At 72.7% G+C, this 57,671-nt stretch carries 45 protein-coding genes; 35 read left to right on the top strand and 10 right to left on the bottom strand.

Annotated features, from left to right (window positions below):
• The first annotated feature begins 45 nt into the window (after positions 1-45).
• From ACZ6ZI_RS13590 to ACZ6ZI_RS13560, 7 genes are all read left to right on the top strand, one after another.
• Positions 46-1,296 carry a polyamine ABC transporter substrate-binding protein gene (locus tag ACZ6ZI_RS13590; RefSeq protein ID WP_469519709.1) on the top strand — a complete coding sequence of 417 codons (1,251 nt, stop codon included), beginning with the start codon at positions 46-48 and terminating at the stop codon, positions 1,294-1,296.
• Positions 1,297-1,386: 90 nt separating this feature from the next.
• Positions 1,387-2,553 carry an ABC transporter ATP-binding protein gene (locus ACZ6ZI_RS13585; protein ID WP_469519707.1) on the top strand — a complete coding sequence of 389 codons (1,167 nt, stop codon included), beginning with the start codon at positions 1,387-1,389 and terminating at the stop codon, positions 2,551-2,553.
• A complete protein-coding gene (locus ACZ6ZI_RS13580; protein ID WP_469519704.1) occupies positions 2,550-3,479 on the top strand; it encodes an ABC transporter permease in 930 nt (309 codons plus the stop codon). The genes ACZ6ZI_RS13585 and ACZ6ZI_RS13580 overlap by 4 nt, the downstream gene beginning before the upstream one ends.
• A complete protein-coding gene (locus ACZ6ZI_RS13575; RefSeq protein WP_469519701.1) occupies positions 3,479-4,285 on the top strand; it encodes an ABC transporter permease in 807 nt (268 codons plus the stop codon). Before ACZ6ZI_RS13580 ends, ACZ6ZI_RS13575 begins: the two co-directional genes overlap by 1 nt.
• A gap of 42 nt (positions 4,286-4,327) precedes the next feature.
• Complete coding sequence (locus ACZ6ZI_RS13570) at positions 4,328-5,746, top strand: NAD(P)/FAD-dependent oxidoreductase (RefSeq protein ID WP_469519698.1); 1,419 nt, start codon at positions 4,328-4,330, stop codon at positions 5,744-5,746.
• A gap of 187 nt (positions 5,747-5,933) precedes the next feature.
• Positions 5,934-6,398 carry a hypothetical protein gene (locus ACZ6ZI_RS13565; protein ID WP_469519696.1) on the top strand — a complete coding sequence of 155 codons (465 nt, stop codon included), beginning with the start codon at positions 5,934-5,936 and terminating at the stop codon, positions 6,396-6,398.
• A gap of 97 nt (positions 6,399-6,495) precedes the next feature.
• Positions 6,496-8,295 (top strand): chitinase, encoded by a 1,800-nt coding sequence (locus ACZ6ZI_RS13560; RefSeq protein ID WP_469520550.1) that lies wholly within the window; start codon positions 6,496-6,498, stop codon positions 8,293-8,295.
• On the opposite strand, the gene ACZ6ZI_RS13555 is transcribed toward ACZ6ZI_RS13560, so the two are convergent.
• Both ACZ6ZI_RS13555 and gabT read right to left on the bottom strand, forming a co-directional pair.
• On the bottom strand, positions 8,225-8,740 hold the full coding sequence (locus ACZ6ZI_RS13555) for a phosphatase PAP2 family protein (protein ID WP_469519693.1): 516 nt from the start codon (positions 8,738-8,740) through the stop codon (positions 8,225-8,227). The genes ACZ6ZI_RS13560 and ACZ6ZI_RS13555 overlap by 71 nt on opposite strands.
• Positions 8,741-9,190: 450 nt before the next feature.
• Complete coding sequence (gabT, locus tag ACZ6ZI_RS13550; protein WP_469519690.1) at positions 9,191-10,525, bottom strand: 4-aminobutyrate--2-oxoglutarate transaminase; 1,335 nt, start codon at positions 10,523-10,525, stop codon at positions 9,191-9,193.
• 257 nt (positions 10,526-10,782) lie between these two features.
• On the opposite strand from gabT, the gene ACZ6ZI_RS13545 reads away from it, so the two are divergent.
• From ACZ6ZI_RS13545 to ACZ6ZI_RS13495, 11 genes are all read left to right on the top strand, one after another.
• A complete protein-coding gene (locus ACZ6ZI_RS13545) occupies positions 10,783-13,104 on the top strand; it encodes an ATP/GTP-binding protein (RefSeq protein WP_469519687.1) in 2,322 nt (773 codons plus the stop codon).
• A 145-nt stretch (positions 13,105-13,249) separates the two neighbouring features.
• Positions 13,250-14,830 (top strand): PucR family transcriptional regulator, encoded by a 1,581-nt coding sequence (locus ACZ6ZI_RS13540; RefSeq protein WP_469519685.1) that lies wholly within the window; start codon positions 13,250-13,252, stop codon positions 14,828-14,830.
• Positions 14,831-15,100: 270 nt separating this feature from the next.
• On the top strand, positions 15,101-16,546 hold the full coding sequence (locus ACZ6ZI_RS13535) for an aldehyde dehydrogenase family protein (RefSeq protein ID WP_363057437.1): 1,446 nt from the start codon (positions 15,101-15,103) through the stop codon (positions 16,544-16,546).
• Positions 16,547-16,721: 175 nt separating this feature from the next.
• Entirely contained in the window at positions 16,722-18,674 is a 1,953-nt protein-coding gene (locus ACZ6ZI_RS13530; protein WP_363057435.1) for an acyl-CoA dehydrogenase family protein, read from the top strand.
• Positions 18,675-18,773: 99 nt separating this feature from the next.
• Complete coding sequence (locus ACZ6ZI_RS13525; RefSeq protein ID WP_469519681.1) at positions 18,774-20,084, top strand: hypothetical protein; 1,311 nt, start codon at positions 18,774-18,776, stop codon at positions 20,082-20,084.
• A gap of 21 nt (positions 20,085-20,105) precedes the next feature.
• The gene (dxr, locus tag ACZ6ZI_RS13520) at positions 20,106-21,359 is read left to right on the top strand and encodes a 1-deoxy-D-xylulose-5-phosphate reductoisomerase (RefSeq protein ID WP_469519679.1); all 1,254 of its coding nucleotides are present in this window, start codon (positions 20,106-20,108) and stop codon (positions 21,357-21,359) included.
• Positions 21,356-22,657 carry a M50 family metallopeptidase gene (locus tag ACZ6ZI_RS13515; RefSeq protein WP_469519677.1) on the top strand — a complete coding sequence of 434 codons (1,302 nt, stop codon included), beginning with the start codon at positions 21,356-21,358 and terminating at the stop codon, positions 22,655-22,657. Before dxr ends, ACZ6ZI_RS13515 begins: the two co-directional genes overlap by 4 nt.
• A 197-nt stretch (positions 22,658-22,854) precedes the next feature.
• Positions 22,855-24,012 (top strand): flavodoxin-dependent (E)-4-hydroxy-3-methylbut-2-enyl-diphosphate synthase, encoded by a 1,158-nt coding sequence (ispG, locus tag ACZ6ZI_RS13510; RefSeq protein ID WP_249768049.1) that lies wholly within the window; start codon positions 22,855-22,857, stop codon positions 24,010-24,012.
• Positions 24,013-24,198: 186 nt separating this feature from the next.
• Entirely contained in the window at positions 24,199-25,044 is an 846-nt protein-coding gene (locus ACZ6ZI_RS13505) for a GNAT family N-acetyltransferase (protein WP_469519672.1), read from the top strand.
• A 71-nt stretch (positions 25,045-25,115) separates the two neighbouring features.
• Entirely contained in the window at positions 25,116-25,688 is a 573-nt protein-coding gene (locus ACZ6ZI_RS13500; protein ID WP_469519669.1) for a GNAT family N-acetyltransferase, read from the top strand.
• Positions 25,689-25,730: 42 nt separating this feature from the next.
• Positions 25,731-27,428, top strand: coding sequence for a proline--tRNA ligase (locus ACZ6ZI_RS13495; RefSeq protein WP_363057422.1), 1,698 nt, complete (start codon positions 25,731-25,733; stop codon positions 27,426-27,428).
• 74 nt (positions 27,429-27,502) lie between these two features.
• On the opposite strand, the gene ACZ6ZI_RS13490 is transcribed toward ACZ6ZI_RS13495, so the two are convergent.
• Genes ACZ6ZI_RS13490 through ACZ6ZI_RS13475 form a run of 4 tightly spaced genes read right to left on the bottom strand, consistent with a single transcriptional unit; the run spans position 27,503 to position 30,457 of the window.
• Positions 27,503-28,402, bottom strand: a complete 900-nt coding sequence (locus tag ACZ6ZI_RS13490; protein ID WP_469519666.1) for a slipin family protein — start codon at positions 28,400-28,402, stop codon at positions 27,503-27,505.
• Positions 28,403-28,444: 42 nt separating this feature from the next.
• Positions 28,445-29,347 (bottom strand): aminoglycoside phosphotransferase family protein, encoded by a 903-nt coding sequence (locus ACZ6ZI_RS13485; RefSeq protein WP_469519663.1) that lies wholly within the window; start codon positions 29,345-29,347, stop codon positions 28,445-28,447.
• 16 nt (positions 29,348-29,363) lie between these two features.
• Complete coding sequence (locus ACZ6ZI_RS13480) at positions 29,364-29,828, bottom strand: ferritin-like domain-containing protein (protein ID WP_469519660.1); 465 nt, start codon at positions 29,826-29,828, stop codon at positions 29,364-29,366.
• On the bottom strand, positions 29,825-30,457 hold the full coding sequence (locus tag ACZ6ZI_RS13475) for a hypothetical protein (RefSeq protein WP_469519657.1): 633 nt from the start codon (positions 30,455-30,457) through the stop codon (positions 29,825-29,827). Before ACZ6ZI_RS13475 ends, ACZ6ZI_RS13480 begins: the two co-directional genes overlap by 4 nt.
• Positions 30,458-30,573: 116 nt before the next feature.
• On the opposite strand from ACZ6ZI_RS13475, the gene rimP reads away from it, so the two are divergent.
• From rimP to ACZ6ZI_RS13430, 9 genes are all read left to right on the top strand, one after another.
• Positions 30,574-31,095, top strand: coding sequence for a ribosome maturation factor RimP (gene rimP / locus ACZ6ZI_RS13470; RefSeq protein ID WP_469519654.1), 522 nt, complete (start codon positions 30,574-30,576; stop codon positions 31,093-31,095).
• 2 nt (positions 31,096-31,097) lie between these two features.
• Positions 31,098-32,165 (top strand): transcription termination factor NusA, encoded by a 1,068-nt coding sequence (gene nusA, locus ACZ6ZI_RS13465; protein WP_469519651.1) that lies wholly within the window; start codon positions 31,098-31,100, stop codon positions 32,163-32,165.
• Positions 32,166-32,298: 133 nt separating this feature from the next.
• Complete coding sequence (locus tag ACZ6ZI_RS13460) at positions 32,299-32,586, top strand: YlxR family protein (protein WP_469519648.1); 288 nt, start codon at positions 32,299-32,301, stop codon at positions 32,584-32,586.
• A gap of 149 nt (positions 32,587-32,735) precedes the next feature.
• Positions 32,736-35,831, top strand: a complete 3,096-nt coding sequence (gene infB, locus ACZ6ZI_RS13455) for a translation initiation factor IF-2 (protein ID WP_469519645.1) — start codon at positions 32,736-32,738, stop codon at positions 35,829-35,831.
• A 153-nt stretch (positions 35,832-35,984) separates the two neighbouring features.
• Positions 35,985-36,278 (top strand): DUF503 domain-containing protein, encoded by a 294-nt coding sequence (locus ACZ6ZI_RS13450; RefSeq protein WP_030227569.1) that lies wholly within the window; start codon positions 35,985-35,987, stop codon positions 36,276-36,278.
• Positions 36,279-36,303: 25 nt separating this feature from the next.
• Complete coding sequence (gene rbfA, locus ACZ6ZI_RS13445) at positions 36,304-36,756, top strand: 30S ribosome-binding factor RbfA (protein WP_363057404.1); 453 nt, start codon at positions 36,304-36,306, stop codon at positions 36,754-36,756.
• Positions 36,753-37,661: a tRNA pseudouridine(55) synthase TruB gene (truB, locus tag ACZ6ZI_RS13440; RefSeq protein ID WP_469519641.1), complete on the top strand. Its 909-nt coding sequence runs from the start codon at positions 36,753-36,755 to the stop codon at positions 37,659-37,661. The genes rbfA and truB overlap by 4 nt, the downstream gene beginning before the upstream one ends.
• A 326-nt stretch (positions 37,662-37,987) precedes the next feature.
• The gene (locus tag ACZ6ZI_RS13435; protein WP_469519638.1) at positions 37,988-42,469 is read left to right on the top strand and encodes a hypothetical protein; all 4,482 of its coding nucleotides are present in this window, start codon (positions 37,988-37,990) and stop codon (positions 42,467-42,469) included.
• A 158-nt stretch (positions 42,470-42,627) separates the two neighbouring features.
• Positions 42,628-43,587 (top strand): bifunctional riboflavin kinase/FAD synthetase, encoded by a 960-nt coding sequence (locus tag ACZ6ZI_RS13430; protein ID WP_363057398.1) that lies wholly within the window; start codon positions 42,628-42,630, stop codon positions 43,585-43,587.
• A gap of 69 nt (positions 43,588-43,656) precedes the next feature.
• Here the strand turns inward: ACZ6ZI_RS13430 and ACZ6ZI_RS13425 are convergent, their stop codons facing one another.
• Together ACZ6ZI_RS13425 and ACZ6ZI_RS13420 are read right to left on the bottom strand one after the other, a co-directional pair.
• A complete protein-coding gene (locus ACZ6ZI_RS13425; RefSeq protein ID WP_469519634.1) occupies positions 43,657-45,735 on the bottom strand; it encodes an SCO5717 family growth-regulating ATPase in 2,079 nt (692 codons plus the stop codon).
• Between the two features lie 523 nt (positions 45,736-46,258).
• A complete protein-coding gene (locus tag ACZ6ZI_RS13420; protein ID WP_266573624.1) occupies positions 46,259-46,492 on the bottom strand; it encodes a DUF397 domain-containing protein in 234 nt (77 codons plus the stop codon).
• A gap of 535 nt (positions 46,493-47,027) precedes the next feature.
• Between ACZ6ZI_RS13420 and rpsO the strand changes: the two genes are divergently transcribed.
• From rpsO to ACZ6ZI_RS13395, 5 genes are all read left to right on the top strand, one after another.
• Complete coding sequence (rpsO, locus tag ACZ6ZI_RS13415) at positions 47,028-47,315, top strand: 30S ribosomal protein S15 (protein WP_030227598.1); 288 nt, start codon at positions 47,028-47,030, stop codon at positions 47,313-47,315.
• A 286-nt stretch (positions 47,316-47,601) separates the two neighbouring features.
• Entirely contained in the window at positions 47,602-49,821 is a 2,220-nt protein-coding gene (locus ACZ6ZI_RS13410) for a polyribonucleotide nucleotidyltransferase (RefSeq protein ID WP_469520546.1), read from the top strand.
• Complete coding sequence (locus ACZ6ZI_RS13405; RefSeq protein WP_469519631.1) at positions 49,818-51,197, top strand: M16 family metallopeptidase; 1,380 nt, start codon at positions 49,818-49,820, stop codon at positions 51,195-51,197. Before ACZ6ZI_RS13410 ends, ACZ6ZI_RS13405 begins: the two co-directional genes overlap by 4 nt.
• Before the next feature lie 43 nt (positions 51,198-51,240).
• Positions 51,241-51,993 carry a 4-hydroxy-tetrahydrodipicolinate reductase gene (gene dapB / locus ACZ6ZI_RS13400; protein WP_469519628.1) on the top strand — a complete coding sequence of 251 codons (753 nt, stop codon included), beginning with the start codon at positions 51,241-51,243 and terminating at the stop codon, positions 51,991-51,993.
• A gap of 13 nt (positions 51,994-52,006) precedes the next feature.
• A complete protein-coding gene (locus tag ACZ6ZI_RS13395) occupies positions 52,007-52,459 on the top strand; it encodes a tetratricopeptide repeat protein (RefSeq protein WP_363057389.1) in 453 nt (150 codons plus the stop codon).
• A 66-nt stretch (positions 52,460-52,525) separates the two neighbouring features.
• Here the strand turns inward: ACZ6ZI_RS13395 and ACZ6ZI_RS13390 are convergent, their stop codons facing one another.
• Both ACZ6ZI_RS13390 and ACZ6ZI_RS13385 read right to left on the bottom strand, forming a co-directional pair.
• On the bottom strand, positions 52,526-53,086 hold the full coding sequence (locus ACZ6ZI_RS13390) for a hypothetical protein (protein WP_363057387.1): 561 nt from the start codon (positions 53,084-53,086) through the stop codon (positions 52,526-52,528).
• A gap of 47 nt (positions 53,087-53,133) precedes the next feature.
• On the bottom strand, positions 53,134-53,373 hold the full coding sequence (locus tag ACZ6ZI_RS13385; RefSeq protein WP_363057385.1) for a hypothetical protein: 240 nt from the start codon (positions 53,371-53,373) through the stop codon (positions 53,134-53,136).
• Positions 53,374-53,613: 240 nt separating this feature from the next.
• On the opposite strand from ACZ6ZI_RS13385, the gene thyX reads away from it, so the two are divergent.
• The 3 genes from thyX (at position 53,614) to ACZ6ZI_RS13370 (ending at position 57,282) form a co-directional block, all read left to right on the top strand.
• Entirely contained in the window at positions 53,614-54,354 is a 741-nt protein-coding gene (gene thyX / locus ACZ6ZI_RS13380; RefSeq protein ID WP_469519622.1) for an FAD-dependent thymidylate synthase, read from the top strand.
• A 227-nt stretch (positions 54,355-54,581) separates the two neighbouring features.
• On the top strand, positions 54,582-55,481 hold the full coding sequence (dapA, locus tag ACZ6ZI_RS13375; RefSeq protein WP_363057381.1) for a 4-hydroxy-tetrahydrodipicolinate synthase: 900 nt from the start codon (positions 54,582-54,584) through the stop codon (positions 55,479-55,481).
• Between the two features lie 115 nt (positions 55,482-55,596).
• Positions 55,597-57,282, top strand: coding sequence for a ribonuclease J (locus tag ACZ6ZI_RS13370; protein WP_363057379.1), 1,686 nt, complete (start codon positions 55,597-55,599; stop codon positions 57,280-57,282).
• The last annotated feature ends 389 nt before the right edge of the window (positions 57,283-57,671 follow it).

Raw genomic sequence — 57,671 nt, 5'->3', positions numbered from 1 at the left:
ACTCCGCCTGACCAGCGGCACACCCATCCCGAAAGGGCACAGCTCATGGAGCAGTTCGAGCCCGGCAGCCTCTCGGCGCCGCAGCTGGCCGCGATGCGGCGCAGCCTCACCAGCGGGCGCGGGGCCCTCACCCGCCGTTCTCTCCTGCGCGCCTCCGGCCTCGGAGCGCTCACCCTCGGGGGCCTGTCCTCCCTCACCGCGTGCGGGATCCCGCCCGCCAAGCGCGAGGGCGGACAGGCGGCCGCCTCCGACGACCACTCGGACCGGGAGAAGGAACTCGTCTTCTCCAACTGGACCGAGTACATGGACACCAGCGAGGACGAGAAGTCCCGTCCCACGCTGGAGGAGTTCACCAAGCGGACCGGCATCGAGGTCAAGTACACCGAGGACATCAACGACAACGTCGAGTTCTTCGGGAAGATCCGCCCGCAGCTCGCGGCCGGCCAGGACACCGGCCGCGACCTGATCGTCGTCACCGACTGGCTCGCGGCCCGCATCATCCGACTCGGCTGGGCCCAGCGCCTGGACGCCTCCCACCTGCCGCACGCCTACGCCAACCTCTCCCCCCAGTTCCGCAGCCCCGACTGGGACCCCGGCCGCGCGTACAGCTACCCGTGGACCGGCATCTCCACCGTCATCGCCTACAACGAGAAGGCCACCGAGGGACGGAAGGTCGACTCCGTCACCCAACTCCTCGACGACCCCACCCTCAAGGGCCGGGTCGGCTTCCTCACGGAGATGCGCGACACCGTCGGCATGACCCTCCTCGACCAGGGCAAGGACCCGGCGAACTTCACCACCGCCGACTACGACGGGGCCATCGGCCGCCTCCAGAAGGGCGTCGACACCAAGCAGATCCGCCGCTTCACCGGCAACGACTACACCGCCGACCTCGACAAGGGCGACATCGCGGCCTGCCTCGCCTGGGCGGGCGACGTCATCCAGCTCCAGGCCGGCAACCCCGACATCAAGTACGCGATCCCCGCCGCCGGCTACATCACCTCCAGCGACAACCTGCTGGTCCCCGCGAAGGCCCGGCACAAGGCCAACGCCGAGAAGCTCATCGACTACTACTACGAGCTCCCGGTGGCGGCCCGGCTGGCCGCGTTCATCAGCTACGTATGCCCCGTCGAAGGGGTCGGGGACGAGCTCGCCAAGATCGATCCCGCGCTCGCGCAGAACACGCTGATCGTCCCGGACAAGGCGATGACCGCCAAGTCCCACGCCTTCCGCTCCCTCGGCAGCGAGGAGGAGACGGCGTACGAGGAGAAGTTCGCCAAGCTCATCGGAGCCTGACGCACCCTCCGCACGCCGTACGGCGCCCGGTCCCCGCACCCCCCGCGCCCCGTCCCCCTTCCGACGACACACCACCGAAGGCCCAGGCCCATGACTGACAAGACCGCGAGCGGGGACGTCCGCCTCGCCGGGATCAGCAAGCACTACGGCTCCTTCACCGCCGTGCACCCCCTCGACCTCACCATCCCCCAGGGCTCCTTCTTCGCCCTGCTCGGCGCCTCCGGCTGCGGGAAGACCACCACCCTGCGCATGATCGCCGGCCTGGAGGAGCCCTCCACCGGCACGGTCAGCCTCGGCGAGCGCGAGGTCACGCACCTGCCGCCGTACAAGCGCCCGGTGAACACCGTCTTCCAGAGCTACGCCCTGTTCCCGCACATGGACATCTTCGAGAACATCGCCTTCGGGCTGCGCCGACGCGGCATCAAGTCCGTCAAGAAGCAGGTCGACGACATGCTGGACCTCGTCCAGCTCGGCCAGTTCGCGCAGCGCAAGCCGCACCAGCTCTCCGGCGGGCAGCAGCAGCGCGTCGCCGTCGCCCGCGCCCTGATCAACCACCCCCAGGTGCTCCTCCTCGACGAGCCGCTGGGCGCCCTCGACCTCAAGCTGCGCCGCCAGATGCAGCTGGAGCTCAAGCGGATCCAGACCGAGGTCGGCATCACCTTCGTGCACGTCACGCACGACCAGGAGGAGGCCATGACCATGGCCGACACGGTCGCGGTGATGAACGGTGGACGCGTCGAACAGCTGGGCGCCCCCGCCGAGCTGTACGAGAACCCGCGCACCACCTTCGTCGCGAACTTCCTCGGCACCTCCAACCTCATCCAGGCCTCCGTCGACGCCGCGGGCGAGGAGGTCGTGGTCTCGGCGGCCGGCACCCGGCTGCGGCTGCCCGGCGCACGGTGTTCGACCACCCCGAAGGCCGGCGGGAACCTCCTCGTCGGCGTCCGCCCCGAGAAGATCTCCCTGGTCCCCGCCGACGAGGCGCACGCCCTCGCGCCGGGCCGCAACCGGGTGACCGGCAGGATCGTCGCCTCCTCCTTCATCGGCGTCTCCACCCAGTTCGTGATCGACAGCCCGGTCTGCCCGGAGCTGGAGGTCTACGTCCAGAACATCGAGCGCGACACCCGCCTGGTGCCCGGCGCCGAGGTCGTCCTGCACTGGAACCCCGAGCACACCTTCGGACTCGACGCCGCCCAGTCCGTGCTCGCGGGGACGATGGGCGACGCGGGCGTCGAGACCGTCGAGGAGAGCGCGTGACCGCCACCGTCGCGCCCCCGCAGGCGCCCGCCCCCGCCGAACCCCCGGTGCACAGGCCGTCGACGCGCAAGCGCCTGGTCCCGTACTGGCTGCTGCTTCCCGGGATCCTGTGGCTGCTCGTCTTCTTCGTGCTGCCGATGGTCTACCAGGCGTCCACCTCGGTGCAGACCGGCTCGCTCGAGGAGGGCTTCGAGGTCACCTGGCACTTCGCCACCTACTGGGACGCCTTCACCGAGTACTACCCGCAGTTCCTGCGCTCCCTGCTCTACGCGGGCACCGCGACCGCCCTGTGCCTGCTGCTGGGCTACCCGCTGGCCTACTTGATCGCCTTCAAGGCCGGCCGGTGGCGCAACCTGCTGCTGATCCTCGTCATCGCCCCGTTCTTCACCAGCTTCCTGATCCGCACCCTGGCCTGGAAGACGATCCTGGCCGACGGCGGCCCCGTCGTCGGGGTCCTCAACGCGATCGGCTTCCTCGACGTCACCGGCTGGCTCGGCATGACCGAGGGGGAGCGCGTCCTCGCCACCCCCCTCGCGGTGGTGTGCGGTCTGACGTACAACTTCCTGCCCTTCATGATCCTGCCGCTGTACACCTCGTTGGAGCGCATCGACACCCGCCTCCACGAGGCCGCGGGCGACCTCTACGCCCGTCCCGCCACGGTGTTCCGCAAGGTGACCTTCCCGCTCTCCATGCCGGGCGTGGTCTCGGGCACGCTGCTGACCTTCATCCCGGCCAGCGGCGACTACGTCAACGCGGAGCTGCTCGGCTCCACGGACACCCGGATGATCGGAAACGTCATCCAGTCGCAGTACCTGCGCATCCTCGACTACCCGACCGCGGCCGCGCTGTCCTTCATCCTCATGGCCATCGTGCTGATCATGGTCACCATCTACATCCGCCGGGCGGGGACGGAGGACCTGGTCTGATGAACAAGCCCCTTGCGTGGCTGCGCCGCAACCTCGTCGTCATCGCGGGCCTGGGCACGCTCGCGTACCTGATCCTGCCGAACGTCGTGGTGACGGTCTTCTCCTTCAACAACCCCACCGGGCGGTTCAACTACGCCTGGCAGGAGTTCTCGCTCGACGCCTGGAAGGACCCCTGCGGGGTCGCCGACCTGTGCGGATCCCTCGCGCTGTCCCTCCAGATCGCCCTGTGGGCCACCATCGGCGCCACCGTCCTCGGCGCCGCCATAGCCTTCGCGCTGGTGCGCTACCGCTTTCGCGCGCGGGGCGCGGTCAACTCGTTGATCTTCCTGCCGATGGCCATGCCGGAGATCGTGATGGCGGCCTCGCTGCTCGCCCTGTTCCTGAACATGGGCATCCGGCTGGGCTTCTGGACCATCCTGATCGCCCACGTGATGTTCTGCCTCAGCTTCGTCGTGGCCGCCGTCAAGGCGCGCGTCCTGTCGATGGACCCGAGGCTGGAGGAGGCCGCCCGCGACCTCTACGCGGGGCCCGTGCAGACGTTCCTGCGGGTGACCCTGCCGATCGCCGCCCCCGGCATCGCCGCGGGCGCCCTGCTGTCGTTCGCCCTGTCGTTCGACGACTTCATCATCACCAACTTCAACTCGGGCAACACCGTCACCTTCCCCATGTTCGTGTGGGGATCGGCCCAGCGCGGTACGCCTGTACAGATCAACGTCATCGGCACGGCGATGTTCGTCATCGCGGTGCTGGTGGTCCTCGCCGGCCAGATGGTCGGCAACCGCCGCAAGAAGGCACAACCGAAGTAATTCGGAAACGCGCGTCATCAGTTCCGTAGGGAGTTGGAAGCCATGGCACCGGTCGCCATGCGTAGTGTTGCGAAATCCCTTTCCGAGGCGAAGCCGGTCTCGTACTGGCTGGACGACCCCGGCAAGCCCCCCGCCGAGCCGACGCTCACCGCGAACGAGCGGTGCGACCTGCTCGTCATCGGCGCCGGCTACAGCGGGCTGTGGACCGCGCTCATCGCCAAGGAACGCGACCCCGGCCGGGACGTGGTCCTGATCGAGAGCAAGGAGGCCGGCTGGGCCGCCTCCGGCCGCAACGGCGGGTTCTGCGCCGCCTCCCTCACCCACGGACTCGCCAACGGCATCGCCCGCTGGCCCGACGAGCTGGCGAAGCTGGAGGAGATGGGCGCCCGCAACCTCGACGAGATCGAGGCGGCGGTCGCCCGCTACGGCATCGACTGCGACTTCGAGCGCACCGGCGAGATCGACGTGGCCACCGAACCCCACCAGGTCGAGGAGCTGCGCGAACTCCACGAGGAGGCGCGCCGGCTCGGTCTCGCCGACGGCTCCGAATGGCTTGACCGCGACGCGCTGCGCGCCGAGGTCGACTCCCCGACCTTCCTCGCCGGCCTCTGGGACCGCGACGGCGTCGCCATGCTCAACCCGGCCCGGCTCGCCTGGGGCCTCAAGCGCGCCTGCCTGGAGCTGGGCGTGCGGATCTACGAGAACACGCGCGGCCTGAAGATCTCCTCGGCGGGCTCCGGGATGACCGTGCAGACCCCGTACGGGGTGATCGCCGCCCGCCGGGTCGCGCTCGGCACGAACATCTTCCCCTCGCTGGTCAAGCGGATCCGCCCGTTCACGGTGCCGGTGTACGACTACGCCCTCATGACCGAGCCGCTCTCGCCGGAACAGCTCGACGCCATCGGCTGGAAGCGCCGTCAGGGCCTCGGCGACAGCGCCAACCAGTTCCACTACTTCCGCATCACCCCCGACCACCGCATCCTGTGGGGCGGCTACGACGCCATCTACCCCTACCGGGGAAAGCTCGACTCCGAGTACGACCACCGCCCTGAGACCTACCTCAAGCTGGCCGAGCACTTCTTCACCGCGTTCCCGCAGCTGGAGGGGCTCAGGTTCAGCCACGCGTGGGGCGGGGCGATCGACACCTGCTCCCGCTTCTCGGCGTTCTTCGGCACGGCCCACTCCGGCAAGGTGGCCTACGCCTCCGGCTACACCGGCCTCGGCGTCGGGGCCACCCGCTTCGGGGCCGAGGTCATGCTCGACCTCCTCGACGGGGTGCGCAGCGAGCGCACCCGGCTGGAGATGGTGCGCAGCAAGCCGATGCCGTTCCCGCCGGAGCCCTTCGCCTGGACCGGGATCACCCTCACCAAGTGGTCGCTGGCCCGCGCCGACACCCACGGCGGGCGCCGCAACCTGTGGCTGCGCACGCTGGACCGCTTCGGCCTCGGCTTCGACAGCTGAGGCCCGGCCGGGGCGGCCGCGGGGGGACCCCGGCACGCCCCCGGCGCCCTCCGACGCGCTCCCCGGCCTTGACCACGTGACCCGGTTCACCCCGACGGGCCGCCGCGAGTCGCGTCATACCCCCGCCCGGCCCCGCTCTCTCCCGGTGAGGACACCTCACCGACACGAGACGAACGGAGGCCGGGCGATGACGTTCCCGGGGGACAAGACGGCGGTGGAATGGCTGGTTTCGGTGGCGCCGGACCCCGATGCCTGCCGGTGGGAGTGGGAGCGCAACCCCCTCGGCGTGACCCTGCTGCCCGCGGGTCGGCGGTGGGACGTGCTGATCCTGCCGGGGGAGCTGGGGCTGGCCACCCTCGACGTGCTCGGCCGTCGCCCCGAGCGGCCCGGTCCGGTGCTCGGCGATTTCGGCGACACCCGGCTGGGTTTCCTCGTGCCCCCGGGCACGGCCTCGCACTGGCTCGGCACGGGCGTACGGGCGGCCGGGCACGGCACCTGGATCGTGGTCCCGTACCCCGGCCGGGCGACGGGCGGGGTCCGCTGGCTGGTGGTCCCGGACGGCCGGGGCACGCTCACCGACCCGACGGTGCTGGAGCTCGCGATGCACGAGGCGGCCCCGCGCGTACGGGGGGCGGACGGCCGCACCCCTTGACAACGGGATTGGTCTGGACCATGTTGGGCGCCGCCGTCCGATCAGCGGCGGCCTGGCTCCATCCCCCCATGTTCCGGAGGCAGTTGTGCGCAGAGCCATGTCCCTCCTCGCGGCCGCCGCCCTCGCGGTGGCCGGACTCCTCGCCGCGGGCCCACCGGCCGGCGCGGCCGACGCCGACCTCGCCCGCAACGGCGGCTTCGAGGCCGGCCTCGACGGCTGGAGCTGCTCGGGCGGCAGCGGCAGCGTCGTCGCCGGCCCCGTCCACGGCGGCGCCGCCGCCCTCAGGGCCACCCCCGCCGGCCAGGACAACGCCCGCTGCTCCCAGAGCGTCACCGTCAAGCCGGACTCCACGTACACGCTCGGCGCCTGGGTGCAGGGCGCGTACGTCTACCTCGGCGCGAGCGGCACCGGCACCACCGACGTGTCCACCTGGACCCAGAGCCCGGGCGCCTGGAAGCAGCTCACCACCACCTTCCGCACCGGCCCCGACACCACCACCGTGACCGTCTTCACCCACGGCTGGTACGGCCAGCCGGCCCACCTCACCGACGACCTCTCCGTCGTCGGCCCCGACCCGGGCCAGACCCCGCCCCTGCCCCCGGCCGCCCCCACCGGCCTCACGGCGTCCGCGGCCGGCGCGAGCGGCGTGAACCTCTCCTGGGCCGCTGCCCCCGGTGCCGCCTCGTACCGGGTCCACCGCGAGGGCGCCGCGCCCCTGACCGTCGCCGGCACCTCGACGACCGTCACCGGCCTCGCCGCCTCCACCACGTACTCCTTCCGCGTCAGCGCCGTCAACGCGGCCGGCGAATCACCCCTGAGCGCCGCCGTCACCGCGACCACGACCGCCGGCGGCGGCGAACCGGGCGATCCCGGCCTGCCCGCCCACGCCCTCGTCGGCTACCTCCACGCGAGCTTCGCCAACGGCTCCGGCTACGTCCGGATGGCCGACGTACCCGCCTCCTGGGACGTGATCAACCTGGCCTTCGGCGAGCCGACCTCCGTCACCTCCGGCGACATCCGCTTCTCGCTGTGCCCGGTCGCCGAATGCCCGAACGTGGAGAGCCCCGCCGAGTTCAAGGCCGCGATCAAGGCCAAGCAGGCGGCCGGCAAGAAGGTCCTCATCTCCATCGGCGGCCAGAACGGACAGGTGCAACTCGCCACCACCGCCGCCCGCGACGCCTTCGTCGCCTCCGTCGGAAGGATCATCGACGAGTACGGCCTCGACGGCCTCGACATCGACTTCGAGGGCCACTCCCTGTCCCTCGCCGCCGGCGACACCGACTTCCGCGCCCCCACCACCCCGGTCATCGTCAACCTGATCTCCGCCGTGAAGACGCTCAAGGCCCGCTACGGAGCGGACTTCGTCCTGACGATGGCCCCCGAGACCTTCTTCGTCCAGCTCGGCTACCAGTTCTACGGATCCGGCCCCTGGGGCGGCCAGGACCCGCGCGCCGGCGCCTACCTGCCCGTCATCCACGCCCTGCGCGACGACCTGACCCTGCTCCACGTCCAGGACTACAACTCGGGACCGATCATGGGCCTGGACAACCAGTACCACTCCATGGGCGGCGCCGACTTCCACATCGCCATGACCGACATGCTCCTCACCGGCTTCCCCGTCGCCGGGAACACCGCCCGCGTCTTCCCGCCGCTGCGCCCCGAACAGGTCGCCATCGGCCTCCCCGCCACCCCGAACGCGGGCAACGGACACACCCCGCCCGCCGAGGTGAACAAGGCGCTGGACTGCCTGACGAAGAAGACGAACTGCGGGACCTACCAGACCCACGGCACCTGGCCCGCGCTGCGCGGACTGATGACCTGGTCGATCAACTGGGACCGGTTCGGCTCCTGGGAGTTCTCGAAGAACTTCGACCGCTACCACGGTCGGACCACCTGACCGCCAGCACCAGCGGCGTGCACAGCAGCAGGCTCGCCACCACGTCCAGCGGCCAGTGGAACCCGCGCAGGACGAGCCCCGCGGCCGTCGCCCCCGTCAGCACGAGGGCGACGGCCGCGGGCCACCGGCGGCGGGCGTACGGGCCGACGAGCACGGCGGCGCCCGCGTAGGCCACGAACGCGGTGGCGGTGTGACCCGAGGGGAAGTACCCCGCGGCCCAGGGCTCCAGCGGGCCCGGGCGCGCCGTCCAGGCCTTCAACGGCACCACCAGGGCCGGCACCAGGGCCATCGCGAGCCCGGCGGCGAGCGCGGCGCGGACCCGGCCGCGCCGGGCGGCGTAGGCCATGGCCAGGGCGAGCACGGGCACGGCGACCGGGATGTTCCCGAGGTCCGAGAGCCGTTCGGTGACCGTGTCCGGCACGGAGCGCACGAGGGCGCGGCTCAACGCGTGATCCGGGGCCAACAGCGGCCCCGACACCAGGACCTGCCAGGTGATCAGGGCGAAGAGGAGGCAGCAGAGGGCCGCGAGCGCGGCGGGGAGGGTGGCCGGCCGCCCCGGAACAGGGGGGATGGTTCCGGGGCGGCCGCCCGGATCGGGTCGCCGCGCGCCCCGGGGGGTTTGGGGCGGACGGCCGTCCGATCGGAGAGGAGTGTGCGCGAACGCATGCCCAGTACGGCGCTGGGGAAGCCCGGTACCGGTATCGCCCCCGGTACTCCGGGAACGGTCTGTCTCACTCATCTGCAGAAACCGTACGCCAGAGAAAAGGGGACCGACAGCGGGAACGCGCTCCCGCCATCGGCCCCCCACACCTTCTTCACAGCGCCCGCCCGTTACCCGCGGTAGGGGGGTGGGCGCCGCGTTCGGACGTTCTAGACGTTCGAACCGGACGTTCGATCAGAGGGTCGCGAACGCGGCCTCGATGACGTCCAGACCCTCGTTCAGGAGGTCCTCGCCGATGACGATCGGCGGGAGGAAACGGAGCACGTTGCCGTAGGTGCCACAGGTGAGGACGAGGACGCCCTCGGCGTGGCAGGCCTTGGCGAGCGCGCCGGCCGCCTCCGGGAACGGGGTCTTGGAGACCGGGTCCTTGACGAGCTCGATCGCGATCATCGCACCGCGACCGCGGATGTCGCCGATGATGTCGTACTTCTCCTGCATCGCCGTCAGACGGGCCTTCATGACGGACTCGATCTTCTTCGCCGCGGCGTTGAGGTCGAGCTCCTTCATGGTCTCGATGGAGCCGAGCGCACCGGCGCACGCCACCGGGTTGCCGCCGTAGGTGCCACCGAGGCCACCCGCGTGGGCGGCGTCCATGATCTCGGCGCGGCCGGTCACGGCGGCGAGCGGCAGACCGCCCGCGATGCCCTTGGCGGTGGTGATCAGGTCCGGGACGATGCCCTCGTCCTCACACGCGAACCACTGGCCGGTGCGGCAGAAGCCGGACTGGATCTCGTCGGCGACGAAGACGATCCCGTTGTCGTTGGCGAACTTCACGATCGCCGGCAGGAAGCCCTTGGCCGGCTCGATGAAGCCGCCCTCGCCGAGGACCGGCTCGATGATGATCGCGGCGACGTTGTCGGCGCCGATCTGCTTGGTGATCTGGTCGATCGCCTGGGCGGCGGCCTCGGGGCCACAATTCTCGGCACCGGTGGGCCAGCGGTAGCCGTAGGCGACCGGCACGCGGTAGACCTCGGGGGCGAACGGACCGAAGCCCTGCTTGTACGGCATGTTCTTCGAGGTCAGAGCCATCGTGAGGTTCGTACGGCCGTGGTAGCCGTGGTCGAAGACGACGACGGCCTGGCGCTTGGTGTACGAACGGGCGATCTTGACGGCGTTCTCGACGGCCTCGGCGCCGGAGTTGAACAGCGCCGACTTCTTGGCGTGGTCGCCCGGGGTCAGCTCGGCGAGGGCCTCGCAGACCTCGACGTAGCCCTCGTAGGGGGTCACCATGAAGCAGGTGTGCGTGAAGTCGGCGAGCTGCGCGGAGGCGCGGCGCACGACGGCCTCGGCGGAGGCGCCGACGGAGGTCACGGCGATGCCGGAACCGAAGTCGATCAGGCGGTTGCCGTCCACGTCCTCGATGATGCCGCCGCCCGCGCGGGCGGTGAAGACGGGCAGGACGGAGCCCACGCCGCCGGCCACGACGCCGAGACGGCGGGCCTGCAGCTCCTGCGACTTGGGGCCGGGGATCGCGGTGACGAGCTTGCGCTCCTGCGGGACAGCGGTCATAGGGGGCTCCTGGGGGTGTTTCGGACGCAACTGTGTCTTTGTCCGCAGGCTAGGCCCGGGGGAGGGGGTAAGGCATGCTCCGTTCGGGAGTGGTGCCCGCGTGTCCTTGTCCGTGACGGCCATAGGAAGGAACGGGGGCGCGGGCGGGACACGGGCGGGGACGCGGTGCGTGGATCATGCGGGGTACGGGCCGCGGGGGCGGGCCGGGCACTAGATTGAGCGCCGCAGGGCCGGTCACGGGCAGGGGGCAGGGGTTCATGAACACCGAGGGCACGCACGACGGACGCACGACCCGCGAGGGCCACGTCCCCCGCCCGACGCCACCCCCCCTCCCCCCGAGACCACCCCACGCGCCGGCCGTGGGCCCGGCCCCGTTCGTGGAGTGGCTCCGCACCCCCCGCCCGGGCGCGGACCCGGGGGTATGGCGCTTCGACCACCGCCCGCGCCGCGGGGGCGAGGTGGACACCGCCACCGACCGGTCACTGCTGACGGGGGCGGTGGTCTCGTTCCTGGCGTGCGTGTTGTTGTGGTCGCTGATCAGCAACCGCTACATCCCGTACATCGACGTACCGGTCAAACTGTTCACGCCCGGGGACTGGTGGGGGCTGGGGGGTGCCCCCGTCGACGCACGGGGATCCGCCGCCGTTCAGGCGTACATGCTCCTCGTGACCGCCGGGCTCGCGCTGTGGTTCAGCAGGCTCGGCTCGTGGGCCCAGGCCTTCGACCGGCTCGTGGCCGCACGCGGACCGTGGGCCGCCGCGGTGGGGGCGGCTGTCGGGGCCGCGTTCGTGCTCATGTTGATCATGACCAACACCCTGACCGTTCTCGGCCTGGTGACCGACTACCTGCCCTACGACGACATGAGTGCAGGCACGAGGACCGTGGTGGTGGCACTCGCCTACGTGGTGGTATCGGCGCCGGTGGTTCTCTTCTTCTTCCGCCTCGCGCGCAAACCGGCCTCCGTTCATAACGCCGCCACCCCCCGTATCGCCGAGGCTCCCGCCTCCCCCGACCCCCTCGCCTGGGGGGAGGTGCGGGCCGCCGGGATGGGGGAGGTGGCCGAGCGGCTCGCCGGGGAGGCCGGGGCCGGGCGGATGAACGACGTGGACTTCGCGCGGATCCGGCGGGCCTGGGAGTCCGTGCGCGCCGACCCCTCCCGGCTCGGGGCCTTCGCCGACGCCGTGCGCGCCAAGGGCGCCGGCGCCTGCGCGCACCCCTCCGGCGACCGCGACCTCCCCGTCCGCGCCGCCCGCCACGACCTGCTCACCCGCCAGGTGCTCCTCGGCACCGTCGAGGACGGCGAGCGCAATCCCTACGCCCGCCGCGGCACCCCCCTCGCCCTCGACCCCGGCGTCCTCGGGACCTCCCTGCTGGCCGTCGGCCCCTCCGGCACCGGCAAGAGCGCCCGCCTCGTGCGGCCCGTCGTGGAGTCCCTCGCGCTCCAGGCCCTGGCCGGCCAGGCTGCCGTCGTCGCCGTCGGCTCGGCCGGGGCCCCGCTCGGCCCGGACGCGGCCTACGACGTCGTCGTCCGCGTCGGCGACCCCGAATCCGTCCACGACCTCGACCTCTACGGCGGCGCCGCCGACCCCGACGAGGCCGCCGCCCTCCTCGCCGACGCCTTCGTCGGAGACGTCCCCGGCCTCGACGTACGCCGCGCCGCGACCGCCCTCGCCCAGCTCCTCGGCCCCTTCCGCGCCGCCCACGGCCGCTTCCCGGCCGTGCCCGAGCTGCGCGAGCTGCTCGACGAACTGCCCTCCGCCCACGCGGCGCTCCGCCAGGCCCTGGAGGGCACCGGCCAGCAGGGCATGCTCCGCGAACTCGACGCCCGCGCCCGTCAGCACGGCGCGCCCGGCGACCCCGGCCCGGCCCTCGCCGACCGCGTCGCCCTGTTGGACCGGCCCGCCTTCGCCGGGTTCTTCGACCCGACCGGACAGGGACGTTCCTTTTCCATGCGGGCCCTGGAACACCCCGTCCGGGTCCGCGTCGACCTCCCCGAACGCGGCCACGCCGACGCCTCGCGGATGCTGGCCCGGCTGCTCCTCGCGCAGTTCAACGCCGGCGCCGCCGCCCGCGCCGACCGCTCGCTGTTCGCGTTCCTCGCCCTCGACGACGCCTCGCACACCCTCACCCCGGCCACCGTCCGCGGCATCCAGCGGCTGCGCTCGGCGCACGCCGGCGTCCTGCTGACCCTGCGCACCCTGGACGACGTACCGGACGCCCTGCGCACCCCGCTCCTCGGCGCGGTCGGCTGCCGCATGGCCTTCTCCGGGATCACGACCTGGGACGGCAAGCGCTTCGCCGAGGCCTGGGGCACCGAGTGGGTGGAGACCCGTGACGTCACCCACCGGACCGTCTTCGCCGACCAGCCCCTGACCCGTGCCATCCACGCCTTCCGCAAGCTGGTCACCGGCAAGGCGGTCACCACCGACGCGGTGACCGTGCGCCAGGTGGAGCGCGAACGCTGGTCGGCCTCCGACCTCGCGCACGCCGTGCCGCCGGGCTGCGCGGTGCTGTCCCTGACCACGGTCACCGGCGAGCGCGCCGCGCCGCTGCTGCTGCGCCTGTCCGCGAGCGGCTGAGCGGCCGAGCGGCTGAGGGGCTGAGGGGCTGAGCGGCTGAGGGGACCCGTACGAGGTGGCAGAATCGAGAGGGGGCGTTCGTACGACACGGCGAAATGCGCACCGTCCCCGTTCCACCCCTCCCGCTGAAGGCGCCTGGTAACCGATGCCGCTCACCCTCGCCTCCCTCGTCCAGCACTCGGCGCTCAAGCTCAGCGTCCGGGCCGGGGAGGGCCGCCTCGACACCCCCGTCCGCTGGGCGCACGTCAGCGAGCTCGCAGACCCCGTCCCCTACATGGAGGGCGGCGAGCTGCTGCTCGTCACCGCCATGAAGCTGGACGCCGAGGACCCCGACGAGATGCGCCGCTACGTACGGCGCCTCGCGGCGGCCGGGGTCGTCGGCATCGGCTTCGCGGTCGGGGTCAACTACGAGGCCGTCCCCGAAGCGCTGGTGCAGGCCGCCCGGGAGGAGGACCTGCCGCTGCTGGAGGTGCCCCGGCGCACCCCGTTCCTCGCGATCAGCAAGGCCGTCTCCGCGGCGCTCGCCGCCGATCAGTACCGGGCCGTCACGGCCGGTTTCGAGGCCCAGCGGGAGCTGACCCGGGCCGCGCTGTCGGCCGACGGCCCCGCCGACCTGCTGGCGAAGCTCGCCGCCCACGTGCACGGCTGGGCCGCGCTCTACGACACCTCCGGCGCGGTCGTCGCGGCCGCGCCGGACTGGGCCGCCCGCCGGGCCGCCCGCCTGACCCCCGACGTGGAGCGGCTGCGGGAGCGTCCCGCGCCCGCGAGCGCGGTGGTCGGCGGCGCGGAGGACCGGGTCGAGCTCCAGTCGCTGGGCACGGGCCGCCGGGCGCGGGGCGCGCTCGCCGTGGGCACCGCGGCCCCGCTCGGCACCGCCGAGCGGTACGCGGTGCACTCCGCCGTCGCCCTGCTGACCCTGACCACCGAACGCTCCCGCGCCCTGCACGACGCCGAGTCCCGGCTGGGCGCCGCCGTCCTGCGGATGCTGCTGGAGGGGCAGGCGGAGCACGCGCGGACCGTGGCCGGAGACCTGTACGGGGGCCTGCTGGACGCCCCGTTCCGCATCGTGGTCGCCGAGCCGGCGCTGCCGGGGACGGCCCAGCCCGAGGGGCTCGCGCTGCTGGCCGACGCGGTGGAGTCGGCGGCCGCCCGGACCGGGGAGACGCTGCTCGTGGTGCCCGGCACCGGCCGGCTGGTGGTGCTCGCCGCCGACGGGGGCGCGGCGGTGCGGGCCTGCGCCGACCACGCGGAGGCCCTGGAGTCGCGGCGCGGCCGCGAGGCCACCGGACCGGAGCCGGACGAACTGGTGGTCGGCCTGTCGGCCCCGGCCGGCCCGGCGGGGGTGGCCGCCGCCTTCAAGCAGGCCGACCAGGCCCTGGCCGTGGCCCGGCGGCGCGGGCGGCCGATGGTCGAGCACGAGGACCTGGCCGCCGGATCCGTGCTGCCGCTGCTCGCCGACGACGCCGTACGGGCCTTCGCGGACGGCACCCTGCGCGCCCTGCGGGAGCACGACGCGACGGGGCGGGGCGACCTCGTGGCCTCCCTCCAGGCGTGGCTCTCGCGCCACGGGCAGTGGGACGCGGCCGCCGCCGACCTCGGGGTGCACCGGCACACCCTGCGCTACCGCATGAAGCGGGTCGAGGAGATCCTCGGCCGTTCGCTGGACGACCCGGACGTCCGCATGGAGCTGTGGCTGGCGCTCAAGGCCGGCTCCGCGACGCCGTAGCGCACCGTCCACGAGCCCGTCCACGAGCTTGCCCGGCCCGCCCACGAGCCCGCGCCCGCGAGCCCGCCCGGCCCGTCGACGAGTTCCTCCGCGACGCCGTGGGAGCCCGCCGCGATCCGGCCCGCACGGCCCCCGGCGGGTCCGACAGTGACAAAGCGGCGCAGGGCGGGCGGGCGCCGCTCCATGCCGGATAAACACCGAAAGCCCGGTGGAGTCCTACGGTGGTGGGGACAACGACCCACCGCACACACTCGAAGGGCCGGGATTCGCATGACTTCCACCCACGCCTTCTGGCTCGCCGGCCGCCAGGCCACCGGCGAGGACAGCTTCGACGTCCACAACCCGTGGGACGGCCGACTGGTAGGCACCGTCAGCGTGCCCACCGACGCCCAGGTCGAGGAGGCCGTGGCCGCGGCGTACGCCGTGACGGCGGAGTTCTCCGCGACCCCCGCCCACGTCCGGGCCGCCGCCCTCGACCACGTCTCGAAGCGTCTCGTCGAGCGCACCGAGGAGATCGCCCAGCTGATCTCCGCGGAGAACGGCAAGCCGATCAAGTGGGCCCGCGGTGAGGTCGGCCGTGCGGTGTCCGTGTTCCGTTTCGCCGCCGAGGAGGCGCGCCGCTTCAACGGCGGCGACGCCCAGCGCCTGGACACCGACGCCGGTGGCGTCGGCCGCCTCGCCCTGACCCGCCGCTTCGTCAAGGGCCCGGTCCTCGGCATCGCGCCGTTCAACTTCCCGCTGAACCTGTGCGCCCACAAGGTGGCCCCGGCCATCGCCGTCGGCGCGCCGATCATCCTGAAGCCGGCCCCGGCCACCCCGCTGTCCGGTCTGATCCTCGGCGAGCTGCTCGCCGAGACCGACCTGCCGGCCGGTTCCTGGTCCGTGCTCCCCGTCGCCAACGACAAGATGCCGGCCCTGGTCAAGGACGAGCGCCTGCCCGTCATCTCCTTCACCGGCTCCGACAAGGTCGGCTACGCGATCCAGCAGTCGGTGCCCCACAAGCACTGCACCCTGGAGCTCGGCGGCAACGCCGCCGCCGTGGTCCTCGCCGACTGGGCCTCCGAGGCCGACCTCGACTGGGCCGCGACCCGCATCGCGACCTTCTCGAACTACCAGGCCGGCCAGTCCTGCATCTCCGTGCAGCGCGTCATCGCCGACGCCTCGGTCTACGACCGCCTCGCCGAGAAGGTCGTCGAGAAGGTCCGCGCCCAGGTCACCGGCGACCCCTCCGACTCCGCCACCGACGTCGGCCCCCTGGTCTCCGAGGACGCCGCCAAGCGCGTCGAGGCCTGGGTCGACGAGGCCGTCTCCGCCGGCGCCAAGCTGCTGACCGGCGGCAAGCGCGAGGGTGCCTCGTACGAGCCCACCGTCGTCGCCGACCTGCCGGCCGGCGTCACGCTCGCCGTCGAGGAGGTCTTCGGACCGGTCCTCACCCTCCAGCGCGTCGAGAACACCGACGAGGCCTTCGCCGCCGTCAACGACTCGAAGTTCGGTCTCCAGACCGGCGTCTTCACCCGCGACATCCAGGTGGCCTTCCGGGCCCACCGCGAGCTCGAGGTCGGCGGCGTGATCATCGGCGACGCGCCCTCCTATCGGGCCGACCAGATGCCGTACGGCGGCGTCAAGCAGTCCGGCGTGGGCCGCGAGGGCGTCCGCTACGCGATGGACGACTACACCTACGAGCGCGTCCTGGTCCTCACGGGCCTCGACATCTGATCGGACGACACTCGTCCGGTCCTGCGACCGACGGCCGGAGCCTACTGTGCGGGGGCTCCGGCCGTCCCCCTTTTCCCGGGCACTCTTCCGGGCCTTTTCCCGCGCGCCCGGAACGGGTACGACTCACAGGTAGCACCGCTCGGTAGTTCCCCGATGCTGCGAGGTGAGCACCCGGATGTCAGCGACACAGCCCGTACAGCCCGTACAGCCCAAGGTGACCGAGCGCGAGGCGCGGCAGGTCGCGGAAGCGGCCCGGGAGGCGGACTGGCGCAAGCCCAGCTTCGCCAAGGAGCTCTTCCTCGGACGGTTCCGGCTGGACCTGATCCACCCCCACCCGCTCCCCGCCGACGAGGACGTCCGACGCGGCGAGGCCTTCCTGGCCCGGCTGCGCGAGTTCTGCGAGCACGAGATCGACGGTCCGCGCATCGAGCGCGAGGCCCGCATCCCCGACGAGACGGTGCGCGGGCTCAAGGAGCTCGGCGCCCTCGGGATGAAGATCGACCCCAAGTACGGCGGCCTCGGCCTGACGCAGGTCTACTACAACAAGGCCCTCGCCCTCGTCGGCTCCGTCAGCCCCGCCATCGGCGCCCTGCTCTCCGCCCACCAGTCGATCGGCGTGCCCCAGCCGCTGAAGATGTTCGGCACCCAGGAGCAGAAGGACACCTGGCTGCCGCGCTGCGCCACGACCGCCGTCAGCGCCTTCCTGCTCACCGAACCCGACGTGGGTTCCGACCCCGCCCGACTGGCCACCACGGCCGTACCCGACGGGGAGGACGCCTACGTCCTCGACGGGGTGAAGCTGTGGACGACCAACGGCGTGGTCGCGGACCTCCTCGTGGTCATGGCCCGGGTGCCCGCGGGCGAGGGCCACAAGGGCGGCATCACGGCCTTCGTCGTCGAGGCCGACTCCCCGGGCATCACCGTCGAGCACCGCAACGCCTTCATGGGCCTGCGCGGCCTGGAGAACGGCGTCACCCGCTTCCACCGCGTCCGCGTCCCCGCCGCCAACCGGATCGGCGCCGAGGGGGCCGGCCTGAAGATCGCGCTGACCACCCTCAACACCGGGCGGCTGTCGCTGCCCGCCATGTGCGTGGGCGCCGGCAAGTGGTGCCTGAAGATCGCCCGCGAATGGTCCGCCGTACGCGAGCAGTGGGGCCGCCCCGTCGCCCGCCACGAGGCCGTCGGAGCGAAGATCTCCTTCATCGCCGCCACCACCTTCGCCCTGGAGGCGGTCGTCGACCTCGCCTCCCAGATGGCCGACGAGGACCGCAACGACATCCGCATCGAAGCCGCCCTGGCCAAGCTCTACGGCTCGGAGATGGCCTGCCTGATGGCCGACGAACTGGTCCAGATCCGCGGCGGTCGCGGCTTCGAGACCGCCGAGTCGCTGGCCGCGCGCGGGGAGCGGGCCGTCCCCGCCGAACAGATGCTCCGCGACCTGCGCATCAACCGGATCTTCGAGGGCTCCACCGAGATCATGCACCTGCTGATCGCCCGCGAGGCCGTCGACGCCCACCTCTCCGTCGCCGGCGACCTCATCGACCCCGACAAGGCCCTGGGGGACAAGGCGAAGGCGGGGGCCCGCGCCGCCGGGTTCTACGCCCGCTGGCTGCCGCAACTGGCCACCGGTGCCGGACAGCTCCCCGGCACCTACCGGGAGTTCCACCCCGGCGGCCACCCCGACCTCTCCACCCACCTGCGCTACGTCGAACGCGGCGCCCGCAAACTCGCCCGCAGCACCTTCTACGCCATGTCCCGCTGGCAGGGCCGCATGGAGACCAAGCAGGGCTTCCTCGGCCGGGTCGTGGACATCGGCGCCGAGCTGTTCGCGATGAGCGCCGCCTGCGTGCGCGCCGAGCACCTGCGCGCCACGGGGGACCACGGGCGCGAGGCCTACCAGCTCGCCGACGCGTTCTGCCGGCAGTCCCGGCTGCGCGTCGAGGAGCTGTTCGGCCGCCTGTGGGCCAACACCGACGACCTCGACCGCAAGGTCGTCGAAGGGGTCCTCGGCGGCGTCTACACCTGGCTGGAGGAGGGCGTCCTCGACCCCTCGGGCGACGGCCCGTGGATCGCCGACGCCACCCCCGGACCCTCCACCCACGAAAACGTGCACCGTCCCCTGCGCTGACCTGCCATCATCGGCAGCAGCCCGGACGGACGTACGAGTAACGAGCGCACGTGCGGGAACGAGTACGGAACGGGCAACGGCACGAGGCGGATGAGGACGATGGCGACGGCCGAGGAGGACCGGGCCGGCCGACGGCTGGCCTGGTGCGTGGCGCACCTGCTGCGCCACGCACCCCAGCAGGTCGTCGCCGACCTGCTGGAGCGGCTCGACGGGACCACCCGCAAGTACCTGTGCCGCGACCAGTGGCTGCCCGCCTCGGCCGTCACGCTGCTCCTGCGCCACGGCACCGACACCGACCGGCACTACATCGCCCGCAACCCGCACGTCGTCGGCCGTCCGCTGCCCGGCCTGCCCGGCCCCGCGCGGTACGCCGCCCGGCCCGGCCCGTCCCCGGAACTCCAGCGGGAGACGGGCCCGGGCCCCCTCGCCCCCGACGACCTGATCCGGCTGCTCCGCCGGCACGGCCGCCGCCCCCGCGTCCCGCTGACCCTCCTCGGCATACCCCACCTGCTCGACGCCGGGACGCTGCTGCGCGAGCACGCCCGCGACCCCCTGCCGCCCGGCGCCGTCGAGGCGCTGCTGCTGGTGGGCGCCCTGCCCCGGGAGGTCTGCGCGGCGCTCCTGGACGCGCGCACGGGGCCGACGTACGGGCGCGACTGGCACCGCCCCGCCGTCCGCGCCGTCCGCACCGGTCTGCTCACCTGCGACGAACTCGTCGCCCGCGTGGCCCCGGCCCCCCGCACCCTGCTCCTCGGCCACCTCCCCGTCGGGCGCGGCCTGCGCTGGAGCCTGCCCGAACAGGCCGAGATGCAGTCGGCCGTACAGCGCGCCCTGCGCCCGCTGCTCGGCGAGGACGCCCGGCTCTGGGCCGAGCTGCCGCGCCGCGCCCCCGCCTTCCGCGGCACCCTCCCCGAACTGGCGCGGACCCTGGCCGCGGGCACCCCGCCCCCGCCCGGCGCCGTCCGCCACGACCCCGCGCTGGCCCGCGCCGTACGCCACCTCGCGCCGGACGCGGCGTCGGCGGAACCGACCGGGGCCTGGGAGCGGGAACTGGCCCTGGTGAGCCTGGCCGTGCCGATGGAGACCGTCGAGGAGGACGTCCGCTGGGTCCGCGACTGCCTGGACCGCGGCCTGTTGACCGGCGCGGACGTGGTCCGGCACAAGGTCCCCGCCTGCTGGGCGCTGGACGAGGACCAGTGGCTCGGTGACATCGGCCACCCCGACCGCCACGACCGTCCCGCGGCCGTCCTCGCCGCCCGCGCCGAGGCCGACCGGCTGTTCGACGCCGCCCTCGGCGACGACGCGCGGGCCTGGTGGCGGGCCGCCCGCGCGCTGCCCGACTTCGCCGGAACGCTGCCGGAGCTGTTGGCCCGCGTCACGGACGGGGACTCCGTGTCCAAGCGGCCCTGAGTTGCGGCAACAATGGGGGGCATGAGCGACAGTCCAGCCCCCCTCGCCGACCCGCACCTCCTCTTCGACGCCGCGGCCGGCCGCCGGGACATCGTCATCCTCGGGTCCACCGGGTCGATCGGCACCCAGGCCATCGACCTCGCCCTGCGCAACCCGGACCGCTTCCGGGTCACCGCGCTGTCCGCCGCCGGCGGGCGCGTCGCACTGCTGGCCGAGCAGGCCCGCAGGCTGCGGGTCCAGGTCGTGGCCGTCGCCCGCGAGGACGTCGTACCGGCCCTGAAGGAGGCGCTGAGCGCCGAGTACGGGAGCTCCGAGCCGCTGCCCGAGATCCTCGCCGGGCCCGACGCGGCCACCGAGCTCGCCGCCTCCCCCTGCCACACCGTCCTCAACGGCATCACCGGCTCCATCGGGCTCGCGCCCACCCTCGCCGCGCTGCGCGCCGGCCGCACCCTCGCCCTCGCCAACAAGGAGTCGCTGATCGTCGGCGGCCCCCTGGTGAAGGCCCTCGCGAAGCCCGGCCAGATCATCCCGGTCGACTCCGAGCACGCCGCGCTCTTCCAGGCGCTGGCCGCCGGCACCCGGGCCGACGTCCGCAAGCTCGTGGTCACCGCCTCCGGCGGCCCCTTCCGCGGCCGCACCCGCGCCGAGCTGGCCTCCGTCACCGTCCAGGACGCCCTCGCGCACCCCACCTGGGCCATGGGCCCGGTCATCACCGTGAACTCGGCGACCCTGGTCAACAAGGGCCTGGAGGTCATCGAGGCCCACCTGCTCTACGACGTCCCCTTCGACCGCATCGAGGTCGTGGTCCACCCCCAGTCGTACGTGCACTCCATGGTCGAGTTCACCGACGGCTCCACCCTCGCCCAGGCCACCCCGCCCGACATGGGCGGCCCCATCGCCATCGGCCTCGGCTGGCCCGTACGGGTTGCGGACGCGGCCCCCGCCTTCGACTGGACCAAGGCGTCGACCTGGGAGTTCTTCCCGCTCGACACCGAGGCCTTCCCCGCCGTGGACCTGGCCCGCCGCGTCGGCACGCTCGGCGGCACCGCGCCGGCCGTCTTCAACGCGGCGAACGAGGAGTGCGTCGAGGCGTTCCTGGCCGGTCGGCTGCCGTTCACAGCAATCATGGATACCGTCTCTGCCGTGGTCGATGAGCACGGGACGCCGGACACGGGAACTTCCCTGACCGTCGCGGACGTCCTCGAAGCGGAGACCTGGGCCAGGGCCCGGGCACGGGAGATGGCGGCGCGCGCCGCCGTGGAGGCGAGCGCATGACACTGCTGCTGACCCTGCTGGGCGTGCTCGTCTTCGTGGTCGGGCTGCTCTTCTCCATCGCCTGGCACGAGCTGGGCCACCTCTCCACGGCCAAGCTCTTCGGCATCCGCGTGCCCCAGTACATGGTCGGCTTCGGCCGGACCATCTGGTCGCGCAAGAAGGGCGAGACGGAGTACGGGATCAAGGCCATCCCGATGGGCGGCTACATCCGCATGATCGGGATGTTCCCGCCCGGGGACGACGGCAAGGTCACGGCACGCTCCACCTCGCCGTTCCGCTCGATGATCGAGGACGCCCGTTCGGCGGCCTACGAGGAGCTCCAGCCCGGGGACGAGAGCCGGCTGTTCTACACGCGCAAGCCCTGGAAGCGCGTGATCGTGATGTTCGCGGGCCCCTTCATGAACCTGGTGCTCGCCCTGGCGATCTTCTTCGGCGTGTGGATGACCTTCGGGATCAACCGCACGACCACCGAGATCGCCGGCGTCTCGCCCTGCGTGATCCAGCAGAGCGAGAACCGCGACGAGTGCAGGCCCGGCGACCCCGTCGCCCCGGCCAAGCAGGCGGGCCTGATGGCGAAGGACCGGATCGTCGCCTTCGACGGCCGCGCGGTCACCGACTGGGCCGCCCTGCAGAAGCAGATCCGCGACACCGTCGGCCCGGCCACCGTCACCGTCGTACGCGACGGCGCGCGCCTCGACGTCCCGGTGAACCTGATCGAGAACCGGGTCGCCAAGAGCGACGGCCACGGCGGCTACGTCAAGGGCCAGTACGTGACGGCGGGCTGGCTCGGCTTCAGCCCGCGCAACGAGATCGCCGCCCTGTCCTTCGGGGAATCGGTCGACCACCTCGGCGACATCGTCGAGAGCAGCGTCCAGGGCCTGGTCAACCTGCCCGCCAAGGTCCCCGCCCTGTGGAACGCGGCCTTCGGCGGCGCCGAGCGCGAGGCCGACTCCCCGATGGGCATCGTCGGCGCGGCCCGCATCAGCGGCGACATCGCCGCCCTCGACCTGCCCAGCGAACAGAAGATGTCGATCCTGTTGAACGTGCTCGGCATGTTCAACCTGTCGCTCTTCCTGTTCAACATGCTGCCCCTCCTCCCGCTCGACGGCGGCCACATCGCCGGCGCCCTGTGGGAGTCCCTGCGGCGCCAGGTGGCCCGGATCTTCCGCCGCGCCGACCCCGGCCCCTTCGACGTGGCCAAGCTGATGCCCGCCGCCTACGTGGTGGCCGGCGTCTTCGTCTGCTTCACGCTGTTGGTGCTCGTGGCCGACGTGGTCAACCCGATCAAGATCACCTAGTGGGGGCGTCGCACCGGCCCGCCGCCGGCGCGACGTACATCCCACGGCCGGGAGCCGGGCACGCTTCGTGCCCGGCTCCCTACGTTCGGGTGGCGCACCCCCTCGGATGCGAGGGGCACGCCCTCATTGGCGTAACCTCGAAGGCTGGAGCCCGCCGATATCGGGACCTCGATCCACACCTTGGGGTTGCACAGCAGATGACTGCCATCTCTCTCGGAATGCCGGCCGTGCCGACGAAGCTTGCCGACCGCAGGGTCAGCCGCAAGATCCAGGTCGGCTCGGTCGCCGTCGGCGGCGACGCGCCCATCTCGGTGCAGTCGATGACCACGACCCGCACCTCCGACATCGGCGCCACCCTCCAGCAGATCGCCGAACTGACCGCCTCCGGCTGCAACATCGTCCGCGTGGCCTGCCCGACCCAGGACGACGCCGACGCACTGGCCGTCATCGCGAAGAAGTCGCAGATCCCGGTCATCGCCGACATCCACTTCCAGCCCAAGTACGTGTTCGCCGCCATCGACGCCGGCTGCGCCGCCGTCCGCGTGAACCCGGGCAACATCAAGCAGTTCGACGACAAGGTCAAGGAGATCGCGAAGGCCGCGAACGACGCGGGCACCCCGATCCGCATCGGCGTCAACGCCGGCTCCCTCGACGCCCGCCTGCTGAAGAAGTACGGCAAGGCCACCCCCGAGGCGCTGGTCGAGTCCGCGCTGTGGGAGGCCTCCCTCTTCGAGGAGCACGGCTTCAGCGACATCAAGATCTCGGTCAAGCACAACGACCCGGTCGTCATGGTCAACGCCTACCGGCAGCTCGCCGCCGCGTGCGACTACCCGCTGCACCTCGGCGTCACCGAGGCCGGCCCCGCCTTCCAGGGCACCATCAAGTCCGCCGTCGCCTTCGGCGCGCTGCTCTCCGAGGGCATCGGCGACACCATCCGCGTCTCCCTCTCGGCCCCGCCGGCCGAGGAGGTCAAGGTCGGCATCCAGATCCTGGAGTCCCTCAACCTCAAGCCGCGCCGCCTGGAGATCGTCTCCTGCCCCTCCTGCGGCCGCGCCCAGGTCGACGTCTACAAGCTCGCCGAAGAGGTGACCGCCGGCCTGGAGGGCATGGAGGTCCCGCTGCGCGTCGCCGTCATGGGCTGCGTCGTCAACGGCCCCGGCGAGGCCCGTGAGGCCGACCTCGGCGTCGCCTCCGGCAACGGCAAGGGCCAGATCTTCGTGAAGGGCGAGGTCATCAAGACCGTCCCCGAGTCGAAGATCGTGGAGACCCTCATCGAAGAGGCGATGAAGATCGCCGAGCAGATGGAGAAGGACGGCGTCGCCTCCGGCGAGCCCACCGTCGCCATCGGCGTCTGATACGACCCGAGCGTCGCCGGGGCCGTCGAGGCCGCCGGACGACCCCGGCCACCGAACGGGCCCCGGCCCCGTTCCCGCAGCTCGCGGGCGGGTTCGGGGCCCTTTCGTGACCCGTGGGACCAGGCATCCTCAGGTCCGGGCGGGTACAGTGCGGAGATCAGCGGACTTGCATGGTGAGGCCCCCCAGTGTTGACGCAGACCACCACCCGGGTCCTTGAACCCAGTGATCTCGACGCCGCGCTCGACATCCTCGGACGCGAGCCGGTCGAGAACGCGTTCGTCACCTCCCGGGTCCAGGTCGCCGGGCTCGACCCCTGGCGCCTGGGCGGCGAGATGTGGGGCTGGTACGCCGACGGCGAGCTGCGCGCCCTGTGCTACGCGGGAGCCAACCTCGTCCCCGTCTGCGCCGGACCCGAAGCCGTCCGCGCCTTCGCCGACCGCGCCCGCCGCACCGGCCGGCGCTGCTCCTCCATCGTCGGCCCCGCCGAGGCCACCCGACTGCTGTGGAAGCTCCTGGAACCCAGCTGGGGACCGGCCCGCGACGTCCGCTCCCACCAGCCCCTCATGACCATGGACCGGCCGTCCGCCGAGATCACCGCCGACCCCCTCGTCCGCCGCGTCCGCAAGGACGAGATGGACCTGATCATGCCCGCCTGCGTGGCCATGTTCACCGAGGAGGTCGGCATCTCCCCGCTCGCCGGCGACGGCGGCCTCCTCTACCAGGCCCGGGTCGCCGAGCTCGTCGGCGCGGGCCGCTCCTTCGCCCGCGTCGAGGACGGCAAGGTCGTCTTCAAGGCGGAGATCGGCGCCGCCACCTCCCGCGCCTGCCAGATCCAGGGCGTCTGGGTCGACCCCGAGTTCCGCGGCCGGGGACACTCCGAGACCGGCATGGCCGCCGTCGTCGCCTACGCCCTGCGCGACGTGGCACCCGTGGTCAGCCTCTACGTCAACGACTTCAACACCGCCGCCCGCGCCGCCTACCGCCGCGTCGGCTTCCGCGAGGTCGGCGCCTTCATGAGCGTCCTGTTCTGACCCCCGGCCCGTGGCCGCTTTCGGCCCCGCACCCGTACCGGAGCGGCGGTACCCCGCAGTAAGGTCGCCGCATGCTGCCTCCTCCCGCGGGCGACGACCCCGCCCGGCCCGCCGGCCTCCGCATCGGCCCCCTGGACCTCGCCGCCCGCGTGGACGAGGCCCTGCGCGTCCAGGCCGTGGCCTTCGGACTCAGCGAGGAGGAGGTCGGCATCCGGCGCTACATCGTCCAGCGCCACATGACCTCGCCCGGCGCCCGCGCCCTCGGCGCCTTCACCGAGGACGGCGCCCTCGCCGGCTTCGTGTACGGCATGCCCAACGACCGCACCCACTGGTGGTCCACCATCGTCGAGCCCTACCTGCGCGCCCGCGGCGAGGACGGCTGGCTCGACGACTCCTTCGTCATCACCGAACTCCACGTCCACCCCGGCTTCCAGGGCCGCGGCGTCGGCCGCGCCCTCATCACCCGCATCACCGACGGCGCCGCCCAGACCCGCTCGATCCTCTCGGCCATCGACACCGACAGCCCGGCCCGCTGCCTGTACGCCGCACTCGGCTACACCGACCTGGCCCGCAAGGTCCTCTTCCCGAGCGCGAGCCTCCCGTACGCCGTCATGGGCGCCCCCCTGCCCCTGCGCAGGCCCTGAAACCGTTTCCGGGCTCCGCCGCGCCCCCGGTAGCCTCCCGACATGTCTACGCAACACGTGCAGCGCATGTCCCGCCTCCTCGCCAGGACGCTGAGGGAGGACCCGGCCGACGCCGAGACCCTCAGCCACCGTCTCCTCGTCCGCGCCGGCTACGTCCGCCGCAGCTCCGCGGGCGTCTGGACCTGGCTGCCGCTCGGCAAGCGGGTCCTGGACAACGTCGCACGGATCGTCCGCGAGGAGATGGACGCCATCGGCGCCCAGGAGGTGCTGCTCCCCGCCCTGCTGCCCCGCGAACCGTACGAGGTCAGCGGACGCTGGAGCGAGTACGGCGACCTGCTGTTCCGCCTGAAGGACCGCAAGGGCGCCGACTACCTGCTCGGCCCCACCCACGAGGAGATCTTCACCCTCCTGGTGAAGGACCAGTGCACGTCCTACAAGGACCTGCCCGTGATGCTCTACCAGATCCAGACCAAGTACCGCGACGAGGCCCGCCCCCGCTCCGGGGTGCTGCGCGGACGCGAGTTCCAGATGAAGGACTCCTACTCCTTCGACACCTCCGACGAGGGCCTCGCCGAGTCCTACCGCCTCCACCGCGAGGCGTACGTGCGGATTTTCGAGCGGCTCGGCCTGGACCACCGGATCGTCTCGGCCGTGTCGGGCGCCATGGGCGGCTCCGCCTCCGAGGAGTTCCTCGCCCCCGCCGCCGCCGGCGAGGACACCTTCGCCGACTGCCCCTCCTGCGGCTACGCCGCCAACACCGAGGCCGTCACCTTCGCCCTGCGGCCCGTGAGCGCGGACCACGGCCCCGTCGAGGAGCTGGACACCCCCGACACCCCCACCATCGAGTCCCTGGCCGCCCTGCTGGACGTCCCGGCCTCCGCCACCCTGAAGAACCTCCTGGTCAAGGTCGACGGCGAGATCACGGCCGTCGGCGTCCCCGGTGACCGCGAGGTCGACCTCGGCAAGCTCGCCGAACACCTCGCGCCCGCGGTCGTCGAACTGGTCACCGCCGAGGACTTCGCCGACCGTCCCGACCTCGTACGCGGCTACGTGGGCCCGCAGGGCCTGGACAAGGTGCCCTACCTCGCCGACCCCCGCGTCGCCCCCGGCACCGCCTGGGTGACCGGCGCCAACCGCCCCGACACCCACGCCCGCAACGTGGTGTGCGGCCGCGACTTCGAGGTGGACCGCCACCTCGACGTGGTCGTCGTCGAGCCCGGCGACCCCTGCCCCTCCTGCGGCGCGGGCCTGCGACTGGACCGGGCGATCGAGGTCGGCCACATCTTCCAGTTGGGCCGCAAGTACGCCGACGCCTTCGGCCTCGACGTGCTCGGCCGGGAGGGCAAGCCCGTCCGCGTCACCATGGGCTCCTACGGCATCGGCGTCTCCCGGGCCGTGGCCGCCCTCGCCGAACAGACCGCCGACGCCCGGGGCCTGTGCTGGCCCGCCGAGGTGGCCCCCGCCGACGTGCACGTGGTCGCGGCCGGCAAGGCCGTACCGCTGGCCCTGGCCGAGGAGGCCGCCGACGCGCTGGCCGCCGCCGGGAAGCGGGTGCTGCTGGACGACCGCGCGGGCCTCTCCCCGGGCGTCAAGCTCACCGACGCGGAACTGATCGGCGTGCCGTGGATCCTCGTCGCCGGCCGCCGCGCCGCCGACGGCATCGTCGAACTCCAGCACCGCCCCACGGGGACCCGCGAGGAACTCCCCCTGGCCGAAGCCCTGGCCCGCCTGAACCGATAGCCCGGAGCCCCCGGAGCCCCGCGCGCCCCAGGCGACGGCCAGGCCCCCGGCGGCCCGCGGGCTCCCGGTAGCGCTCAGGCGCTCAGGCGCCCCGGGTCGTCGCCCGGGCCGTCCGCCGCCGGCCCCCGCTCAGGGGCCGGCAGCGGCGGCGGCGTACCGGCCCCGTCGGCGGAGTCGGGCCCGCGGTGCGGCCCGGAAGGCGCCTCGTGCCCCGCCGGCGCCGCACGCTCCAGGAAGCGCAACAGCTCCACCGGGAACGGCAGCACCAGCGTGGAGTTCTTCTCCGCGGCCACCGCCACCACCGTCTGGAGCAGCCGCAGTTGGAGCGCGGCCGGCTGCTCCGACATGACCTCCGCCGCCTCCGCCAACTTCCTCGACGCCTGCAGCTCCGCGTCCGCGTTGATCACCCGCGCCCGCCGCTCGCGGTCCGCCTCCGCCTGACGGGCCATCGAACGCTTCATCGTCTCCGGCAGGGACACGTCCTTGATCTCGACCCGGTCGATCTGCACGCCCCAGCCCATCGCCGGACTGTCGATCATCAGCTCCAGGCCCTGGTTCAGCTTCTCCCGGTTCGACAACAGGTCGTCGAGGTCCGACTTGCCGATGATCGACCGCAGCGAGGTCTGCGCCATCTGCGATACCGCGAAGCGGTAGTCCTCCACCTCGATGATCGCGCTCGCGGGATCGACCACCTTGAAGTACACGACCGCGTCCACCCGCACCGTGACGTTGTCCCGGGTGATGCCCTCCTGGGCCGGCACGGGCAACGTCACGATCTGCAGGTTCACCTTCCGCAGCCGGTCCACCACCGGGAGGATCATCGTGAACCCCGGCGGCCGCACGCCCGCCCGCACCCGACCGAAGCGGAAGACCACGCCGCGCTCGTACTGCTTCACCACCCGGGCGGCCGCGCCCAGGTACACCGCGACACCCGCCGCGGCGGCGATTCCCGCTGCCAGGAGTTCTTCGACCATGACGGCCCCCTGCCGGGCATGTCTTCCTACCTACGGTATGCCCTACAACCAGGCCGCGAACTCCAGCAACAGCTCCGCGTCCCGCCGCCGTCCGGCCGCCAGCGCCCGGTTGCCGGACTCCACCGCCCGGAACACCGTCCAGCCCCGCAGCCGGTCGCGGTCCACCTCCAGCGAGTCCGCGAGCCTGTTCACCCGCCGACGCGCGCCGGCCGCCCCCGCCGAGGTGGCGACCTGGTCCTCCACCCGGTCGCGGACCAGCCGCGCCAGGTCGTAGGCCCGCTCGCCGACCACCGGCTCCGGGCCCACCGTCAGCCACGGCGCCCGCTCGCCCGCCAGCACCTTGCCCTGCCGGAAGTTGCCGTGCAGGAGCAACTCCTCGCCGGGCCGCGCCGTCAGCTCCTCCCGCAGCGCCATCGCCGTGTCCGCCAGGCCCCGCAGCTCCGGCGGCGCCGCGCGCAGGGCCGCGCACTGGGCGACCGTACGATCCGCCACCGACTCGAAGGGGTGCCCGGCCGGGGGCTCCACCCACAGCCGTCGCAGCGTGCCGCAGGCCTCCAGCAGGGCCTTCGCCTCCGGCAGCGAGCGCAGGGACACCTCGGGGTGCAGGCGTTCCAGCAGGACGGCCCCGTCCCGCTCGTGGTGACGCGAGTCGAGGACCCGTACCGCGCCGAACCCGCCCCAGTGCGCCAGAGCCGCCAGCTCACGGTCCGGCCGGGCCCCCGGAGGGGCCATCTTCAGTGCGGCCGGAGTGCCGTCGGCGTAGCGCACGAGGAGCAGCAGGCTGCTGCGACCGCCCGGGGCCTGGACCCGCTGGGCCACCACCTCGCGTCGCCCGAGCGCCTCCTCGGCCAGCTCGGGCAACCGCCCCAGCCACTCCGTGTCCCGCGTCGTCTCCGGCAGCTCGCCGAGCGCCCGTACGAGTCGCTGGGGCGGTTCGAAAGCCATGCGTGCGTGGTCCCTTTCAGCTGTGCCGGGCTCGCTCCGAACGTTCCGTGAGCCCAGGGAAGGCTACGCCGACCCCGCGCCAGCGTGCCGCGCGGACGGCCGCGGCGCTCAGCGCGTCGGCCGCCTCGCGGCGCAACCGGCCGTCCGCCGACCGGACGAGATCGGAGTACGCCCCCGCCACCCGGTCCTCGATCTCGGCGGCCAGCCGCTCGGCGTCGGCCGGGGAACGCAGCTCGAACGGCAGCGTGTACGCCGCCTCGCTCGGCTGCGGCGCGCCGCCCAGCTCACGGACCGTACGGGTGAGCGCGTCGCGGCGCGCGAGGTGCGCCCCGTGGGCCTCCCGGGCCTCGCCGGCCCGGGCGGCGGCGCTGCGGGCGCCGATGACCCCGTACGCGTACACCGCCGCGTGTTCGGCGGCCAGCGCGGCCTGGGCCGCCTGGAGGGGCCGGTTCACGGCGGAGGGGGAGGGGGCGCGCTTCACGAGGCGGCTCCGGGGTTCGTGGTGAGCAGGTACGCGTGGACGGCGCCGCACGCCGCCACCGAGGCCAACATCCGGGCCAGTTCCCCGGGAGCGCCGGCCAGCGCGATGGTCCGGGCCTCGGACAGGCTCCGCTCGGCGTCGGCCAGGGCGCTCAGGGCCTCGGCCGGTTGCGGGGGCACGGGCTCGCGGCTCGCCGGGGCGCCGGGGGAGCCGCCGGAGCCGCCGGCCGACGGCGAGGTCGAGGCGTGCGGGGAGGCCCCGGCCGCCGCGCCGGGCGAGGCCGAGGTGTTCGATTTCGGGGCCGGGAAGGCCAGCGCGGAGGCGTGCGCGGCGACCGCGGCACGCAGCGGCGCGAGGCGTTCGGCGAGTGACGGATGCGCCGTCAGAGTGGTGTCGTAACGTTCCAGCAACCGTTCGCTGTCACGCACCGCCCCTTCCCGCATCCGCCGTTCGAGCGCGACGGCGGAGTCGGTCCCGGACGCGCCGCCCCCGCCGGTACACCCGGTGGTCAACGCGGCCCCGGCCACACCGGCGGCTCCGACGAGCAGGCTCCTTCGCGAGGGCCTCAAGGGCAGGGTCCAGGGCACGGCGACGTCCTCGGGGGTGATGTCGGGGCAGGGTGTGATCACGGTACCCGGGGGCGTCGGGCTCGGCGCGGACGGCAACACCCTCCGCGACCGGATACCCTTTGACCTGACACGCGACGGAAAACGACAACAGCAGACGCGGCCGAGGAGTCACCCGGATGAGCACCACCCAGAGCGACAGGCTGCGCGGACTGCTGGAGCCGCTCGTCACCGCCAAGGGCCTGGACCTCGAGGACATCGAACTGTCCAAGGCAGGCCGCCGCCGGATGCTGCGCATCATCGTCGATTCCGACGAGGGCCTCGACCTGGACCTCTGCGCCGAGCTGAGCCGTGAGATCTCCGACAAGCTCGACGAGACCGACGTGATGGGCGAGGACGAGTACCAGCTCGAAGTCAGCTCCCCGGGCGCGGACCGCCCGCTCACCGAGCACCGTCACTACGTCCGGGCCACCGGCCGTCTCGTGAAGTTCCAGCTGTCCGTCGAGGGCGACAAGGGCGAGGAACTGATCGCCCGCATCCTCGACGTCGACGACGAGGGCATGGACCTCGAGGTTCCGGGCGTGAAGGGCCGCAAGGCGACCGCCCGCCGCGTCGCGTTCACCGACATCGCCAGGGCGCGTGTCGAGATCGAGTTCAACCGCAAAGACAAGAGCGGCATGCAGAAAGAAGAGGAGGCGTAGCCGTGGACATCGACATGAGTGCCCTGCGGGGTCTGGTCCGGGAGAAGGAGATCTCCTTCGACCTGCTCGTCGAGGCGATCGAGTCGGCCCTCCTCATCGCGTACCACCGCACCGAGGGGAGCTTCCGGCGCGCGCGTGTCGTGCTGGACCGCACCAACGGTCACGTGGTCGTGTGGGCGACCGAGGACCCGAGGGACCTCGAAGAGGGTCAGGAGCCCAAGGAGTTCGACGACACGCCGTCGGACTTCGGGCGCATCGCCGCGACGACCGCCAAGCAGGTGATCCTCCAGCGTCTGCGCGACGCCGAGGACGACCTGACCTTCGGCGAGTTCGCCGGCCGCGAGGGCGACGTCATCACCGGTGTCGTCCAGCAGGGCAAGGACCCCAAGAACGTCCTCGTCGACATCGGCAAGCTGGAGGCCATCCTGCCCGTGCAGGAGCAGGTCCCCGGCGAGGAGTACCCGCACGGGCTCCGCCTGAAGGCGTACGTGGTGCGCGTGGCGAAGGGCGTGCGCGGTCCGTCCGTGACCCTGTCGCGTACCCACCCGAACCTGGTGAAGAAGCTGTTCGCGCTGGAGGTCCCCGAGATCGCCGACGGCAGCGTCGAGATCTCGGCGATCGCCCGCGAGGCCGGTCACCGCACCAAGATCGCCGTCCGGTCCACCCGTTCGGGCCTCAACCCGAAGGGCGCCTGCATCGGCCCGATGGGCAGCCGCGTGCGCAACGTCATGGCCGAACTGCACGGCGAGAAGATCGACATCGTCGACTGGTCGGACGACCCGGCGGAGATGGTGGCCAACGCCCTGTCGCCCGCTCGGGTGAGCAAGGTCGAGGTCGTCGACTGGGACTCCCGCTCGGCCCGCGTGACCGTGCCCGACTACCAGCTGTCGCTGGCGATCGGCAAGGAGGGCCAGAACGCCCGCCTCGCCGCCCGCCTCACCGGCTGGCGCATCGACATCCGCCCCGACACCGAGGTCCCCTCGGACGAGGACGGCGGCCGTGACGGTGGTCGCGACGGCCGTGACGGCGGTCGCGACGCGGACCGCGGCGGATACCGGGGTCGGGAATAAATCACTACCGACCGGAGGTTTCCGGCCGGTAGACAGGGACTCTCGATGCCGGGAGTCCCTCCTGGATCACAACGACATCCGTTCGATTTTTCACCTGAAGGGGTGAGGTCGGTACGGGGAGGTAGACTTAGGCGTGTCTGGCCGGACGCAAGCCCGCGCATGCCCCGAACGCACCTGTGTGGGGTGTCGGGAGCGAGCGGCCAAGAGCGATCTGCTGCGCATCGTGGCGATCGAGGACCAATGCGTCCCCGATCATCGCGGTACGCTGCCCGGCCGGGGTGCCTACGTGCACCCCGCCGCGGTCTGCCTCGACCAGGCGGTCCGCCGCAGAGCGTTCCCCCGGGCCCTTCGGTCCGCAGGAGCGCTCGACACGACGGATCTGCGCGCAGCCCTGGCCGTCACGGCCGAGGCGACACCGTAAGAAGAAGTACGGCACGGATACCCCCGTGCGGTCAGGTACCTCGCGAGTTGGAAGTAGGTCGAGATTGCGATGAGCACTCGATGAGTACGCGATGAGTACGCCCATGAAGTAGCGACGGTCCGGCGTAACCCGGACCTAAAAGGAGCGAAGTGGCTAAGGTCCGGGTATACGAACTCGCCAAGGAGTTCGGGGTGGAGAGCAAGGTCGTCATGGCCAAGCTCCAAGAACTCGGTGAATTCGTCCGTTCGGCGTCCTCGACGATCGAGGCGCCCGTTGTACGCAAGCTGACCGACGCGTTGCAGGGGCCCGGCGGCAACGCCGGCAAGTCCGCTGCGAAGCCCGGCGCGCCCCGCAAGGCCGCGCCCGCCAAGCCCGCGGCGCCCTCCCCGGCCGCCGCGGCACGTCCCGCTGCCCCGAAGCCCGGCGCACCGGCCCCCAAGCCGGCCGCTGCCGAGGTCCCGGCCGCAGCTCCCGTGACGCCCGCCGCCCCCGGCCCGCGTCCCGGTCCCAAGGCTCCGGCCGCCCCGAAGCCCGCTCCGGCGGTGCCCGTGGCGACCGAGTTCTCCGCGCCCCCGGCGGCCCCGGCCGCCCCCGCGCGTCCCGCCGCGGCCCCCGGTCCCCGTCCGACGCAGCAGCGTCCGGCGGCCCAGGGTCAGCCCGGCGCCCGTCCCGGCGCCCCGCGCCCGGCCGGTGCCACCCCCGGTGCCCAGGCCCCGCGCCCCGGTGGCGCCCAGGCCCCGCGTCCCGGTGGTGCCCGTCCGGCCGGTCCCCGTCCGGGCAACAACCCCTTCACCTCCGGCGGCTCGACCGGCATGGCGCGCCCGCAGGCGCCCCGTCCGGCCGGCGCCCCGCGTCCCGGCGCCCCCGGCGCCGGTGGCGGCCAGGGTGCCCCGCGCCCGCAGGGTGGTCCCGGCGGCGCTCCGCGTCCGCAGGGTCCCGGCGGCGCCCGTCCGACCCCGGGCGGCATGCCCCGTCCGCAGGGCGGTGCCCCGCGTCCCGGTGGTGCCCCCGGTGGTAACCGTCCGAACCCGGGCATGATGCCGCAGCGTCCCGCTGCCGGTGGTCCCGGTCCCCGTCCCGGCGGCGGCCCCGGTGGCCGTGGTCCCGGTGCCGGTGGTCCCCGTCCCGGTGGCGGCGCGGGTCGTCCCGGCGGCGGCTTCGCCGGTCGTCCGGCCGGTCCGGGCTCGCGTCCGGCCGGTGGCGGCTTCGGCGGCCCGCGTCCGGGCGGCGGCGGCTTCGGCGGCGGTCCGGCCGGTGCCGGTGGCGGCGGTCGTCCCGGCTTCGGCGGGCGTCCCGGTGGTCCCGGTGCCCGTGGTGGCACGCAGGGTGCCTTCGGCCGTCCCGGCGGTCCGGCCCGTCGTGGTCGCAAGTCCAAGCGCCAGCGTCGCCAGGAGTACGAGGCCATGCAGGCCCCGTCGGTCGGCGGCGTGATGCTGCCGCGCGGTGGCGGCGAGACCGTGCGCCTGTCGCGCGGTGCCTCCCTCACCGACTTCGCGGAGAAGATCAACGCCAACCCGGCGTCGCTCGTCGCCGTGATGATGAACCTCGGCGAGATGGTCACGGCCACGCAGTCCGTCTCGGACGAGACCCTCCAGCTCCTCGCCGACGAGATGAACTACGTCGTTCAGATCGTCAGCCCGGAGGAGGAGGACCGCGAGCTCCTCGAGGGCTTCGACATCGAGTTCGGCGAGGACGAGGGCGGCGAGGAATTCCTCATGCCGCGTCCGCCGGTCGTCACCGTCATGGGTCACGTCGACCACGGTAAGACCCGCCTCCTCGACGCCATCCGCAAGACGAACGTCGTCGCGGGCGAGGCCGGTGGCATCACCCAGGGCATCGGTGCCTACCAGGTGGGCACCGAGGTCAACGGCGAAGACCGCAAGATCACCTTCATCGACACCCCGGGTCACGAGGCGTTCACCGCCATGCGTGCCCGCGGTGCGAAGTCGACCGACATCGCGATCCTCGTGGTCGCGGCCAACGACGGCGTCATGCCGCAGACGATCGAGGCGCTGAACCACGCCAAGGCAGCCGGCGTCCCGATCGTCGTCGCGGTCAACAAGATCGACGTCGAGGGTGCCGACCCGGTCAAGGTGCGCGGTCAGCTCACCGAGTTCGGTCTGGTCGCCGAGGAGTACGGCGGCGACACGATGTTCGTCGACATCTCCGCCAAGCAGGGTCTGCACATCGACTCCCTGCTGGAGGCCGTCGTCCTCACCGCCGACGCCTCGCTCGACCTGCGCGCCAACCCCGAGCAGGACGCTCAGGGTATTGCGATCGAGTCCCACCTCGACCGCGGCCGCGGTGCCGTCGCCACCGTCCTCGTCCAGCGCGGTACCCTCCGCGTCGGCGACACGATGGTCGTGGGCGACGCCTACGGCCGTGTGCGCGCCATGCTCGACGACAAGGGCAACAACATCGAGGAAGCGGGTCCCTCGACCCCCGTCCTGGTCCTGGGTCTCACCAACGTCCCCGGCGCCGGCGACAACTTCCTCGTCGTCGACGAGGACCGCACCGCCCGTCAGATCGCCGAGAAGCGTGCTGCGCGTGAGCGCAACGCCAACTTCGCCAAGCGCGTCCGTCGCGTGTCCCTCGAGGACCTCGACTCCGTGCTCAAGGCCGGTCTGGTCCAGGAACTCAACCTCATCATCAAGGGCGACTCGTCCGGTGCGGTCGAGGCCCTGGAGTCCTCGCTGCTCCAGCTCGACGTCGGCGAAGAGGTCGACATCCGCGTCCTGCACCGCGGTGTGGGTGCGGTCACCGAGTCCGACATCTCGCTGGCGATGGGCTCCGACGCCATCGTCATCGGCTACAACGTCCGCGCTGTCGGCCGTGCCGCGCAGATGGCGGACCGCGAGGGCGTCGACGTCCGCTACTACTCGGTGATCTACCAGGCCATCGAGGAGATCGAGGCGGCCCTCAAGGGTCTGCTCAAGCCGGAGTACGAAGAGGTCGAGCTCGGTACGGCGGAGGTCCGCGAGATCTTCCGCTCGTCCAAGCTGGGCAACATCGCGGGTGTCCTCATCCGCTCCGGCGAGGTCAAGCGCAACACGAAGGCGCGGCTCCTGCGCGATGGCAAGGTCATCGCCGAGAACCTCACCATCTCGGGTCTGCGCCGCTTCAAGGACGACGTCACCGAGATCCGCGAGGGCTTCGAGGGTGGTATCAACCTCGGTTCCTTCAACGACATCAAGGTCGACGACGTCATCGCGACGTACGAGATGCGCGAGAAGCCCCGCGCGTAAGCGCGAGGCACATCGCACCGTGTCGTAACCCCGGGGCCGGTCGGCGGAATATCCGTCGATCGGCCCCGGCCGTTGCGTGTACGGTTCTGGTGACCCTGCCGCGCGTCGGCCGGCAGGCCACCTAACCCGAACCGGCGGGACATCCGGAACTGCATGTACGTGGGGACTCTGTCCTTCGATCTGCTCCTCGGCGACGTCCATTCGCTGAAGGAGAAGCGCTCCGTCGTCCGACCCATCGTCGCCGAGCTCCAACGCAAGTTCTCCGTGAGCGCGGCCGAGGTGGGCGACCAGGATCTGCACCGCAGGGCCCGTATAGGGGTGGCCCTGGTCAGTGGGGACGCGGGGTTCGTGTCGGACGTACTGGACCGCTGCGAGCGGCTGGTCGCGGCACGTCCGGAAGTGGAGCTGCTGTCGGTGAGACGCAGGTTCCACGGTGATGAAGACTGACTGCAAGGAATAAGGAGACGGACCAGTGGCCGACAATGCGCGGGCGAAGAAGCTGGCGGACCTCATCCGGGAGGTGGTGGCCGAGAAGCTGCAGCGCGGCGTCAAGGACCCCCGTCTCGGTACGCACGTGACCATCACGGACACCCGGGTCACCGGCGACCTGCGGGAGGCCACGGTCTTCTACACGGTCTACGGCGACGACGAGGACCGGGCCAGCGCGGCGGCGGGCCTGGAGAGCGCCAAGGGCGTCCTGCGCTCCGCGGTCGGTCGGGCGGCGGGGACCAAGTTCACCCCCACCCTGACCTTCGTCGCGGACGCCCTCCCGGAGAACGCCCGCACCATCGAGGACCTCCTCGACAAGGCGCGCGCCTCCGACGCCCAGGTGCGCGAGGTCTCCTCCGGCGCCCAGTACGCCGGCGAGGCCGACCCGTACAAGAAGCCGGGCGACGAGGACGACGAGGACGCAGCCGCGGAATGAGCACCGACGCAGCAAAGACGCCGGACGGCCTGGTCATCGTCGACAAGCCGTCCGGCTTCACCTCGCACGACGTGGTCGCCAAGATGCGCGGGATCGCCAAGACCCGCCGCGTGGGCCACGCCGGCACCCTCGACCCGATGGCGACGGGAGTCCTCGTCCTCGGCGTCGAGAAGGCCACCAAGCTCCTCGGCCACCTCGCGCTGACCGAGAAGGAGTACCTCGGGACGATCCGTCTCGGTCAGTACACCCTCACGGACGACGCGGAGGGCGAGATCACCGGCTCCGCCGACGCCTCCGGGGTCACCCGGGACGCGGTCGACGCCGGGATCGCCAAGCTGACCGGCGAGATCATGCAGGTCCCGTCCAAGGTCAGCGCCATCAAGATCAAGGGCGTGCGGTCCTACAAGCGCGCCCGCGACGGCGAGGACTTCGAGATCCCGGCCCGGCCGGTGACCATCTCGTCGTTCCAGGTCTACGACATGCGCGAGGCCGAGGCCGAGGACGGCACCAAGGTCGTCGACCTCGTCGTCTCCGTGGTCTGCTCCAGCGGCACCTACATCCGGGCCCTCGCCCGCGACCTGGGCGCCGACCTGGGTGTGGGCGGACACCTGACGGCGCTGCGCCGCACCCGCGTGGGCCCGTACAAGCTCGACCGCGCGCGCACCCTGGACCAGCTCCAGGAGGAGCTCACCGTCATGCCGATCGGTGAGGCGGCCGCGGCCGCGTTCGCGCGCTGGGACCTGGACGCCCGGCGGGCCTCGCTGCTGGCCAACGGCGTCCGCATCGAGATGCCCGACGAGTACCGCGACGGGCGCACCGTCGCCGTCTACGGGCCGCAGGGGCAACTGCTCGGGCTCGTGGAGAGCAAGGGCGGCAAGGCGAAGTCGCTCGCGGTCTTCGTCTGACCGCACCCTGGGACGACACCCGGATCCGCGGGATCCGGGGGACCGGGGCATCCGGGGGCCGCGCCCGGCCGGGCGGTCTTCCCCGGCCGGGCCCGGTGTTCGATGACGTGGAGCGGTGAGCGCGCGGCGAAGGCCGCTCACCGCTCCACGACCCCCCTCGGGTAGCTCTCTATCCACCCCCCGCCCCGTATTCACCCGTCCGAGCAGGCGCTCGGAGTGAATGGAGGGGGCGTAAGGGGGCGCTTTCGGCCCGCGTGCTTTTCGCGCCGATCTTCACTTGCCTACCGTCGATACCACGGGTCCCGCGGCGGGGGAGTGGTGCGGCGATGACTGACGAGGTCAGGGGCGGTACGAGGGTTCTGCGGGCGGACGCCGGCGGCTGCGCGGCACCGGACGGGGCCGGGGTGTCGGACGGGTCCGCGGTCTCCGGCGCCTCCGGGGCGGACGACGCCCCGCGGGACGGGGACGGCGTGAGCGGAGCCTGGAGCGGAGCCCAACTCGTCACGATCCACGACCTCGTCGGACGGCCGCGCGGCACCGGTTTCGTGGCCGACGACCGGGGCACCGTGATCACCGCCCACGAGGTCGTCGACGGACTCACCCGACTCGTGCTGACCGGTCCGGGGGAGCGCGCCTGGCGGGCCGAGGCACTGGACCTGACCCCCCTGCCCCGACTGGGCCTCGCCCTCCTCCGTACCGACGGGCTCGGCGCGCGTCCGCTGCCCGTCGCCCTGCGCGAGGACGTCCCCGCCGGGACGTACGTACGCCTCCCCGCGCGGGGCTGGCGCCAGGCGCGGGTGCTGGGGGCCGGAGCGGAGGTCGTCCACACCACCCCGGAGCGCTGCCACGTCCTGCCCGCCGGCCTGGAGCTGGCCATCGGCACGGACGGCCGGGACGCCCTCGGACTGGGCGGGGAGGCCTGCGGGGCACCGGTCCTGGACGCGGCGACCGGGGCCGTCCTCGCGGTCGTCGGCGCCGGACTGCGGAACCGACACGGCCGCGGCCCCTTCGCGGTACCGCTGCGCGCCGCCGCCGCGGCCGACCCCGCCGGCCCCCTCGCCGCCCTCCTGGAACGCAACGGCGCCACCGTCCCGGCGTACGGGCCCGAACTCAACCTCGCGGGCGCGCTGGAACTGACCGCGACCACGGTGGGCTCCGCCCTGGGACCCGCCCGCCCCGCGGTGGAACGCCCCCGGACGGCGGCGGAGCTGGCGGCGTTCACCGCCGGGGACCGGCTCGTCCTCGGCCTGGTCGGAGACCCCGGGACCGGACGCACCACCGCGCTGGCGACCCTCGCGACCGCCCGGGCGGGCGGTCCGCGCCCGGCCCCGACGCTCTGGCTGCGCGGGGCCGACCTGCGGGCCGGCGACGCCTCGCTGGCCGAAGCCGTGACCCGGGCCCTGGACGCGGCGGGGCGCATCGTCGCGGCCGGACCGGGCACGTCGGGAACCGCGGCGGACCCCGGCACGGGCGCGGGCCCGACGGGACCGACGGCCTGGGCGACGGCGGTGGCGGGGCCCGGGGAGCACGCGGCGGGCCCGTGGAGCGCGCCGGGGACCTTCGGCGCCGGCTTCGGGCCGAGGCCGACGGGCCCCGCCATCCGGCGCTACCGCCTGGCCGGTGCCGGTGCCGGTGCCGGTGCCGGTGCCGGTGCCGGTGCTGGTGCTGTGGCCGGGACCGGATCGGGAGCCGGGGTCGGGGCCGGTGCTGGGGTCGGAGTCGGGCCGGGGGTTGGGCCTGGAGCCGCGGTCGGGGCTGGTGCCGGAGCCGCTTCCGGTGTCGGATCGGGAATCGGGGTCGGACCTGGATTCGGAGCTGGGGCCGGGGCCGGATCGGGAGCCTGGGCTGCGGCTGCGGCTGCGGCTGGTGTCGAAGTCGGGTTGGGGGCTGGGGCTGGGGCTGGGGCCGAGCCGGGAGTCGGGCCCGGAGCCGGATCCGGAGTCGGGGCCGAGGCCGCCGCCGGGGACCGCGTCGGCGTCGGCCTCGCGGGCCCCCGCTCCGGGGCCGCCGCGCCGGGTTCCGGCGAAGGCGTCGGGGCCGGGGCGGCGGCCGGGCGCCACGTCGGGCACGATGCGGGGCGCACCACAGGGTGCGACGCCGGACGCCCTCTCGGGCGCGGCGTCGGGGAACCCGGTTCCGGGGGGTGGGGCCCCGCGGCGCCCGGCACGTACGGCGGCACCGCCCGGGGGCTGACCGGGCCCGGATTCTCCGCCCCGCGTTCCGTCGCGACGGGTTCCGCCGTTTCGGATCCCGGGCTCTTCGGGGCCGCCGGCGTGGACCCCGTCCTGTGGGGTCACCACCTCACGGCCCCCGCCGCCCCGGATCCGCAGGCGCCCGATCCCCGCCTCCCCGGGCCGGACGCCGCCGGGTACCGCGTCCCGCGGCCCCGTCCCGCCAGGCCCGCGGAGCCGGACGCGGAGCCGGACGCGTTCGACGGCCGCACGGGCATCGCGGAGCGGGTCGCGCGGCTGGCGGGGGCCGCCGGGCGCCCGTTGCTGATCGTCCTGGACGGCCCCGAGGAGATGCCCCCGCACCTCGCGCACCGCCTCGAACCCTGGACCGCCGCCACCACCGCCTGGCTGCGCGCCACCGGAGCCCGCCTGGCCGTCGCCGCCCGCCCCGAGCACTGGGAGCACGCCGGCGCCCTCTATCCGCCCGAGGTGCTGTACGCCCCGGACCGACCGGCCCGCCGGCTGCCCCCCGCGGTGCCCGTCGGCGACCTCACCCCGGACGAGGCACGCACCCTGCGGGCCCGCCTCGCCCTCCCGGCCGCCGGCGGCGTGCGCGAGGCCGACGCCGCCCACCCGCTCACCCTGAGCCTGCTGGCCGGGATCCGCGCCGCCGGGGTGGACTCCGGCAGCCCCGGCCGTGACGAGGTGTTCGCGGCGCACCTGGACCTGGTGGCGCTGCGCGTGGCCGTCCGGATCGCGGCCCACGCCTCCGGCGCCGCCGTCCACGGGCCGGGCGTACGCCGCCTCGCCACCCGCGTCTGCGGGCGGATCCACGACGCCGCCCGCCGCTGCCTGGGCCCGGGCCGGGGCCAACTGGACCGGGCCGCCTTCGAGGAACTCTTCCCCTGGCGCACCGGCTGGGCCTCCGCCGTCCTCACCGAAGGCCTGCTCGTCCCGGCCGGCCCCGGCTACCGCTTCGCGCACGAGGAACTGTCCGACTGGCTCCAGGGCGGCCACCTCGACGTCCCGACCGCGCTCGACACCCTGGTCCACACCGGCGCCGCCGGCGGCGGTCCGCCCGTGCCCCGCCACCGCGTCGGCCCCGTCCTGGAGGCCGTGCGCCGCCTGCCGCCCGCCGACGCCCGCGCCCGGCTGACCGCACTGGTCGGCGCCCTCAACGACTTCGCCGGACCACGCCCCGCCGACGCCCCGCCCGTCCACCCCGACCGCCTCTGGTGGGCCGGTCGACTGCTGCGCGGGGCCCTCCTCGCCGCCCCCGACGCCCGGCCCCACCTGCCCGTCCTGCACGCCCTCGCCGAACACGTCGCCCAGGCCGGTCCCGGCGGCTTCGGCGGCTGGTTCTGGAACCGGCTGCGGCTGCCCGAGTCCGACCGCCTCGACCTGCTGCGCCGTCTGCTCCCCTCCGACCACCGCTACCTGGAGGCCGCCGCCCGCCGGCTCGCCCGCGCCCCACGGCTCGTACAGCCCCTGCTCTGCGCCTGGTTCACCGACGAACGCCGCCTGCGCGGCCGACCCGGCGCGACCGTCGCCACCGCCGCTCAGGCCCTGCTGCACACCCACCGCGCCCTCGCCGTCGACGACCTCACCGAGGCCCTCGTCGCCGCCGCGCACCCCCGCGCCGACGAACTGCTCGCCGTACTCGCCGAGGAGGAACCCTCCGCCCTGTGCCGGGCCGTCGACCGCTGGGCCCACGACGAGCGCCCCGCGCGACGCGTGGCCGCCGCCGCCTACGGATCGGCCACCGCCCCCCACGTCCGCGGCCCCGCCGACCGGGAACTGCTGCGCCACGCCGCCGAGGCGCTCCTCGCCCGCCCCGACGACGCCGCCCTGCACGGCAGTGCCCTCGGGATGCTGCTGCGCGACCCCCAGGCACGCGCCCGCCACCTGCCCGAAGCCCTCGCCTGCTTCCGCGACCCCGAGCGCGGCTCCCGCCTGCCCGCCTCCGCGCTCGTCGCCGCGCTTCCCGTGCTGCCCGACCCGGACACCGTCTTCGCCGCCCTGCGGGCCCGGGCCGACGGGGAGGTGCTGCGCGCCCTGGCCGCGCTCACCACGCCCGGGCTGGCCCGCCGCGCGGGCGACCTCGTACGGGAACACCTGGCGCGCCGCCCCGCGGACGCCCCGCACGGCGCCGCGTTCGTCGCGCGGCGCCTGGACCAGGGCCCGGCCGCCGGGCCCGTGCTGCGCCCGCTGGTGCTGGACCTGCTGCGCGGGGGCGCCACCCCCGTACGGGCCGCCCTGGCCGGGGTCCTCGCCGCCCCGGGGGAGGAGCCCTCGGGGCCGCTGCGGGCCGAGCTGACCGGCGTACTCCTGCGCGAGGAGACCGACCCGGCCGTCCTCGGGGCCTTCCTCGACGCCCTCGCGGCCTCGACCCGGCGGCGCCCCGAGGAACGGACCCGCGAGCTGCTGCGGCGCACGGGCCGGCAGCTGCTGCGCGTCCCCGGCGGCCCCGCCCTCTTCGAGCAGCGCACGGTGGAGCTCGCCCGCGCCGATCCGGTGTTCGGTGCCCTGGTCGCCCGCTGGCTCTCCCAGGCACAAGCGGAAGCCGCCGCGCTGCTGGGGCCGGGCGCCCGCCGGACGGTGGAGACCCTCAGCCGGAGCGACCGGGACGTCACCTGACGAGCGTCGCGGCCGCGCCGTCCGCGACCGCGGGATGTAGAAGCCGCGTAGGGATGCCAGATGCCGATGCGGGGCACCGGGCACCGGCATGGCAGTCTTAGACCTGCAATCGGCAATCGGTACAGGGACTACACGGGTTCGGGCGAGGAGCGGTCACAGTGCAGCGCTGGCGTGGCTTGGAGGACATCCCCCAGGACTGGGGACGCAGCGTCGTCACCATCGGCTCCTACGACGGTGTGCACCGGGGACACCAGCTGATCATCGGCCGGGCCGTGGCCAAGGCCCGCGAGCTCGGCGTCCCCTCGGTCGTCGTCACCTTCAGCCCGCACCCGAGCGAGGTCGTGCGCCCCGGCAGCCACCCGCCGATCCTGGCCCCGTACGACCGCCGTGCCGAACTCATGGCCGGCCTCGGCGTCGACGCGCTGCTGATCCTGCCCTTCACGGCGGAGTTCTCGCAGCTCTCCCCGGCCGACTTCATCGTCAAGGTGCTCGTCGACAAGCTGCACGCCCGCGCCGTGATCGAGGGCCCCAACTTCCGCTTCGGCCACCGGGCCGCGGGCAACGTCGACTTCCTGCGCGAACTGGGCGGCACCTACGACTACGAGGTCGAGGTCGTGGACCTGGTCGAACGGGGCGCGGCGGGCGGCGGAGTGCCGTTCTCCTCCACCCTGGCGCGCAGGCTCGTCTCCGAGGGCGACATGGAGGGCGCCGCCGAGATCCTGGGCCGCCCCCACCGGGTCGAGGGCGTCGTGGTGCGCGGCGCGCAGCGCGGGCGCGAGCTCGGCTACCCGACCGCCAACGTGGAGACGGCGCCGCACACCGCGATCCCGGCCGACGGGGTCTACGCCGGCTGGCTGACGGCGGGCGGCGAGCGGATGCCGGCGGCGATCTCCGTCGGCACGAACGTGCAGTTCGACGCCACCGAGCGGACCGTCGAGGCGTACGCCATCGACCGCGTCGGCCTGGACCTGTACGGCCTGCACGTGGCCGTCGACTTCCTCTCCTACGTGCGCGGCATGGCGAAGTTCGAGTCGCTCGACGGCCTGCTGGAGGCCATCGCGGACGACGTCAAGCGCGCCCGGGTGCTGACCGAGGCCTACGACTCCGCCGAGCGCTGAGCGGGGCCGCCCACGCGTGAGGGCCCGTACCGTCTCGGACGGTACGGGCCCTCACGCGTACGGGGCGGGTCAGCCCAGGCGCGGATCGCGCGGCGGCTGACCGGGCTGAGCGGGCGGCTGTGCCCCCGGCTGCTGCCAGGGCTGACCGGCCTGCGGGTAGGGCTGCCCGCCGTACGGCGCCTGCGGCTGCGGCGGCTGGTAGTACGGACCCGACTGCGCGCCCGGCTGCTGGGCCGGCTGCGCCTGCGGCGGGACGCCCCAGTTCGCCTGCGCGGCCTGCTGCTGCGCGCGGCCGAAGTCCTCGGCGACCATCGCGGAGAGGGTGAAGTACGCCTCCCGGGTCTTGGGCCGCATCATGTCGAGGTCCAGCTCGGCGCCGGCCGCGAGGTGCTCGTCGAAGGGCACGACGACGACGCCGCGGCACCGGGTCTCGAAGTGCGCCACGATGTCCTCGACCTTGATCATCTTGCTGGTCTCGCGGACGCCGGAGATCACCGTGAGGGAGCGCGAGACGAGCTCCGCATAACCGTGGGCGGAGAGCCAGTCGAGCGTGGTGCTCGCGCTGCTGGCACCGTCCACCGAAGGGGTCGAGATGATGATCAGCTGATCGGCGAGGTCCAGCACCCCGCGCATGGCGGAGTACAGCAGACCCGTACCGGAATCGGTGAGGACGATCGGGTACTGCCGGCCCACCGTGTCGATGACGCGCCGGTAGTCCTCGTCGTTGAAGGTCGTCGAGACGGCCGGGTCCACGTCGTTGGCGATGATCTCCAGGCCGGAGGGGGCCTGCGAGGTGAACCGCCTGATGTCCATGTACGAGTTCAGGTACGGGATCGCCTGGACCAGGTCGCGGATCGTCGCACCGGTCTCGCGGCGGACGCGGCGACCGAGGGTGCCGGCGTCCGGGTTCGCGTCGATCGCCAGGATCTTGTCCTGCCGCTCGGTGGCGAGCGTCGCCCCCAGGGCGGTGGTGGTCGTCGTCTTGCCGACGCCGCCCTTCAGGCTGATCACCGCGATCCGGTAGCAGGACATCACCGGCGTGCGGATCAGCTCCAGCTTGCGCTGCCGGTCGGCCTCGGCGGCCCTGCCGCCGAAACGGAAGCCGGAACGCGCCGCCTTCGGCTTCGGCTTGGCGCGCAGCAACCGGTCGGAGGACAACTCGACGGCGGCGGTGTACCCGAGCGGGGCGCCCGGTGCCGGACCGGGCTGCTGCGCGGCCCCGCCGGGCCACTGCGCGGCGGCGTGCGGATCGGCGGTCGGCGCGGGGAAGCCGTACCCCTGGGGCGGGGCCGGCGGCGCGGCCTGCGGTACCGGGGCGGCCGGGGGCTGCTCCGGTACCGCGGCGGCCGGGAACCCGTACCCCTGGGGCGGCTGAGGCGCCGCGGTCTGCTGCGGGGGCACGGGCGGGAAGCCGTAGCCCTGCGGGGCCTGGTGCCGCTCCGCGGCGGCCGGCGGGAAGCCGTAGCCCTGGGGAGCCTGCGGCGCCGGGGCCTGCTGCGCGGGCACGGGCGGGAACCCGTGGCCCTGGGGCGGTACGGAGGAGGGGAACGCGGCCGGCAGCGGCGGCAGTTCACCGCCGGGAGCGGGCTGCGCCGGCGCGACGGGCGCGTCGTACGGGACGCGGTCCACGGGCTCGGCCCCGGCCGCCACGGGCTCGGCGAAGGCGGCGGGCACGCTGTCCCGCGGCTCCGCGTCCGGGGCGGGCCCCGGCACGGGCGCCTGCGCGACGGGCTCGTCCACCACGACGGCGGGCGGCGCGGCGGCCGGCACGGCGTCCACCGGCGCGGCCGGGGGAGCGGCCGGCACCTCGGCCGGGTCCGGAGTCCCGAACGGCGCGGCAGCGGGCGGTACGGCGTCGGCCGGAACCGCCGCCGGAGGCGCGGTCGGAGCCGGAGGAGCCAGGGGCGCGAACCGCATCGTCGGCGGCGACACCACGTCCGCCGGGAGGGCCGGTTCGAATCCGCTGCCTGCCGGCAGGCCCGGAACCCCCGGAACCCCGGGAACGGGCGTCACCGGGGCGTCCTGCGAGTACCAGGCCGGCGGGGTGTAGGGGATGGTGAACTCGCCCGTCGCCTCGGGCACCGCGTCGGACTGATCGTCCGTCGGGACGTCCCGCGTCCCGCCGCTCTCGTTCCGATCGCCGCTCACTGGTCCTCCTGGTCTGTCGAACATCGGTCAGGCGCCCAACTCGACGCCGCGCCCACGCTCAGCCTAATCGCGCCCCGCCTCCGAAGGCCCCCGAGGTCACACGCCTGTGACCCGCCCACCCGCCCCGCTCCCGGGCGGCCGTCAGCACCCCACCGCCACAACGGGGTTGGTCGGATCCGGCGTGTCGCGCCCGGTGGCGCCCCGCACCCCCCGCGGTCCACCGCCCGCCCCGAGCCGCCCCCGTACGGGATCACACAGCGTGATCATCGCGCCCCCGCGTCCCCGCCCCCACACCCGCACACCCCCCACCACCGCGCACCCTTCCACGACGAACCCGGGCCGCCCCCGCGGCCGTCCGCCGTCACCCCGTCCAACTCCCCGTGCGCCGAGCCCGGTTCCACCCGCCGAGCCCGTCACCCGTACGTGTCCGCCGGGGCCGCGCCCCGCCGACGCGAAGGGGGACGCGCCCACCCCGGGCGCGTCCCCCTTCGCGTGCTCCCGGGACCCCCGGGAGCGCCGTGCCTCAGGTGAGGTCGAATTCCCCGTCCCGGGCACCGAGCACGAAGGCCTCCCACTCGGCGGCCGTGTACCGCAGCACCGTCTCCCGGTCCAGCGAGGACCGCATGGCCACCGCGCCCTCGGGCAGCTTGGCGATCTCGACGCGCTCTTCGTCCGGGCTGGTCCCGGGCGGGCCCTGCCATTCGACGCCGCTGATGTCGAGCGCGTACAGCTCGTCCTTCTCCTGCTGGGTGCCCATGTGCGGCCCTTCCGTCGGTCGTGCGGCGCTGCCAGGTCTCTCCGCAGCCGATTATGTGCGCAACGCATCCGTCGCGGGCCGCTTTCGCCCGGATCCCCGCGACCCGGGCTCCCGAGGCCCCGGCTCCGGCTCCCGAGGCCCCGGCTCCGGCTCCCGCGCCCGCTTCCCCGCGCGTTCCCGCGCCCGCCTTCCCCGCCCGCCCCCGCCGGCGCTCCGGCACACCGCGGGGAAAATCGCTTGTGGCCCCCCGCCCGACCCTGCGACCCTTCAGGGGCAGCACGCTCGACCTCCCCGAGGCCGTCGTACCGCTCGACCGCGCCACCGGCGGCGCACCCGATCCCGACGATCGGGCTCTCACCAGTCGAGACGGCGGGACCCGGTAGCCTGGTACGCTGTGTGACGGCCGTTTGTGTACGCGCCCCCGGAATCCTCTGGAGGCTGCGCTCAGCGGACCCCGCCTCCCGAGTTACGGAAGATCCCCAGAGAATTCGACCTGGGGCGCTCGGTGGCCACGAAGACCAAACGAGGAGTAAGCGTGCCGCTCGACGCCGCTACGAAGAAGCAGATCATCGCAGAGTTCGGTGCCAAGGAGGGCGACACCGGCTCTCCCGAGGTCCAGGTCGCGATGCTGTCCCGCCGCATCTCGGACCTGACCGAGCACCTCAAGGCCCACAAGCACGACCACCACTCCCGTCGTGGTCTGCTGATCCTGGTCGGCCAGCGTCGCCGCCTGCTGCAGTACCTGGCCAAGAAGGACATCCAGCGCTTCCGTACGCTGGTCGAGCGCCTCGGCATCCGCCGCGGTGCGGCCGGCGCCAAGTAAGCACGCTGTGAAGGGAGCGGTTCCCACACCGATGGGGCCGCTCCCTTTGCTGTACGTGCGCGACCTACCGGACGCTTTGTAGTCTGGAACACAGCGCACAACCGAAGAGGAGGAGCGCCCTCCCTACGCCGCCGGTCCTCGGTAGTGGCATCCGGAAATCCCCGCGACGGGGATCGGAACCGGGTGCTTCGATCGAAGACCGGCCCGCACGCCAGGAGCGCTTCTCCACCACCGTCGGTCACCACACGGGTGACGGACGGAGACGACGAATATGGAGAAAACGCTAGTGGAGAACGAGACCCACTACGCCGAGGCCGTTATCGACAACGGTTCCTTCGGCACCCGCACCATCCGCTTCGAGACGGGCCGTCTGGCCCGCCAGGCCGCCGGCTCGGCCGTCGCCTACCTGGACGACGACACGATGGTGCTCTCCGCGACCACCGCGTCGAAGAGGCCCAAGGACCAGCTCGACTTCTTCCCCCTCACGGTGGACGTCGAGGAGCGCCAGTACGCCGCCGGCAAGATCCCCGGCTCCTTCTTCCGTCGCGAGGGCCGCCCCTCCGAGGACGCGATCCTCACCTGCCGCCTGATCGACCGCCCGCTGCGCCCGTCCTTCAAGAAGGGCCTGCGCAACGAGATCCAGGTCGTCGCCACGGTCATGGCGCTCAACCCCGACCACCTGTACGACGTCATCGCGATCAACGCCGCGTCCGCGTCCACCCAGCTGGCCGGCCTGCCCTTCTCCGGCCCGATCGGCGGCGTCCGCGTCGCGCTGATCCGCGGCCAGTGGGTCGCCTTCCCGACGCACACCGAGCTCGAGGACGCCGTCTTCGACATGGTCGTCGCGGGCCGCGTCCTGGAGGACGGCGACGTCGCGATCATGATGGTCGAGGCCGAGGCCACCGAGCAGACCATCGCCCTGGTCAAGGGCGGCGCCGAGGCGCCGACCGAGGAGATCGTGGCCGCCGGCCTCGACGCCTCGAAGCCCTTCATCAAGGTCCTCTGCAAGGCCCAGGCCGACCTGGCCGCCAAGGCCGCCAAGCCCGAGGGCGAGTTCCCGGTCTTCCTGGACTACCAGGACGACGTGTACGAGGCCCTCGCGGCCGCCGTCAAGGGCGAGCTCTCCCAGGCGCTGACCATCGCGGGCAAGCAGGACCGCGAGGCCGAGCTGGACCGCGTCAAGGAGATCGCCGCCGAGAAGCTCCTCCCGGCCTTCGAGGGTCGCGAGAAGGAGATCTCCGCCGCCTACCGCAGCCTGACCAAGGCCCTGGTGCGCGAGCGCGTCATCAAGGACAAGGTCCGCATCGACGGCCGCGGCCTGACGGACATCCGTACCCTCGCCGCCGAGGTCGAGGCCATCCCGCGCGTGCACGGCTCGGCGCTGTTCGAGCGTGGCGAGACCCAGATCCTGGGCGTCACCACCCTCAACATGCTCCGCATGGAGCAGCAGCTGGACACCCTCTCTCCGGTGACCCGCAAGCGCTACATGCACAACTACAACTTCCCGCCGTACTCCGTCGGCGAGACCGGCCGCGTCGGTTCCCCGAAGCGCCGCGAGATCGGCCACGGCGCGCTCGCCGAGCGCGCGATCGTGCCCGTCCTGCCGACGCGCGAGGAGTTCCCCTACGCGATCCGCCAGGTGTCCGAGGCCCTCGGCTCCAACGGTTCGACGTCCATGGGCTCGGTCTGCGCCTCCACCATGTCGCTGCTGAACGCCGGTGTGCCCCTCAAGGCCCCCGTCGCCGGTATCGCCATGGGCCTGATCTCCCAGGAGATCGACGGCAAGACGCACTACGTCGCCCTCACCGACATCCTCGGTGCGGAGGACGCCTTCGGCGACATGGACTTCAAGGTCGCCGGCACCAAGGAGTTCGTCACCGCGCTCCAGCTCGACACCAAGCTCGACGGCATCCCGGCCTCCGTCCTGGCCGCGGCCCTGACCCAGGCCCGCGACGCCCGCCTCCACATCCTCGACGTGATGATGGAAGCGATCGACACGCCGGACGAGATGTCCCCCAACGCCCCGCGGATCATCACCGTCAAGATCCCCGTGGACAAGATCGGTGAGGTCATCGGCCCCAAGGGCAAGATGATCAACCAGATCCAGGAGGACACCGGCGCCGAGATCACGATCGAGGACGACGGCACCATCTACATCGGTGCCGCCGACGGCCCGGCCGCCGAGGCCGCCCGCTCCACGATCAACGCGATCGCCAACCCGACCATGCCGGAGGTCGGCGAGCGTTACCTGGGTACGGTCGTCAAGACCACCACCTTCGGTGCCTTCGTCTCCCTCATGCCCGGCAAGGACGGCCTGCTGCACATCTCGCAGATCCGCAAGCTCGCCGGTGGCAAGCGCGTGGAGAACGTCGAGGACGTGCTCGCGGTGGGCACCAAGGTGCAGGTCGAGATCGCCGAGATCGACCAGCGCGGCAAGCTCTCCCTGGTCCCCGTGATCGAGGGCGAGGACGCCGCCGAGGCCGACAAGGACGACTCCGACAAGTGACGTCGCGTAGTTCCCGTGTGACGGCCCGCCCCTCTTCGGAGGGGCGGGCCGTCGCCCGTACCCAAACTCTCCTCAAGGGCGAGGGCGGCATCGGCACCGTCCGCCGCACCACCCTGCCGGGCGGACTGCGCGTCGTGACCGAGACGCTCCCCTCCGTCCGCTCCGCCACCTTCGGCATCTGGGCCAACGTGGGCTCCCGCGACGAGACGCCAAGTCTCGGCGGCGCCACCCACTACCTGGAGCACCTCCTCTTCAAGGGCACCGCCAGGCGCAGCGCCCTCGACATCTCCTCCGCCATCGACGCGGTCGGCGGCGAGATGAACGCCTTCACGGCGAAGGAGTACACCTGCTACTACGCCCGGGTCCTCGACACCGACCTGCCGCTGGCCATCGACGTCGTCTGTGACATGCTCACCGGCTCGCTGATCCGCGAGGAGGACGTCGACGCCGAGCGCGGCGTGATCCTCGAAGAGATCGCGATGACGGAGGACGACCCGGGGGACATGGTCCACGACCTGTTCGCCCAGACCATGTACGGGGACTCGCCGCTCGGCCGCCCCGTCCTCGGCACGGTCGAGACGATCAACGCCCTCGGCGCCGACCGGATCCGCCGCTTCTGGAAGAAGCACTACGACCCCACCCGCCTGGTCGTCGCCGCCGCCGGCAACGTCGACCACGCCAAGGTCGTACGCCAGGTCCGTGCGGCCTTCGACCGGGCCGGCGCGCTGAAGCACACCGACGCCGTCCCCGTCGGCCCCCGCTCCGGCAGCAAGCGGATCCGCACCGCCGGCCGCGTCGACCTCGTCGGCCGCAAGACCGAGCAGGCCCACGTCGTCCTCGGCATGCCCGGCATCTCCCGCGTCGACGAGCGCCGCTGGGCCCTCGGCGTGCTGAACACCGCCCTCGGCGGCGGCATGTCCTCCCGCCTCTTCCAGGAGGTCCGCGAGAAGCGCGGCCTGGCCTACAGCGTGTACTCGTACACCTCGGCCTTCGCCGACACCGGCCTGTTCGGCGTCTACGCCGGCTGCCGGCCCAGCCAGGTCCACGACGTGCTGCGGATCTGCCGCGACGAGCTGGACAAGGTCGCCGCGGACGGTCTCGGCGAGGAGGAGATCCGGCGCGCCATCGGCCAGCTCTCCGGCTCCACGGTCCTCGGCCTGGAGGACACCGGCGCGATCATGAACCGCATCGGCAAGAGCGAGTTGTGCTGGGGCGACCAGATGTCGGTCGACGACATGCTGGCCCGCATCGCCGCGGTCACCCCGGACGAGGTCCACGCGGTCGCGCAGGATGTACTGGCCCAGCGGCCCTCGCTCGCGGTGATCGGCCCGCTCAAGGAGAAGCAGGCCGCCCGCCTCGACGAAGCGGTCGCCTAGTTCGGTACAGAGTGAAGTCCGTACCCGGTTATAAGGACACAGTATGAGCAAGCTGCGCGTGGCAGTCCTCGGCGCTCAGGGCCGCATCGGCTCCGAGGCCGTCAAGGCCGTCGAGGCCGCTGAGGACATGGAGCTGGTGGCGGCCCTCGGCCGCGGTGACAAGCTGGAGACGCTGGTCGAGGCCGGCGCCCAGGTCGCGGTCGAGCTGACCACCCCCGCCTCCGTGATGGGCAACCTCGACTTCCTCGTCCGGCACGGCGTCCACGCCGTGGTCGGCACCACCGGCTGGACCGAGGACCGCCTCGCCCAGCTCGACACCTGGCTGGCCGGCTCCCCGGAGACCGGGGTGCTCATCGCCCCGAACTTCTCCATCGGCGCCGTCCTCACCATGAAGTTCGCGGCCCAGGCCGCGCGGTACTTCGAGTCCGTCGAGGTCGTCGAGCTGCACCACCCGCACAAGGTCGACGCCCCCTCCGGCACGGCCACCCGTACGGCGCAGCTCATCGCCGCGGCCCGCGCCGAGGCCGGCCTCGGCGCGCAGCCCGACGCCACCGCCACGGCCCTCGACGGGGCCCGCGGCGCCGACGTCGACGGGGTCCCCGTGCACGCCGTCCGCCTGCGCGGGCTCCTGGCCCACCAGGAGGTCCTGCTGGGCAGCGAGGGCGAGACCCTGACCATCCGTCACGACTCCCTGCACCACAGCAGCTTCATGCCGGGCATCCTGCTGGGTGCGCGGCGCGTGACGCGGACCCCGGGCCTCACCTTCGGCCTGGAAAACTTCCTCGACCTGAGCTGACGGACCCACCACCATGCGCGCGAAGATCACGTACTTCCTCACGGCGGCCGTCCTGGTCGTCTACTTCGTCCTCGTCGGCAGCCGCGGCCTGATGCTGATCCAACAGGGCACCTGGCTCACCGTCACCTTCGGTGTCGCCGTGCTGATCCTGCCGGTCATCGGCGTCTGGTTCCTGTGGATGAACACCCGCTTCGTCACCAGGGCCAACCAGCTCGCGGTCGAGCTGGAGGCCGAGGGCGGCCTGCCTGTCGACGAACTGGAACGGGACGCGTACGGGCGGATCCTGCGGGACTCCGCCGACGAGGTCTTCGCGCGCCGCAAGGCCGAGACCGAGGACGCGCCGGGGGACTGGCGCAGCTGGTTCCGCCTCGCCGTCGCCTACCACGACGCCCGCGACACCCCGCGGGCGCGCAAGGCCATGCAACGGGCCATCGCCCTGCACGACGGAAGGCCCGTACGGGTCTGATCCCCGTACGGGCCTCCGTGCTCGATCCGACCGGACCGGCTCACCGGACCGGCTCACCGGACCGGCTCAGGCGGGTACCACCGGCCGGTACTCCCGGGCCCAGGCCTCCAGCGACCCCGCGGCCCGGTCGAAGGCCTCGCCGCGGGCCAGGAAGTCGGCGCTGTGGTCGGTCAGCAGCACCGGCGGTTCCGCGCCGTCACGCCGGTCCAGGGTCAGGGCCTGCCCCTGGACGGTCCGCGGCAGCCCCAGCCAGCGCACCGGCTGCTGGACCGTACGGATCGCGGAGACCTCGTTCCAACGGATCGACCGCGTCGTGAAGAAACCGACGCGACGCAGGCCCGAGGGGCTCACCCACACGCCCGCGCGCAGGATCCGCAGGGCCGTACCGATCACGAGCAGCGAGGCGGCCAGCGCGATCGCCGCGCCGCCCCACGTTCCGGCGAAGGCGATGATCACCGTGGCCAGCAGCATGAACGCGGCCAGCAGGAGCAGCACGGACGCGCCGGCCACCCGCCAGGGTCCCGGTCGGTAGGGACGACGCCAGCGCTCCGGATCCGCGTGCGGGAGGGCTTCGTCCTCGTCGTGTGCGTCGAATACGCCGTCGGCCGTCAAAAAGGGCAGGGGCACGGCTGGACCTCACTCACATGCACGTTCGATTGGGCTGTGCCGTGAGGCTATCGCCCTTCGGACGCCTGTGACTGCTGGGCCTTGTCGGGCGCGTGGTACGGCTGCAGCGCGGGCATGCCGAAGAGCAGCGAGCCGACGAGCCCCGCCACCACGGTCAGTCCGACCAGACTACGGGCGGCGATCTGGGGCAGGCTCAGACTCTCGCGCGGCGGCGGGGTGACGTTGCTGCGGAAACGGTCGGCCTCGGCGACGAAGGCGAACGGGACGGGTTCGCGCCGGCGGAACATCAGGAGCGACTCTCCTCACGGTTCGGGCCCCGCCAGTGCGGGGCGGAAGGGACGTTCTTCTCCTTGTAGGACGTACGAACACCCCGATCGGTGCCGTGATTCGGGACATCGGCCGAAATTCGTGGCGCTCCGTCAGCCGCCCGCGGGTGCCGCCCGCCGGCGGGCGCCTGTCCGGGAGGCCGCGGCCCGAGCCGTAGAGTGGGCCCGCCCCCCGGTAAGACCCGTTCGGAAGGACCCCGTGTGAGCGAGACCGCCGCTTCAGACCTGAAACCCGGCTTCCGCAGTGACGTGACGGTGGAGCTCGTGAAGCACTCCGCCGCCGACTCGGACGTGCTGTGGGCCGCCCGTGTCTCCACGGCCGGCGAGCAGTCCCTGGAGGAGCTCCAGAAGGACCCGGAGCGCTCCAAGGGCCTCATCAACTACCTGATGCGCGACCGTCACGGCAGCCCCTTCGAGCACAACTCGATGACCTTCTTCATCAGCGCCCCGATCTTCGTGTTCCGCGAGTTCATGCGCCACCGCGTGGGCTGGTCCTACAACGAGGAATCGGGTCGCTACAGGGAGCTCGAGCCGGTCTTCTACGTGCCCGACGCCGAGCGCAAGCTCGTCCAGGAGGGTCGTCCGGGCAAGTACGTGTTCGTCGAAGGCACCGAGGCGCAGCAGGAACTGACGGGTCGGGTCATGGAGGACTCGTACCGCCAGGCCTACGAGGCCTACCAGGAGATGCTGGCGGCGGGCGTGGCCCGCGAGGTCGCCCGTTCGGTCCTGCCGGTCGGCCTCTTCTCCTCGATGTACGCCACCTGCAACGCGCGCTCGCTCATGCACTTCCTCGGTCTGCGCACCCAGCACGAGCTGGCGAAGGTCCCGTCCTTCCCGCAGCGGGAGATCGAGATGGTCGGCGAGAAGATGGAGCAGCACTGGGCGAAGCTCATGCCGCTGACCTACGCGGCCTTCAACGGCAACGGGCGCGTTGCCCCGTAAGGTCTGATACACGCGTGGCGTACGGATGTGCTGAGAGAAGTCCCAAGTGTCCGTATTGCGGCGTTTCGTAAAGTTCATCTAGGCTGATCAAACGGACCCGGCACTGCTTGAACCCCCGAGCAGGCAGTGCCGGGATCCAACACCCTCCCGGCCGCCGCCGGGAGGGATCACCGGTAGACGTCCCCCGAGGGGACACCGCGAGCATGGCAGCGAGTAGCGTGTTACCCATGGCTCCGATCTCGACTCCGCAGACCCCCTTCGGGCGGGTCCTCACCGCCATGATCACGCCGTTTACGGCGGATGGCGCACTTGACCTCGACGGCGCGCAGCGGCTCGCCGTCCACCTGGTGGACGCAGGCAACGACGGCCTGATCATCAACGGCACCACCGGTGAGTCGCCCACGACCACCGACGCGGAGAAAAACGACCTCGTACGAGCCGTACTCGAAGCGGTCGGAGACCGTGCCCACGTCGTGGCCGGCATCGGCACCAACGACACCCGGCACACCCTCGAACTGGCCCGCCAGGCGGAGCGCACCGGCGCCCACGGCCTGCTCGCCGTCACCCCGTACTACAGCAAGCCCCCGCAGGAGGGCCTCTACCGGCACTTCACGGCCATCGCGGACGCCACCGAGCTCCCGGTGATGCTCTACGACATCCCCGGCCGCAGCGGCGTCCCGATCAACACCGAAACCCTGGTGCGGCTCGCCGAGCACCCCCGCATCGTCGCGAACAAGGACGCCAAGGGCGACCTCGGCCGCGCCAGCTGGGCCATCGCGCAGAGCGGCCTGGCCTGGTACTCCGGCGACGACATGCTGAACCTGCCCCTCCTGTCGGTCGGCGCGGTCGGCTTCGTCTCCGTGGTCGGCCACGTCGTGAGCCCCGAGCTGAAGGCCATGCTCGACGCCCACCTGGCCGGCGACGTCCAGAAGGCCACCGAGATCCACCAGAAGCTGCTCCCGGTCTTCACGGGCATGTTCCGCACCCAGGGCGTGATGACCACCAAGGGCGCCCTGAACCTCCAGGGCCTTCCCGCCGGCCCGCTGCGCCTGCCCCTCGTCGGCCTGACCGACGAAGAGACGGCACAGCTCAAGATCGATCTTGCCGCGGGCGGGGTACAGCTCTGACAACAGACTTCACAACTGAATAAGCAAGAACGAGACAGACGAAAGCAAGTGCACGAATGACATGCGCGCCGCGTGCCTCCAGGGGCACGTGGCGCGCGTGGTGAAGGAGAAACTTTTGAGCCATCCGCACCCTGAACTCGGCCCGCCCCCGAAGCTCCCCAAGGGTGGCCTCCGGGTCACCCCCCTGGGCGGCCTCGGCGAGATCGGCCGCAACATGACCGTCTTCGAGTTCGACGGTCGTCTGCTGATCGTCGACTGTGGCGTCCTCTTCCCCGAAGAGGAGCAGCCGGGCATCGACCTGATCCTCCCGGACTTCACGTCCATCCGGGACCGCCTCGACGACATCGAGGGCATCGTCCTCACCCACGGTCACGAGGACCACATCGGCGCCGTCCCCTACCTCCTCCGGGAGAAGCCGGACATCCCGCTGATCGGCTCCAAGCTGACGCTGGCGCTCATCGAGGCCAAGCTCCAGGAGCACCGCATCCGCCCCTACACCCTCGAGGTGAAGGAAGGCGAGCGCGAAAACCTGGGCCCCTTCGACTGCGAGTTCATCGCGGTCAACCACTCCATCCCGGACGCGCTCGCGGTGGCCATCCGCACCGGCGCCGGCCTGGTCGTCGCCACCGGCGACTTCAAGATGGACCAGCTCCCGCTGGACAACCGCCTCACCGACCTGCACGCGTTCGCCCGCCTGAGCGAGGAGGGCATCGACCTCCTCCTCTCGGACTCCACGAACGCCGAGGTCCCGGGCTTCGTCCCGCCGGAGCGCGACATCTCGAACGCCATCCGCGGCGTCTTCGCGAGCGCCCAGAAGCGGATCATCGTGGCCTCGTTCGCGAGCCACGTGCACCGCATCCAGCAGATCCTGGACGCCGCCCACGAGTACGGCCGTCGCGTCGCCTTCGTCGGCCGCTCCATGGTCCGCAACATGGGCATCGCCCGTGACCTGGGCTACCTGCGCGTCCCGGCCGGCCTGATCGTCGACGTCAAGACCCTCGACGACCTGCCGGACGACGAGGTCGTGCTGGTCTGCACGGGTTCCCAGGGCGAGCCGATGGCGGCCCTGTCCCGCATGGCCAACCGCGACCACCAGATCCGGATCGTCCCCGGCGACACCGTGATCCTGGCGTCGTCCCTGATCCCGGGCAACGAGAACGCGGTCTACCGCGTGATCAACGGCCTGACCCGCTGGGGTGCCAACGTCGTCCACAAGGGCAACGCCAAGGTGCACGTCTCCGGGCACGCCTCCGCCGGCGAGCTGCTGTACTTCTACAACATCTGCAAGCCGCGGAACCTGATGCCGGTCCACGGCGAATGGCGCCACCTGCGCGCCAACGCCGAGCTCGGTGCCATGACGGGCGTCCCCAAGGACCGCATCGTCATCGCCGAGGACGGCGTGGTCGTCGACCTCATCGACGGCAAGGCCCGCATCTCCGGCAAGGTCCAGGCCGGCTACGTGTACGTGGACGGCCTCTCGGTCGGCGACGTCACCGAAGCCTCCCTCAAGGACCGCCGCATCCTCGGTGACGAGGGCATCATCTCGGTGTTCGTCGTCGTGGACAGCACCACCGGCAAGGTGATCAGCGGCCCGAACATCCAGGCCCGCGGCTCCGGCATCGAGGACTCGGCCTTCGCCGCGATCCTGCCGAAGATCGAGGAAGCCATCGCCCGCGCCGCGGCCGACGGCGTGGCCGAGCCCCACCAGATCCAGCAGCTCATCCGCCGCACCGTCGGCAAGTGGGTCTCCGACGGCTACCGCCGCCGGCCGATGATCCTCCCGGTCGTCGTCGAGGTCTGACCTCGGCATTCGTGACGACTCACCGGAGCGGTGCCCCCCGATTTGCATCGGGGGCCACCGCTCCAGTACGTTTACGTCTCCACCTCGCACCGAATCAGGGCACACACCTGTGCCGGGACCGGCTTGCGAGCGGGTGGGAATCCAGACCTGGGAAACCTGATAAAGTCTGATCCGCCCGAAAGGGAAAGGCCCTCCGAAGGCCATTGGAATTCCGATCCAGCCAGAAACGGCACGGAAAAGAATCTGATAGAGTCGGAACCGCCGGAAAGGGAAAACGCGAAAGCGCAGAACCTGGAAAGCACCGAGGAAATCGGGCCCGAAAGAGTCTGATAGAGTCGGAAACGCAAGAACACAGAACGAAAGCCCGGAGGAAAGCCCGAGAGGGTGAG

The sequence above is a fragment of the Streptomyces sp. NPDC103540 genome (assembly GCF_055584445.1).
The sequence above is the reverse complement of the archived record's forward strand: the minus strand, read 5'-3'. Positions and strand labels throughout refer to the sequence as shown.

Bases quoted from the DNA above. Each gene is read 5' to 3' on its own strand.
- ACZ6ZI_RS13540 (WP_469519685.1), top strand. From the start codon at position 13,250: ATGCCGCTCACCCTCGCCTCCCTCGTCCAGCACTCGGCGCTCAAGCTC.
- ACZ6ZI_RS13490 (WP_469519666.1), bottom strand. From the start codon at position 28,402: ATGGTCGAAGAACTCCTGGCAGCGGGAATCGCCGCCGCGGCGGGTGTC.
- ACZ6ZI_RS13570 (WP_469519698.1), top strand. From the start codon at position 4,328: ATGGCACCGGTCGCCATGCGTAGTGTTGCGAAATCCCTTTCCGAGGCG.
- ACZ6ZI_RS13435 (WP_469519638.1), top strand. From the start codon at position 37,988: ATGACTGACGAGGTCAGGGGCGGTACGAGGGTTCTGCGGGCGGACGCC.
- ACZ6ZI_RS13515 (WP_469519677.1), top strand. From the start codon at position 21,356: ATGACACTGCTGCTGACCCTGCTGGGCGTGCTCGTCTTCGTGGTCGGG.
- ACZ6ZI_RS13560 (WP_469520550.1), top strand. From the start codon at position 6,496: ATGTCCCTCCTCGCGGCCGCCGCCCTCGCGGTGGCCGGACTCCTCGCC.
- ACZ6ZI_RS13545 (WP_469519687.1), top strand. From the start codon at position 10,783: ATGAACACCGAGGGCACGCACGACGGACGCACGACCCGCGAGGGCCAC.
- ACZ6ZI_RS13385 (WP_363057385.1), bottom strand. From the start codon at position 53,373: ATGTTCCGCCGGCGCGAACCCGTCCCGTTCGCCTTCGTCGCCGAGGCC.
- dapA (WP_363057381.1), top strand. From the start codon at position 54,582: ATGGCTCCGATCTCGACTCCGCAGACCCCCTTCGGGCGGGTCCTCACC.
- ACZ6ZI_RS13525 (WP_469519681.1), top strand. From the start codon at position 18,774: ATGGCGACGGCCGAGGAGGACCGGGCCGGCCGACGGCTGGCCTGGTGC.
- ACZ6ZI_RS13565 (WP_469519696.1), top strand. From the start codon at position 5,934: ATGACGTTCCCGGGGGACAAGACGGCGGTGGAATGGCTGGTTTCGGTG.
- ACZ6ZI_RS13535 (WP_363057437.1), top strand. From the start codon at position 15,101: ATGACTTCCACCCACGCCTTCTGGCTCGCCGGCCGCCAGGCCACCGGC.
- dxr (WP_469519679.1), top strand. From the start codon at position 20,106: ATGAGCGACAGTCCAGCCCCCCTCGCCGACCCGCACCTCCTCTTCGAC.
- ACZ6ZI_RS13585 (WP_469519707.1), top strand. From the start codon at position 1,387: ATGACTGACAAGACCGCGAGCGGGGACGTCCGCCTCGCCGGGATCAGC.
- ACZ6ZI_RS13530 (WP_363057435.1), top strand. From the start codon at position 16,722: ATGTCAGCGACACAGCCCGTACAGCCCGTACAGCCCAAGGTGACCGAG.
- ACZ6ZI_RS13495 (WP_363057422.1), top strand. From the start codon at position 25,731: ATGTCTACGCAACACGTGCAGCGCATGTCCCGCCTCCTCGCCAGGACG.
- ACZ6ZI_RS13485 (WP_469519663.1), bottom strand. From the start codon at position 29,347: ATGGCTTTCGAACCGCCCCAGCGACTCGTACGGGCGCTCGGCGAGCTG.
- ACZ6ZI_RS13500 (WP_469519669.1), top strand. From the start codon at position 25,116: ATGCTGCCTCCTCCCGCGGGCGACGACCCCGCCCGGCCCGCCGGCCTC.
- ispG (WP_249768049.1), top strand. From the start codon at position 22,855: ATGACTGCCATCTCTCTCGGAATGCCGGCCGTGCCGACGAAGCTTGCC.
- ACZ6ZI_RS13420 (WP_266573624.1), bottom strand. From the start codon at position 46,492: ATGGGCACCCAGCAGGAGAAGGACGAGCTGTACGCGCTCGACATCAGC.
- gabT (WP_469519690.1), bottom strand. From the start codon at position 10,525: ATGACCGCTGTCCCGCAGGAGCGCAAGCTCGTCACCGCGATCCCCGGC.
- ACZ6ZI_RS13590 (WP_469519709.1), top strand. From the start codon at position 46: ATGGAGCAGTTCGAGCCCGGCAGCCTCTCGGCGCCGCAGCTGGCCGCG.
- ACZ6ZI_RS13575 (WP_469519701.1), top strand. From the start codon at position 3,479: ATGAACAAGCCCCTTGCGTGGCTGCGCCGCAACCTCGTCGTCATCGCG.
- truB (WP_469519641.1), top strand. From the start codon at position 36,753: ATGAGCACCGACGCAGCAAAGACGCCGGACGGCCTGGTCATCGTCGAC.
- ACZ6ZI_RS13450 (WP_030227569.1), top strand. From the start codon at position 35,985: ATGTACGTGGGGACTCTGTCCTTCGATCTGCTCCTCGGCGACGTCCAT.
- dapB (WP_469519628.1), top strand. From the start codon at position 51,241: ATGAGCAAGCTGCGCGTGGCAGTCCTCGGCGCTCAGGGCCGCATCGGC.
- ACZ6ZI_RS13395 (WP_363057389.1), top strand. From the start codon at position 52,007: ATGCGCGCGAAGATCACGTACTTCCTCACGGCGGCCGTCCTGGTCGTC.
- rimP (WP_469519654.1), top strand. From the start codon at position 30,574: ATGAGCACCACCCAGAGCGACAGGCTGCGCGGACTGCTGGAGCCGCTC.